The following is a 57,053-nucleotide window of genomic DNA, read 5'->3' on the forward strand; positions in this document are numbered from 1 at the left end:
TTGGGAAGTGGCCTCAGCGCCGTTCCCGTGTGCTGCGAAGTTTCCTTCGTAGCGAGCCGCCCATTATGCCAGACTTTTTCAGTCCGTCAACACCTTCGTTCGATCATCTCGTTCGGCGGTGGTGGTGGGCGCCCTGGTGTCGCTGAAGCCCCTTGGTGGCGCCCCCTGCGACGGGGGAGGAGAAGTATGTCCCCATTTCCATCGTTTGTGAAGGGGGTGTGGCGATTTTTTTCAACGGATGTTGCATCCGTTCATCCGTCGCGCTGCGGGAGGATCCCGCGAAGAGCAGCCAAGCGTGGGCTTGGCTCTACAAGAGCATAAGGAAGGGCCGGCTGCGCCGGCCCTTCCCTGGTGTCAGGCAGCGACCAGGCGCACGCGGGCGAAGGTGCGCTTGCCGACCTGCAGCAGGCCTTCGAAGCCCGGCTGCAGCACCTGCTGGCCGTCTTCCACTACTTCGCCGTCGACCTTGACCGCGCGCTCCTTGAGCTTGCGGTTGGCTTCGGAATTGCTCGGGGTCAGGCCGGCGGCGGTCAGCAGTGCGGCGATACGCAGGCCTTCGGCCGGGATCGCCACGTCCTGCAGCGGCAGCTGGGTGATGTCGCCCTGCCCGGTCACCGCCGCTTCCCAGCCGGCAATGGCCTGCTCGGCCGCCGCAGCGTCGTGGAAGCGGGTCGCCAGTTCACGCGCCAGGCGCAGCTTGACCACACGCGGGTTCAGGCCGCTATCGGCCACCTGTTCGCGCAGCTGCACGGCTTCGGCCTGGCTGATGTCGAAGGACAGCAGCTCGATCCAGCGCCACATCAGGGTGTCGTCCACCTTCATGGTCTTGGTGACGATGTCGATGGCCGGTTCGCTGATACCAATGTAGTTGCCCAGCGACTTGGACATCTTGTTGACGCCGTCCAGGCCTTCCAGCAGCGGCATGGTCAGCACCACCTGCGGCTTCTGGCCGTGGTGTTCCTGCAGGCCACGGCCCATCAGCAGGTTGAATTTCTGGTCGGTACCGCCGAGCTCGACGTCCGCCTCCAGGGCCACCGAGTCGTAACCCTGCACCAGCGGGTACAGGAACTCGTGGATGGCGATGGACTGCTGGGCGGCATAGCGCTTGGCGAAGTCGTCGCGCTCGAGCATGCGCGCCACGGTGTGCTGGCCGGCCAGGCGGATCATGTCGGCCGCGCCCATCTTGCCGAACCACTCCGAGTTGAAGCGCACTTCGGTCTTCTCCCGGTCCAGCACCTTGAAGACCTGCTCTTCATAGGTACGGGCGTTGGCCAGCACGTCCTCGCGGCTCAGGGGCTTGCGGGTCAGGCTCTTGCCGGACGGGTCGCCGATCATGCCGGTGAAGTCGCCGATCAGGAAAATGACCTGGTGGCCGAGGTCCTGGAACTGGCGCAGCTTGTTCAGCAGCACGGTGTGGCCCAGATGCAGGTCGGGCGCGGTGGGGTCGAAGCCGGCCTTGATCCGCAGCGGGCGGCCTTCCTGCAGGCGCGCACGCAGATCCTCAAGCTTGAGGATCTCGTCGGCACCACGGCCGATCAGGGCAAGGGCTTCTTCAATCGAGGACACGTGACTACTCCCGGCTACGCCGATTCTTGTGTGGGGTGTTAAAGCAAAGTTAACCCGATTGGCTTCACAAAAGCCAATGGGCACAAGGGTTTGACGCGGTTTTCTCAGGTGTCTATGGTAACCGGCGATCAGGCCCGCGCTCCCGGGCTGCCAGGAAAGAACCGCCGATGCACAATTCCGAACAAGGGCGCGCACGCAAGCAGCGCTTCCAGGAACGCCTCCACGTCCTGCACGACAACGCCCTGCATCGGAAGCTCAGGCAACACCTTCCCGCCGCCTTCAGTGAGCGCTGGACCCGTCGCCACTGGGTGCACGCCAGCCTGTTCGCGACCATTGGCGCGCTGGTGGCAACGATCGTCCCCGGCTTCTCGCACACCATCGACGCGCCCTTCGCCGACAGCCATACCAGCCTGGCGCTGCCGTTGCCGCCGCTGACCATGGCCCGCCAGCAGCAGGTGCCCGGTGACAGCTGGCAGGTGCTGCGGGTGCAGCGCGGCCAGACCCTGAGCGACCTGTTCGACAAGGCCGGCATTCCGGCCACTACCCTGCACCGGGTGCTGGACCATCCCGGTGCACGCGAGGCGTTGACCAGGCTGCGTCCGGGCGCCGAGATCGCCTTCGACATGCCGCTGTCCGGCGACCTGCGCAGCATCCGCTTCGACCGCGATGCCGACAACCGGGTAGAGCTGAGCCTGGCCGGCGATGACATCAAGGAGAAGGTGACCCAGCGCGAGACCTCCACGCGCACCGTGGTCACCAGCGGCGAGATCACCAGCTCGCTGTATGCCGCGGCCCGACGGGCCGGGCTGTCGCCGTCGGCGATCGCGACGATGACCGACGACATATTCAAGTACGACATCGACTTCTCCAAGGACCTGCAGCCGGGCGACCGCTTCAGCGTGGTGATGGACGAGACCTGGCGCGAAGGCGAGAAGGTGGATACCAGCAAGATCCTGGCGGCGACCTTCACCACCGGCGGCAAGACCTATTCCGGCTTCCGCTTCGATCGCAACGGGAAGGCCGAGTACTACGACATCAACGGCCGTTCGCTGAAGAAGAGCTTCATCCGCATGCCGATCCCGTTCGCGCGGCTGAGCTCGACCTTCGGCGCGCGCAAGCACCCGGTGCTGGGCAAGATGCGCATGCACAAGGGCGTGGACTACGCCGCGCGCACGGGTACCCCGATCATGGCCGCCGGCGACGCCCGCGTGCAGTTTGCCGGCGTGCAGCGCGGTTACGGCAACGTCGTGATCCTCGACCACGGCCGCGGCCACACCACCCTGTACGGGCACATGTCGCGCTTTGCGAGCATCAAGACCGGCCAGCGCGTGGCCCAGGGCACGGTGATCGGCTATGTCGGCTCGACCGGCCTGGCGACCGGCCCGCACCTGCACTACGAATTCCGCGTCAACGGCGAGCATCGCAATCCGCTGACCGTGACCATGCCGCCGCCGGAGCCGCTGAAGGGCGCCGAGCTGGTCGCCTTCCGCTCGCAGACTGCACCGGCAATGGCGCGCATCCAGGGCATGGAGAAGCTGATCTACGCCGATGCCAGCCCGGCACCGACCAGTCGCGACGAAGCCGCCCCCGAAGTCGCCAGTGCCAAGGACAAGCAGGCCACCGGCCGCAAGCGCGGTTGAGCCCCTGCGTTGACGAAGAAGGACGCGGCAGCCCAAGCTTGCCGCGTCCTTTTTTTATGCCTGCCATGAACACGACTGCCGACAGCGACGCCCCCCTGTACCTTGGCCTGATGTCGGGCACCAGCGCCGACGGCATCGACGCCGCGCTGGTGCAGTTCCCCGCCGGCGGTGGCTGCCGCTTCGTGCATGGGCTGACCGCCCGCTGGGAGCCGGTGCTGCGCACGCGGCTGGTGGCACTGGGCGAAGGCGGCCCACTGGATTCACTGGAAGAACTGGGCGAGTTGGATGCGCGGATCGCCATCAGCTTCGCCGCGGCCGCCAATCAGCTGCTGGCCGAGGCCGGGGTGGACCGCAGCCAGATCCGCGCGATCGGCTCGCACGGCCAGACCGTGCGCCATCGCCCGCTGGCCGACCCCGCCTTCACCGTGCAGCTGGGCGACGGCAACCGCATCGCCGAGCTGACCGGGATCACTACGGTCTGCGACTTCCGCCGCCGCGACGTAGCAGCCGGTGGCCATGGCGCGCCGCTGATGCCGGCCTTCCATGTAGGCATGCTGGGCACAGCCGACGAAGACCGCGCGGTGCTCAACCTGGGCGGCATCGCCAACGTGACCCTGATCCCGCGCGAGGGCGCGGTGCGTGGCTTCGATACCGGCCCGGCCAATGCGCTGATGGATGCGTGGTGCCAGCGCCACACCGGCCGCACCTTCGATGCCGACGGCGCCTACGCCGCCAGCGGCGCGGTGGACGAGGGCCTGCTGGCCGGCTGGCGTTCGGACCCGTGGTTCGCGCTGCCGCCGCCAAAGAGCACGGGCCGCGAACAGTTCCACCTGGCCTGGGCCGAGGCGCACATGGGCGAAGGCGAGTACGCCGCCGCCGATGTGCAGGCGACGCTGCTGGAGCTGACGGTGGCCACGGTGGCCGACGCGCTGCTGACGCAGCAGCCACAGACCCGGCGCCTGCTGGTCTGTGGTGGTGGCGTGCGCAACCGGCAGCTGATGAAACGGCTGGCGGCGCGGCTGCCGGGAGTGCAGGTGGAGTCCAGCGCGGTGCATGGGCTGGACCCGGAGTACGTTGAGGCGATGGGCTTTGCCTGGCTGGCGCAGCGGACGATGGACGGGCTGGCCGGCAACCTGCCGAGCGTGACCGGGGCGAACGGCCCGCGGATCCTGGGCGCGATCCACCTGGCGTGAGGTGGCGCGATCCACGCATGGCGTGGATCTACCGGGAACGGCAGTCGAGCATGGCTCGACTCCACAAAGGTGCTAATCGAAGCCCTGCCCTGCGGGCAGCGCCTGCAGGGCCGCGATTGCATCGGACAGGGCGTCCACTTCGGGATCACCGAAGCCGGAGCGGACTTCCAGTTCACTGCTGAACAAGCCCTGCTCCAGCAAGGCCTCGCAGGTCTGTTCATGGGTCCATCCGCGGGCAACCGCGACCCGTCGGATGCGTTCCAGCAGCAGCGGGTCCAGGTCCCGCAGCACAACGTCGGCCATGCTCACTTCCCCGTTCGCAAGGCACCGCCCCCTCGGCGCGTCGGGGGCGATGATCCCGCAGACGGGGCGGTCAGGCAATCAGGTCGAGCTGGCGGCCTGGCGACGACGCTGCTGCAGGATCAGCAGAGCGCAGAGGATCACCACCGGGATCGCCACCAGCGCGGTACCGACGAAGAACAGCGCGTAGCCTTCCAGCAGCGTCCGGCCCTGTGCGAGCGTCTGTACCGACCACCCCGAGAGCCCCTTGAGCGCCTTGCCGGGCATCGCGTAGAACGAACTCAGCAGCGCGTACTGGGTTGCGGTGTATCCGATGCTGGTCAGGCTCGACATATAGGCGATCAGCGCCGTACCGGCGAAACCGCTGGCGAAGTTGTCGATTGCCATGGCCACGGCGAAATGGGTCGTGTCCGGGCCCGAATAGGCCAGCCAGGCAAACGCCAGGTTGGAGGCCGGACCCAGCACGGCACCCACCATCAGCGCCGCCAGCACGCCCCAGCGCACCGAGACCAGGCCCGCCGCAGCAATACCGACGAAGGTCGCGACCAGGCCCACCGAGCCACGTACTGCGCCAACGGTGTCCTCGTCCAGACCGAGATCGACGTAGAACGGGTTGGCCATCGGTCCCATGACGAAGTCGGCCATGCGATAGACGCTGATGGCCACAAGGATCAGGATCGCGCCGCTGCGATGCTCGCGGACAAAGGCGATGAACGGCCCCGCCACGGCGTCGAACAGTCCGCGCGGCGTCCACAAGGAAGTCGCCTGTGCCTGCACTGCAGCCACTTCCCGCGCGGGTTCACGGGCCATGACCACAGCCACCACTCCAAGCGCCATCAGCACGGCCATGATCTCGTACGAGACCTGCCAGCCAACACGCGCCGCGATGATCAGGATCAGCGCGTCGGTGACCAGCAGTGCGGTGCGGTAGCCCAGCGCCGAGGATGAGGTCAGCAGTCCAAGCTGCTCGCTGTTGTCGGCACTTTCAATCCGCCAGGCATCGATGACGATGTCCTGGGTGGCCGAAGCAAACGCCACGATCACGGCCATCACGCCGAACACGACGATGTGCTGCCATGCGATACCCAGGAACTGGATCTGACCGCCCTTGGGCTGGACAAGCGCCATGCCGATCAGGCCCACCACCACAACCAGCTGCGACAACAGCATCCAGCCCCGTCGGCGGCCAAAGCGGCCGAACAGAGGCACGTCGGTCTTGTCGACGATCGGTGCCCACAGGAACTTCATGGTGTAGGCGAGGCCGACCCATGACAGAAAACCGATCGTGCTCAACTCGATGCCTTCCTTGCGCATCCAGAAGCCGAGCGTGTTACCCACCAGGTAAATCGGCAGGCCCGAGCTGAAACCGAGCAGCAGCATTGCCAGCACTTTGCGCTGGCTCAGGTTGGACAATACCCGCTGCCACGGCCGGCGCGGCTTGGCCGCCTCAGTCACAGGTCGTAGTCCACGATGAACGGCGCGTGGTCGGAGAAGCGCTCGTCGCGGTAGATCGAGCAGCTGCGCAGGCGGTCACGCAGACCCGGGGTGATGAACTGGTAGTCGATGCGCCAACCGACGTTGTTGGCACGGGCCGCGCCGCGGTTGCTCCACCAGGTGTAATCCTCGCCGGTGGGATTGAGCAGGCGATAGGCATCGGCCCAGCCGCGGCCGGTGGCGACGTCGGTGGCCTGGCCATGGTCGGCGCACAGGGCGTTGAGCCAGTCGCGCTCTTCGGGCAGGCAGCCGGAGTTCTTCTGGTTGGATTTCCAGTTCTTGATGTCCAGCGCGGAACGGACGATGTTCCAGTCGCCGCACAGCACGTAGTCGCGGCCGCTGCGTGCCCATTCCTCGAGGATTGGCCGCAGCCATTCCATCACTTCGAACTTGAAGCCCTGGCGCAGGTCGCCCGAGCTGCCGGACGGGATATAGAAGGAGACCACGCTGAGGTTGCCGTAGCGTGCCTCGATGTAGCGGCCTTCGTCGTCGAATGGGGCCCAGCCCAGCGAGGTGATGACCTGGTCCGGCTCGCGCTTGCTGTAGATCGCCACCCCGCTGTAGCCCTTCTTGGTGATGGCATCGCGGTAGAAGCAGTGGTGGCCGTCCGGGCGGAACATCGGGTCGGACAGCTGGTCTTCCTGGGCCTTGGTTTCCTGGATGCACAGGACGTCGGCGTCCTGGGCACGGAACCAGTCGAGGAAGCCCTTGGTCGCGGCGGAACGGATGCCATTGGCGTTGAAACTGATGATGCGCATGCGGGGGACCTACGGCGGGAAACCGGGCAAGCATACCGGTTGCCTGCCGGGCTGCGCAGTCCGCCGGGCACCGCCCGGGCGCCCCTCAGGAGGGGCTGGACGAGCGCGAAACGCCCAGCTGGATTAGGATTTGTGCTCCAAATGAAGATGAATCGAGTTTTGATGAGCGACCACCGTCACCGTTTCCTGCAGCTGGCCCTGACCGCCGACGCCCTGCGCTTCGGCCAGTTCACCCTCAAGTCCGGCCGGCTGAGCCCCTATTTCTTCAATGCCGGTCGTTTCGACTCCGGTTCGCTGCTGTCGCAGCTCGGCGCGTGCTACGCCGATGCCATCGACACCACCGGCATCAAGTACGACGTGGTGTTCGGCCCGGCCTACAAGGGTATTCCGCTGGCCACCGCGATGGCCTGCGAGCTGGCCCAGCGTGGCCGTGACCTGCCGCTGTCGTTCAACCGCAAGGAAGCCAAGGCCCACGGCGAAGGCGGCCAGCTGATCGGCGCCGACATGAACGGCAAGCGCGTGTTGATCGTCGATGACGTGATCACCGCTGGCACTGCGATCCGCGAAGCGCTGGGCATCATCCGCGACGCCGGTGGCACCCCGGCCGGCATCGTGGTGGCGCTGGACCGCCAGGAGATCGCCTCGGAAGCCGATCGCCGTTCGGCGGCGCAGTCGGTGGCCGAAGAGGCCGGCATTCCGGTCATCGCCGTGGCATCGCTGGCCGACCTGCTTGATTTCGCCTCCGGCAACCCGGAACTTGTGGGGTACCGGCAGCCGCTGGAAGCCTACCGGGCCCAGTACGGCGTCCGTTCGATCCGCTGACCGACCCAGGGGAAAGGTCATGTCCCGAGTTCCTGCTGTTCTCTTTGCCGGCCTGCTGCTGGCCGTGCCGTTCACCGTGCCGGCGCAGTCGCGCGACAGCGGCAAGGCGGAAAAGAAGCTGTACTGCTGGAACGAGGGCAAGGAGCGGATCTGCAGTGATTCGCTGCCGGCCGATGCGGTCAACCACGCCCGCGAGGAGTTCAACGCGAACAGCGGCCTGCGCAATGCGCAGGTCCAGCGCGCGTTGACCGACGAGGAACGCGCCGCTGCCAGCACGGTGGCGCAGCAGCAGCAACTGGACCTGATGGCCACGCAGACACGCCAGCGTACCGAGCAGGCGATGCTGGCCACCTATGGCAGCGAGGACGACCTGCGCCGGGTCTTCGCCGAGCGCCAGGAAGTACTCGACAACAACCTCAAGACCGCCGAATACAACGTCACCAGCCTGCGTGAGTCGCTGGTGGCGCTGCTGTCGGCTGCGGGAGACCGCGAGCTGGCCGGCGGCAAGGTGGCTGACAAGCAGGCCGAGGCCATCCGCAAGCGGCATGTGCAGCTGCAGGCGCAGCAACGCCTGCAGGCCGGGTTCCTGCAGCAGCAGCAGGCGTTGAAGGCGGAGATCGACAGCAGCCTGCAGCGTTATCGCGAGTTGAAGGGTGTGGCGCCGGCTGTCCCGGCGGGCTGACGACGCCCCTGCCGCCGGGCATGGCCCGGCGCTACCCGGGGCCTGGTTACGGGTTTGCACACGGAATTTATGCACTCTTTACGCGTCGGCCCGGTCCGGCGCGTAGTGCGTTTATGGGGGGCAGGACGACGATGACGGCCTGAGGTGGAGGGGTTCCACCAGGACGCTATTGCAATGTCCCCCTGGCTGTCGTTGTTGTGTGGCGTCGTGGTGCTGGTCGCCGCCGCCTATCTTCTTTATGTCGTGCTGCGGCCCGAGTCGTTCTGAGCGGAGACTGCCATGACTGAGATTCTTGCCATTCTTGCCGCCAGCGTACTGCTGGCCTGGCCGTTGGGCCTGTACCTGGCGCGCGTGATGCGCGGCACGCCGATGAAGGTCGACGTGCTCTTCCACTGGATCGAGAAACCGCTGTACAGGGTGTTCGGCGTTGACCCATCGCGCTCGATGTCCTGGCGTGGCTACGTGCTGGCCTTCGTGCTCAGCAACGTGGTGGTGGCGGTGCTGACCCAGGCGGTATTCATGACCCAGGCCTGGTTGCCACTGAATCCGGACCAGATCCCGAACATGCGCTGGGACACCGCGCTGCACACGATGATCTCGTTCCTGACCAACACCAACCAGCAGCATTACTCCGGCCAGGCGCAGCTGTCCTACTTCTCGCAGATGACCGGTATCACCGGCCTGCAGGTGGTGACGCCGATGATGGGCCTGGCGCTGGCGGTGGCCACGCTGCGGGCACTGTTCGCGCGTGCGCCGCAGGCTGCGGCGGCCACCGGCAGCGGCGATGACCGCCAGGTGGCGGTGGGCAACTACTACGTGGACGTGGTGCGCCTGTGCGTGCGCTTCCTGTTGCCGCTGTGCCTGGTCTGGACGCTGCTGCTGACCAGTCAAGGCGTGCCGTCGACGATGGCCGGCGGGCCGCAGGCTACGCCGATCGATGCCAGTGCCGGCATGGCCGAGCAGAAACTGCCGCTGGGCCCGGTGGCGGCGATGGTCGCGGCCAAGCAGCTGGGCGCCAATGGTGGCGGCTGGTACGGCCCGAACAGCAGCTTCCCGCTGGAGAACCCGACGCCGGTTTCGAACGCGCTGGAAATCGTCGGCATTCTGCTGGTGCCGATGGCGGTGATCTTCATGATCGGCGCGTTCACCGGCCGGCGCCGTTTCGGCGTCCTGGTGTTCAGTTGCATGCTGGGCATGTCGCTGCTGTCCACCGGCGCGATGGTGTGGAGCGAAGGGCATAGTGCCAGCGCCACCACACCGCTGCTGATGGAAGGCAAGGAGGTACGCTTTGGTGCCGATGGCACCGCGCTTTGGGCGGCGGTAACCACCCAGGTGTCCAATGGCTCGGTCAACGGCATGCACGATTCGCTGAGCCCGTTGAGTGGCGGCCTGGCGATGGTCAACATGCTGGTCAGCGCGATCTGGGGCGGCATCGGCTGTGGCCTGCAGCAGTTCATCGTGTACCTGCTGCTGGGCGTGTTCCTGGCCGGGTTGATGACCGGGCGTACGCCGGAACTGTTCGGCCGCAAGCTGGAGACACCCCAGGTGCGCCTGCTGGCCCTGCTGGTGCTGCTGCAGCCGATCACCCTGCTGGTGTTCACCGCGATCACCCTGGCGGTGCCCGGCCTGGCCGGTACCTCCAACCCGGGCTTCCATGGCATCAGCCAGGTGTTCTACGAGTACGTCTCGGCCTACGCCAACAACGGCTCGGGCTTCGAAGGGCTGGGTGACGCCACGCTGTGGTGGAACCTGAGCTGCTCGCTGGTGCTGCTGCTGGGCCGCTTCCCGCTGCTGATCATCCCGCTGGTGGTGGCCGCACAGCTGGCCGCCAAGCGCCAGGCACCGGAGTCTGCCGGCAGCCTGCAGATCGAAACCCCGACCTTCGCCCTGACCCTGGTCTCGGTGATCGTCATCCTGACCGTGCTGCAGTTCATGCCGGCGCTGGTGCTCGGCCCGATCGCCGACCACCTGAGCCTGGGACTGCACTAAGGACACCCTGATGAGTACCCAAGCAAGTTCCACCCGTAGTTCCCTTGCTCCGCGCCCTGCCCTTCTGGATGGCGCCGGCCTGCGCCGTGCGCTGATCGAAGCCGTGCGCAAGCTGTCACCGATGCATCTGGTGCGCAGCCCGGTGATGGCCGTGGTGATGGCCGGTACGATCGTCGCCGCGATCGTCACCCTGACCGGCAATGCGCCGCTGGGCTTCGGCCTGGCGGTGACCGTGATCCTGCTGGTGACCGTGTTGTTCGGCAACTTCGCCGAAGCGGTGGCCGAGGCACGCGGCCGTGGCCAGGCCGCCTCGCTGCGGCGTGCCCGCCAGGATCTGGTGGCGCGCCGCCTGTCGGCGCCGCAGCCGGGGGCGGCCGAAGCCCAGGTGCCGGCCGCCGAGCTGCGCCCGGGTGACCATGTAATCGTCAGTGCCGGTGAACTGGTGCCGGCCGATGGCGAGATCGTGCAGGGCCTGGCCACCATCAACGAAGCGGCGGTGACCGGTGAATCGGCGCCGGTGCTGCGTGAGGCCGGCACCGACCGTTCCGGCGTGATCGGCGGCACCAAGGTGCTGTCCGACCAGATCATCGTGCGGGTGACCGCCGAACCGGGCCACAGCTTCCTGGACCGCATGATCGCGCTGGTGGAAGGCGCCAACCGCCAGAAGACCCCGAACGAGATCGCGCTGACCCTGCTGCTGGCGGCGATGACGCTGACCTTCCTGGTGGTGGTGGCAACGTTGCCGGCGATCGGCGCTTCGGTGGGCGTCAAGGTCGATCCGCTGCTGCTGATCGCGCTGCTGGTGTGCCTGATCCCGACCACCATCGGCGGGCTGCTGCCGGCCATCGGCATCGCCGGCATGAACCGTGCGCTGGCTGCCAACGTGCTGGCCAAGTCGGGCAAGGCGGTGGAAGTGGCCGGCGACGTCGATGTGCTGCTGCTGGACAAGACCGGCACCATCACCTACGGCGACCGCCAGGCCAGCCATTTCCACCCGCTGGCCGGGATCGATGCCAGCCAGCTGCGCGAAGCAGCACTGCTCTCTTCGCTGGCCGACCCGACCCCGGAAGGCAAGTCGATCGTGCGCCTGGCGCGTGAGCAGGGGTGCGCCACAGCCGAACCGGACCATGCCGAGTACCTGGCCTTCAGTGCGCAGACCCGCATGTCCGGCGTGGATCTGGCCCAGCCTGGTCAGGAGCCCGGCCGGCAGATCCGCAAGGGCGCGGCCGATGCGATCCGTGCCCACGTGCAGGCGCTGGGTGGCAGTGTGCCGGCTGAACTGGCCGGGCGTGTCGAGCAGGTCGCACGCAATGGTGCCACCCCGCTGGTGGTGGCCGAGGGTCGCCACGTGCTGGGCGTGATCGAGCTGTCGGACGTGGTCAAGCACGGCATGCGCGAGAAGTTCGCGCAGTTGCGGGCGATGGGCATCCGCACGGTGATGATCACCGGTGACAACCCGCTGACCGCCGCCGCCATCGCTGCCGAGGCCGGCGTCGACGATTACATCGCCGAGGCCCGCCCGGAAGACAAGCTGGCACGCATCCGTGCTGAACAGGCTGGCGGTCGCCTGGTGGCGATGGTGGGCGACGGCACCAACGATGCACCGGCGCTGGCCCAGGCCGACATTGGCCTGGCGATGAATTCCGGTACCCAGGCGGCGAAGGAGGCCGGCAACATGGTCGACCTCGATTCGGACCCGGCCAAGCTGCTGGCGGTGGTGGAAGTGGGCAAGCAGCAGCTGATCACCCGCGGCGCGCTGACCACCTTCTCGCTGGCCAACGACGTGTCCAAGTACTTCGCGATCCTGCCGGCGCTGTTCGCCGCTGCCGTGCCGACCATGGCCGCATTGAACGTGATGCAGCTGTCGAGCCCGCGCAACGCGGTGCTGGCGGCGCTGATCTTCAACGCCCTGGTGATTCCCGCCCTGATCCCGCTCGCCCTGCGTGGCGTGCGCTTCCGCCCGGCCACCGCAACGGCGCTGCTGCGCCGGAACATGCTGGTGTACGGCCTCGGCGGCGTGCTGCTGCCGTTCGCGGCGATCAAGCTGATCGACCTCCTTCTTGTCCTGGTATTCGGCGCATGAACCGTTCTGCTTCCACTACGTCATCCCTTTCGCGCGAACCGAAGGTCGAGGCCCACGTGGCCAGCCTGCAGGACGGCGCCAGCTGGCGACCGGCGATCGGCCTGGGGCTTGCCACCCTGCTGCTGGCCGGCGCGGTCTACGCCGGCATCGCTACCGGCTTTGCCGGTCTGGCCTACCCGACCCAGGCCGAAGGCAGCCTGCTGCGCGATGGCAACGGCCAGGTGCGTGGCTCGGCATGGCTGTCGCAGCCGTTCACCGGCGATGGCTATTTCCAGGCACGGCCGTCGGCGGCCAACTACGACCCGATGGCCGCGGCCGGTTCCAACATGGCGCGCAGCAACCCGGCCCTGGCCGAACGGGTTGCCGCCAGTACTGCCACGGTGGCCGCACGCGAAGGCGTTGCGCCTGCACAGGTACCGGCGGACCTGGTCACCCAGTCCGCCGGTGGTCTGGACCCGCAGCTTTCCCCGGCTGCAGCGCAGTTGCAGGTAGCTCGTGTCGCGCGTGCCCGTGGCCTGCCGGTGGAACAGGTGCGGGCACTGGTGCAGGCGCATACCGAAGGGCGCCAGTGGGGCCTGTTCGGCCAGCCGCGGGTGAACGTTGTGACGCTCAACTTCGCGTTGGACCATGCGCCCAAGGCACCGTGATGCCGGCCTGCACCGGCTGCGCGCACAATGGCAGCCATGACAGCGGCACCCATGACTGATGCGCGTACCCGCCAGGCCGATGCCCTGGTTGAAGGCCTGCAACGCGAAGCCGGCGGCAAACTGACGGTCTTCCTCGGTGCAGCGCCGGGCGTGGGCAAGACCTACACCATGCTGACCCGCGCGCAGGAACAGCTGCGCCGCGGTGTCGATCTGGTGGTGGGGCTGGTGGAAACCCATGGCCGCGCCGATACCCAGGCACTGCTGGAAGGCTTGCCGCAGCTGTCACTGAAGGACGTGGCCTATCACGGCCACGCCCTGCAGGAGATGGACCTGGATGCCGTACTGGCGCGGCATCCAGCGCTGGTGCTGGTGGATGAACTGGCCCATCGCAATGCACCGGGCAGCCGCCACGAGCGGCGCTGGCAGGATGTGATGGAGCTGCTGGATGCCGGCATCGACGTCTGGACCACGGTCAACATCCAGCATCTGGAAAGCCTCAACGATGTGGTGATGCGGATCACCGGCGTGCGTGTGAGCGAGACCGTGCCGGACGGCGTGCTCGACCGCCTGCATGACATCGTGCTGGTCGATCTGCCGCCGCGCGAACTGATCGCACGCCTGCAACAGGGCAAGGTCTATGTGCCGGAGCAGGCCGCGCAGGCACTTCAGGCGTTCTTCTCGCCGGCCAACCTGACCGCGCTGCGCGAACTGGCCATGCAGGAGGCGGCCGACCGCGTCGACAACAGCCTGCGTGAAGCACGTGCCGCACGCGGCGAGAGCAACCTGCCCCTGCGTCGCGGCGTGCTGGTGGCCATCGACGGCGGTGGCCAGAGCGAATACCTGGTGCGCGTGGCGCGGCGCATCGCCGAACGTCGCGACGCGCCGTGGACGGTGGTGACCGTGCAGGGCCGTCGCCAGGACGAGGCGACCCGGCGCGAGATCGATGCCGCCTTCGCGCTGGCACGGCGCCTGGGTGGCGAGGCCGAACTGCTGCATGGTTCGAGCATTGCCGATGCCCTGCTCGACCACGCCGCACACAATGGTGTCTCGACCTTGGTGCTGGGCCGCACCCGCGAACGGCCGCTGGCGCGGATGTTCAACCGCACCCTGACCCAGCAGCTGATCCAGCGCGGCGCACACTACGAGATCACCATCATCAGCACCCCGCAGGCGCGAGCGCGCTCGCGCCGCGAGGGCCTGCTGCCACCGATGCGCGGCATCAGCTACGAGCCGGCACAGGCACTGATCGCCACTGCACTGGCCTGTGCGGTGGCATGGCTGGCCGAACGCTGGGTGGGCATGGCCGACCTGTCGATGGTGTTCATCGTGGCGGTGGTGCTGGTAGCCGCACGCACCCGCGCCAGTGTGGCGGTGATGGCGGCGATCCTGTGCTTCCTCGCCTACAACTTCCTGTTCATCGCGCCACGCTTCACCTTCGCCATCGGTGCACGCCAGGGCGTGATCACCGTGTTTCTGTTCCTGGCCGCCGCATTGGTGGCTGGACGCCTGGCCTCGCGACTGCGCATGCAGGTGATCGCGCTGCGTGCAGCCAACCGCCATGCGCGTGCGCGCCAACAGCTGGGGCGTCAGTTGGCCAGTGCGGCCGGCAATGGCGAAGTCGCGCAAGCGGGCAGACTGGCGCTGGAACAGGCGATGGATGTTCCCGCGTGGCTGCGGATCGGCACCGACACCGCGGCCGGCGGCCGCAGCCAGCCCGGCGATACCGACCTGGCCGCCGCCGACTGGGCGCTGCGCCACGGCCAGCCCAGTGGGCGCTTCACCGATACGCTGGCCGGCGCGCAGTGGTGGTTCCTGCCATTGCTGGATGGCGAGGATCGTGCGATTGGCGTGGCCGGCCTGTACCTGCCCGGCACGCAGGCGCGTCTGTTACCCGAGCAGCGCCAGCTGGCCGAGGCGATGGTGGACGATATCGCCCAGGCCGCGCTGCGCACCCGGCTGGTGGCCGAGCTGGAACAGGCGCACGTGAGCAACGAGACCGAGCGCCTGCGCTCTGCCCTGCTCTCTTCGGTATCGCACGATCTTCGTTCGCCACTGGCAGCGATGATCGGCTCTGCCGACAGCCTGGCCAGCTACGGCGCGGCCATGGATCTGGCTGATCGCCGCGCATTGCTGGACACCATCCTGGTCGAAGGCGAGCGCCTGGACCGCTATATCCAGAACCTGCTGGACATGACCCGGCTGGGCCATGAAGGCCTGAAGATCAACCGCGACTGGATCGGTGTGGATGAGTTGATTGGTTCGGCCGCGCGGCGCCTGCAGCGCTACCAGCAGAACGTGCGACTGGAGCTGGACATTCCAGCAACGCTGGCGCCGATCTGGGTACATCCGGCACTGGTCGAACAGGCGGTATTCAACGTGATGGAGAACGCGGCCAAGTTCTCGCCGCCCGATGCCGCCGTGCAGGTACAGGCGCGCGAACTGGACGGCCAGCTGCGTATCGATGTGATCGACGCCGGCCCCGGCATCCCCGATGACGAGCGTGCGCGCATCTTCGACATGTTCTACAGCGTGGAACGCGGCGATCGCGGCCGCCACGGCACCGGCCTGGGCCTGACCATCTGCCAGGGCATGATCGGCGCGCATGGCGGCAGCGTGCAGGCGCTGCCCGGACGCGACGGTCGCGGTACCCTGATCCGCATCACCCTGCCCCTGCTCAAGCCAGCCTCCCACGATGAGTCCGACCCCGATTGATGCCAGCGTCCCGGCCGCGCGCGTGCTGGTGATCGACGATGAAACCCAGATCCGCCGGTTCCTGGATATCAGCCTGCGCGCACAGGGTTACCAGGTGCGGCAGGCGGCCACAGGCCAGGAAGGCCTGCAGATGGCGGCCAGCGAAGACATGGACCTGGTGATCCTGGATATCGGCCTGCCCGACATGGAGGGCCACGAAGTGCTGCAGCAGCTGCGCGAGTGGAGCCAGGTGCCGGTGATCATGCTGACCGTGCGTGCCGGCGAGACCGAGAAGGTGCGCGCACTGGACAATGGCGCCAACGACTACGTCACCAAACCGTTCGGTACGCAGGAGCTGATGGCGCGGGTACGAGCGCTGCTGCGTACGCGCAGTGTGCCCAGTGACGGCACGCCGCCGGTATTCGACGACGGCCACCTGCATGTGGACCTGGTGCGCCGCGAGGTTACGCTGGATGGTGAGCCGGTGGCACTGACCCGCAAGGAGTACGCGCTGCTGTCGCTGCTGCTGCGCAACGCGGGGCGCGTGGTGACCCAGCCGCAGATCCTGCAGGAAATCTGGGGGCCGACCCACCAGCACGACACCCACTACCTGCGCATCCTGGTCGGCAAGCTGCGGCACAAGCTGGGCGATTCGGCGCTGGATTCGCGCTACCTGTTCACCGAACCGGGCGTGGGACTGCGGTTCAAGGGGTGAGGCGTGCCGACCAACGGTCGGCACCCACCAGAGCGGTGATATGGCGGCGCCTACCCGACAAGTAGATCCACGCCATGCGTGGATGCCGTCGATCCGGAACCTGGGGTCAGAGCCCGTTGCGAAGCAACGGGATCCGACCCCGTGCCGACCAACGGTCGGCACCCACCAACGTGGATTGCGGTGCCGGGCGCAGCCCGGCCCCACCACGACCGATCAGAACCCCAGCGGTGTGTCGCCCAGCACCGGTTGCAGCTGGCTGCGGAACAGCGCCTGGATGCGTTCCAGCGCCGCTTCGTCGTTACCTTCGAAACGCAGCACCAGCACCGGCGTGGTGTTGGAGGCACGCACCAGGCCCCAGCCATCGGCGAAGTCCACGCGCAGGCCGTCGATGGTCGACAGCCGCCCACCCACGTACGGGTTGTCCGGCGACTGCGCCGCCGCCACCAGCATCGCCACCAGCGCGTGCGGCGTACCTTCGGCCACCGGCACTTTCAGCTCCGGCGTGGCCACCATGTCCGGCAGCTCGGCCAGCACCTCATCCGGTGTTTCCTCGCGCTGGGCCAGGATCTCCAGCAGGCGCGCGGCTGCGTACAGGCCATCATCGAAACCGAACCAGCGCTCCTTGAAGAAGAAGTGGCCGCTCATCTCGCCGGCCAGTTCCGCGTCGGTCTCGCGCATCTTCGCCTTCATCAGCGAATGCCCGGTCTTCCACATCAACGGGCTGCCACCATTGCGCAGCACGTGATCGGACAGCTTGCCGGTGCACTTCACGTCGTAGATCACCATCGCGCCCGGATTGCGCATCAGCACATCGGCGGCGAACAGCATCAGCAGGCGGTCGGCGTAGATGATCCTGCCTTCGCCGGTGACCACGCCCAGCCGGTCACCGTCGCCATCAAAGGCCACGCCCAGGTCGGCGCCGAAGCGCTTGACCGTCGCTACCAGGTCTTCCAGGTTGGCCGGCTCGCTGGGGTCCGGATGATGGTTGGGGAAGGTGCCGTCGACATCACAGTACAAGGGGATGACTTCGGCGCCGATCGCTTCCAGCAGCTGCGGTGCGAGCGCACCGGCGACACCATTGCCCGCATCGGCCACCACCTTCAACGGGCGGTCCAGCTGCACATCGTCGGCGATACGCTGGATGTAGTCGGCAGCAACGTCGCGCTGCTGGTAGTCGCCCGGTTCGGCGGCCTGCACCAGCCTGCCTTCGACGATGCGATGGTAGAGATCGGTGATCGCATCGCCGGACAGCGTTTCGCCGCCGATGACCACCTTGAAGCCGTTGTACTCGGGCGGATTGTGGCTGCCGGTAACCGCCACGCAGGTGCCGGTACGCAGATGGAAGGCGGCGTAGTACACGACCGGGGTCGGCGCCAGGCCGATGTCGATCACCGCGCAACCGGCGCGCCTCAGGCCCTCGGCCAATCCTGCGGCCAGTTCCGGGCCGGACAAGCGGCCGTCGCGGCCGATCACCACCTCGCGCAGGCCCTGTTCCAGCGCCACGGTGCCGATGGCCTGGCCAATCAGCGCGGCGGTCTTCGGTGTCAGTTCGCTGCCAACCACGCCGCGGATGTCGTAGGCGCGGAAGATACCGGCGGCCAGCTCCTCGGCCGGCACCGGCGGTGGCGGCGGTGGCGTGGCATCGCCACTGCCGGCCACGGTAGCCACCGGTGGTGGTGCCTGCTGCAGGCTCTCGCTCAGGGTCGGGCCATGGTCAGCATTCACCGCAGCGGCGCGACGCGGCAGCGGCAGGGTCTTCGGCAGGCGGCCACGGCCGACCACCAGCAGCACAGCGATGAACGCCAGCAACAGCGCGACGATGGCGCTGGCCAGCGCGCCCAGGCCCAGCGGACCGGCTTCAACATTGGGTACCGCAGCCACCAGGCGCAGCGTCGTGCCCGGAATCGGTCGCGCCAGTGCCTCGGCGCTCTCGGCCAGGCTGGCATCGCCCTGGGTGACCAGATCATGCATCCCTTGGCGCAAACCGAGGAACCCCGTGGTCGGCGCACTGACCTGGTCCAGCGGCGCGGTCAGCCGCAGCAATGGCTGGCGCACATAGAGCACCGCCGGCCCAAGGCTGCCCAGCTGCACCGGTGCAGCCAGACCCAGACGGTTGCCACCGCCATCGCGTACCACGCGCAGGCTGGGCTTGCCTTCGGCCAACGCTGCTTCCAGCAATGCCAGGCGGGCATAGCCGAAGGTGGCCGGGTCCGCATAGGCGCTGGCCAGATCGGCAACCAGCACTTCAACCTGTTCCACGCCGGTCCAGCTCTCGCGCACGGTCAGCGCCGCTGCAGCCGCATCGCCGGCCTGCAGCGCCTGCTGCACGCGATCGTTCTTCAACTGCTGCTGCAGCTGCTGCAACTGTCCCGCAGCGGCCTGCTGCAGGCCCTGCACGGCCTGGTCACGCGCTTCTTCCAGCGCCTGCCCGTTGGCTTCCTGCCGCCACTGCTGCACCGCGCTCCATCCGAACCAGCCGGCCAGCAGGATCAGCAGCACCCCCAGTAGTGGTGCACTGCGACCCAACGACCGTCCCCGCTGTCCTTCCCCGATGCCGCTCATCGATGTCCCCTGTCAACGCACCCCGGTATGGCCGAATCCACCCGTTCCCCGCACGCTGTCGGTGAAAGTATCCACCACCTGCAGGCTGACGCGGGCAATCGGCACGACCACCAGCTGCGCGATGCGATCGCCCGGCTCGATGGTGAAGGCCTCGCGGCCACGGTTCCAGACGCTGATCAGCAGCGGGCCCTGGTAATCGGCATCGATCAGGCCGGTGCCGTTGCCGAGCACGATGCCGTGGCGATGGCCCAGCCCCGAACGCGGCAGGATCACCGCGCACAGGTGCGGGTCAGCGATGTGGATCGCCAGCCCGCTGGGCACCAATGCGGTATCGCCGGGCTGCAGGGTCAGCGCGGTTTCCAGTGCCGCGCGCAGATCCATGCCGGCGCTGGCTTCGGTGGCGTAGGCCGGCAGCGGCCAACTGTCGCCGAAGCGCGGATCGAGCAGCTTGACCTGCAGCGGTTGGGAAGTGGATGCCTGGGTCATGCCTGGAGTCTCCGCGCGATCAGCGCCAGCAGTTGTTCGGCCAGCTCGCGCTTGGAGGTGGCCGGGAATACCTGTTCACCGTCCTGCCAGAAGGCAGTGGCGGCATTGTTGTCGCTCTCGAAACCGCCGCCGCTGATGCCAACCTGGTTGGCGATCACCAGATCCAAGCGCTTGTCGACCAGCTTGCCACGCGCATATTTCTCCACGTCGTGGGTCTCGGCGGCGAAGCCGACCACCAGCTTCAGCGACTGCGTCTGCGCAGCCACCTCGGCAAGGATGTCCGGCGTGCGTACCAGCTCGATCACCAGCGACTGGCTCTCGGCGGTCTTCTTCAGCTTCTGCGCGGCGACCTGGCGCGGCGTGTAGTCGGAAACGGCCGCCGCACCGATGTAGATGTCGGCCGGCAGCGATTTCAGTACGGCATCGCGCATCTGCGCGGCCGAGCGCACATCGATGCGCTGCACGCCCGGCGGCGTCGGCAGCTGTACCGGGCCGCTGACCAGCACCACCTGGGCGCCGAGTGCGGCGGCCGCAGCGGCCAGGGCGAAGCCCATCTTGCCGCTGCTGCGGTTGCCGACGTAGCGCACCGGATCGATGTCTTCGTAGGTCGGACCGGCACTGATCAGCAGGCGCAACCCCTGCAGGGCACGGGTTTCCGGCGCAGCAACCGTCGCAGCGGCGCCGCCATTGGCCGCCAGCGCGGCCACGATGTCGCCGGGTTCGGCCAGACGGCCAGGACCGGATTCGCCTTCGGCCAGCGGACCATCCACCGGGCCGATCACCTGCGCGCCGCGCTGGCGCAGCAGGGCGATGTTGGCCTGAGTGGCCGGATGCAGCCACATGCGATGGTTCATCGCCGGGCAGATCGTCAGCGGTGCGGTGCTGGCCAGGCACAGGGTGCTGACCAGGTCATCGGCATGGCCCTGGGCCAGTCGTGCGAGCAGATCGGCGGTACCCGGGGCGACCACGATGCGGTCGGCCCAGCGGGCCAGCTCGATGTGGCCCATGGCCTGTTCGGCGGCGCTGTCCCACAGCGTGGTGCGGGTCGGCTGCCCGGACAGGGCCTGGAAGCTGAGCGGAGTGACGAACTGCTGGGCACCGGCGGTCATTGCCACCTGCACCTGGGCACCGGCGTCGCGCAGGCGTCGCACCAGTTCCAGGCTCTTGTAGGCCGCGATCCCACCTCCGACGCACAACAGCAGTTTCTGACCTTCCAGCGCGCGGACCGGCGCGGGAGAAGCGTTGGGGGAGTCAGCCACCTGGAATTCCTGTGCAAACGAGGGCGTTAGCTTACCCGATGGTCGGTAATGTCCCGGTGCAGGGCGCACATAGCGGGCGGCTATCAGCAGATGGAGTCCGCCTACGTTGACCTGGGACTCATCCGGTAGCGGTTTCGGACCTTTCCTATACCTCTGCGGCCCCGGCATTTTGCAGAATCAGGCGTTGGCCGCTGCATGCAGCGGTCCGTTCGATCTGCAAGGAGCCGCGTGCACCCACGCATCATCATCGCCGACGACCATCCCGTGGTCCTGCACGGCATCCGCATCGTGCTGCAGACGCACCTGATGGAGATCGTCGGCAGCGCCAGTGACGGCGCCGGGCTGCTGCAGCTGGTGGACCACCACGACTGCGATGCGGTGCTGACCGATCTGTCGATGCCGGGTTCCGGCCCCGACGGCCCGGAACTGATCGACGCATTGCGGCAGCGCCACCCCGGCCTGCCGGTGGTGGTGCTGACCGGCGCGCGCCATCCGGGCCTGCTTGATGGCCTGCTGCGCGAGGGCATCAGCGGCCTGGTCGACAAATGCGCCGATTTCACCGAACTGCCGCAGGCACTGAAGTCCGCGCTGGCCGGCCAGGTGTTCGTCTCCCAGCAGCTACGCCACCACCTGCAGGCCCGCGACCTGCTGTTCCCACGCGAACCGGCGCCGCTGTCGGCGCGCGAGCAGGAAGTGCTGGAGCTGCTGGCGGCCGGCCTCAACGTGAACGAAGTCGCCGAGCGCTGTGGGCGCAGCCCGAAGACCATCAGCCGGCAGAAGGCCGAGGCCAAGCGCAAGCTGGGCCTGCAGAACAACCAGGAGCTGTTCGACTACCTGCAGACCCGGCGCGACTGAGGCATCAACCGACCCGCACCCGCGGCAAGCCCCGATGGGAGAGGCCGCCGGGGCTGGCGATGATGCAGGCATGCCCATCCATGACTGGCCCGAACAGGAACGCCCCCGCGAGAAGCTGATCGCCCGCGGGCCCACCGCACTTTCCGACGCCGAACTGCTGGCCCTGTTCCTCGGCTCCGGCTTCGGTGGCCGCGATGCCGTGCAGACCGCGCGCGACCTGCTGCAGGCACATGGCCCCTTGCGGGTGCTGCTCGACCGTCCCGCAGGCGAACTGGCCCGCTTGCCCGGGCTCGGCCCGGCCCGCAGCTGCACGCTGGCCGCCGGGCTGGAACTGGCGCACCGTTACCTCACCGCCGAGCTGGAGCACGGCGAGGCGGTCGGCAACAACCCGGCCGCGGTCGGCCGCTACCTGCAGCACCGCCTGCGCGGGCAGGCCCGCGAGATCTTCATGGCCCTGTTCCTGGACAACCGCCACCGCCTGATCGCCTGCGAGGAGCTGTTCCACGGCACCATCAACGCCGCCCCGGTCTACCCCCGCGAAGTGGTGCGGCGCGCCCTGCTGCACAACGCGGCGGCAGTGATCCTCAGCCACAATCACCCTTCCGGCGACCCTGAACCCTCTGGCGCCGATACCCGCATCACCGACGAACTGCAGCAGGCGCTGGCGCTGGTGGACGTGCGCCTGCTGGACCACTTCGTGGTGGGCGAGGGGCGCCCCGTTTCGTTTGCTGAACGAGGCCTGCTGTCAGCGCCGCAGCCTCGTTTGTTCGGCTGACTACCGCCCGGCCGCAGTTGGCGGGGTGCCCCACAGGCAGGTTCCGGTCAGCGTGGCTGCTGGCATCTGCGCTAAAATGGGCGATTCCGCCGCTCATTCTCACAGCAGGCCTCGTGAAAAATCTCCTCCGCGCCCTGATCAGCCAAGGCATCGAAGCCTTGCGCGCCAATGGCACCCTGCCCGCCGACTCCCTGCCGCCGGACTTCGTGGTCGAGCGCCCGAAGACCCGCGACCACGGCGACTTCGCCACCAACGCCGCGATGCTGCTGGCCAAGGCTGCGCGCAGCAATCCGCGCGCACTGGCACAGGCGCTGGTCGAGGCGCTGCCACGCAGCGAGGACGTCAGCAAGGTCGAGATCGCCGGTCCCGGCTTCATCAACTTCTACCTGGCCCCGGCCGCGTACCAGCGCGAAGCCGCGTCGGTCATCAAGGAAGCCCACGACTACGGCCGCAACCTGTCCGGCAATGGCCGCACGGTGGGCGTGGAGTACGTGTCGGCCAACCCGACCGGCCCGCTGCATGTCGGCCATGGCCGCGCGGCGGCGATCGGTGACTGCGTGGCCCGTGTGCTCGACGCCAATGGCTGGAACGCCAAGCGCGAGTTCTACTACAACGACGCCGGCGTGCAGATCGAGAACCTGGCGCTGTCGACCCAGGCACGCGTGAAGGGCATTGCCCCGGACCAGGAAGGCTGGCCGGAAGGCGGCTACCGTGGTGAGTACATCGCCGACGTCGCACGCGCCTACATGACCGGTGCCAGCGTCGACCTGGAAGGTACCCTCGTGGTGGGTGCCAAGGACCCGGAGGACATGCAGGCGATCCGTCGCTTTGCCGTGGCCTACCTGCGCAACGAGCAGAACCTGGACCTGGCTGCGTTCGGCGTCGACTTCGACATCTACTTCCTGGAAAGCTCGCTGTACGCCGACGGCAAGGTGGCCGAAGCGGTGGCCAAGCTGCAGGCGTCGGGCCATACCTATGAAGAAGGTGGCGCGCTGTGGCTGCGCAGCACCGACTTCGGTGACGACAAGGACCGCGTGATGCGCAAGTCCGACGGCACCTTCACCTACTTCGTGCCGGACGTGGCCTACCACCTGTCCAAGTGGCAGCGCGGCTACGAGCGCGCGATCACCGAACTGGGCGCCGACCACCACGGCTCGCTGGCGCGCGTGCGCGCCGGCCTGCAGGCGATGGAAGTGGGCATCCCGCAGGGCTGGCCGGAGTACGTGCTGCACCAGATGGTCACCGTCATGCGCGGCGGTGAGGAAGTGAAGCTGTCCAAGCGTGCCGGCAGTTATTTCACCCTGCGCGACCTGATCGAGGAAGCCGGCCGCGATGCCACCCGCTGGTTCCTGATCGCGCGCAAGCCCGATTCGCAGCTGACCTTCGACATCGACCTGGCCCGCCAGCAGAGCAACGACAACCCGGTGTTCTACGTGCAGTACGCGCATGCCCGCGTCTGCAGTCTGCTGCGCCAGGCGCAGGAAAAAGGCCTGGTGTACGAACAGGGCAGTGGCCTGGCCAACTTCAGCCGCTTGTCCGACGACGCCTCGCTGCTGCTGATGAACGAAATCTCGCGGTATCCGGAAGTGGTGGAAGCGGCCGGCGTGGCGCTGGAACCGCATCTGGTGGCGCAGTACCTGCGTGAATTGGCGCACGCGTTCCACACGTGGTATCACGGGACGCCGGTGCTGGTGGAAGACGCTGCGGACCGCAACGCCAAGCTGACCCTGGCCTGCGCCGCGCGCCAGGTGCTGGCCAACGGCCTCGAACTCCTGGGCGTCAGCGCCCCGGAAAAAATGTAAGCATCAGGAGACGCAGTACACATGGCAGCACGACGCGGCAAAAACCAGGCACGACGCAACAGCAGCAGCCAGGGCACACCCGGATGGGTGTGGCTGGTAGCTGGCGTGGCGATTGCTGCCGTGGTGTTCCTGGCGGCGCCGAACCTGTTCAAGGGCGAGGGCGATGGCTTCCTTCGCGCCGGTCCGCAGCCGAACCCGAACGCGCAACCGGCCCCGGTCGCTGATGCCGACAGCGATGTCGGCACCCAGCCGGCCGCGCAGCCAGCCACGCCGAAGCCGGCCGAACCGGAAAAGCCGGCCGCCACCCAGTACGACTTCTACACCCTGCTGCCGGGCAAGGAAGTCGAGATGTCCGACGCCGAGCTGGCTGCCAGCGCGCGTGCTGAAGACCAGCGCCGGGCCAAGGCAGAAGCGCAGCGCGCGCAGGCCGCTTTGGAAGGCAAGCCGGTTCCGGCCGCAGCCGCTGCGCCGGCACCAACGGCAACCGCCAGCGTGGCCAGCACCGCACCGGTAACCGCCACCAGCCGTCCGCTGCCGGCGCCGCTGAGCGAGCGTCCGGCTGCGGCAACGCCGCCGGCCAGCGCTTCGACGGCGTCGACCAATACGGCTGCCGCTACCGCAGCATCGCGCGCGGAAACCGCGCCGGCCGCTGCCAGCACTCCGGCTGCTGCTGCACCGGCTGCCGCCGACAATGCCCGCTACATCCTGCAGGCCGGCGCGTTCGGTGCCTCCGGCGATGCCGAGGCGACCAAGGCCAAGCTGGCGATGATGGGCCTGGCGGCACGCGTGGAGTCGGCGCAGATCAACGGCAAGACCGTGTACCGCGTTCGCATGGGACCGTATGGCAGTGCCGGCGAGCTGTCCGAAGCCAAGCAGAAGCTGGACGGTACCGGCCTGCAGGCGATGGCGATCAAGGCGCAGTAAATCTGCCGTTGTGAATGAAAAAGCCGGGCATTGCCCGGCTTTTTTTGTTTCCGTAGAGTCGAGCTTGGCTCGACTGGTTTTTTGTAGAGTCGAGCCATGCTCGACTGGGGGTAGAACAACAGTCGAGCAAGCTCGACTCTACAAACGACCGTCAGCCTTCGCGTGCCACCTGGAAACCAGCAAAGGACTGGCTGACCGGCATCAGCTCCAAGCGATTGATGTTCAGGTGCGGCGGCAGGCTGGCCACCCAGAAGATCTGTTCGGCGATGTCTTCAGCGGTCATCGGGTTGGCACCGGTATAGAGCTTGTCCGACGCAGCCTGGTCGCCGTGGGTACGCACCACGGTGAACTCGGTCTCGGCCATGCCCGGCTCGATCGTGGTCACGCGCACGCCGGTGCCGTGCAGGTCCGAACGCAGGCCCAGCGAGAACTGGCTGACGAAGGCCTTGGTGCCTCCGTAGGCATTGCCACCCGGGTACGGGTAGACACCGGCCACCGAGGAAATGTTGATGATCGCGCCCTTGCGCTCGACCAGCTGCGGCAGCAGGCGATGGGTCAGGGTCACCAGCGCGGTGATGTTGGTGTCGATCATCGTGGTCCAGTCGGAGAGCTTTGCGCTCTGTGCCGGCGCGGTGCCCTGCGCCAGGCCAGCGTTGTTGACCAGCAGATCGATCTCACCAAAGGCCGGTGGCAGCGCCAGCAACGCCGCTTCCATCGCCACAGGATCGCGGATGTCGAAGACAGCGGCATGCACCACGTCCTTGCCGTAGCGGTCGACCAGCGGCTGCAGGCGTTCGCCGCGTCGGCCGGTGGCGATCACCTTCCAACCCGCCTGGGCGAAGCGGTGGACGGCAGCGGCGCCGAAGCCGGAGGTGGCGCCGGTAATCAGGACAGTGCGGGTCATCAGGCAACTCCAGGGGGAAAACCAGACCCCCATTCTGGCACCGTCGGCCGGGGGTTGCCTTGCCTGATCGGCCAGATCCGGCCCCACCTGCCGGGCGACCGGTACAATTGGGCCATGATCAACAACGATGTCCTGCGCAGCATGCGCTACTCCCTGGACCTGGGCGACCACCACGTGGTGACCCTGTGCCAGATGGCCGATCCGGCCTTCGCGGTGGATACCGAACAGGTGAAGGCCTGGCTGCGGCGCGATGACGAAGCCGGCTTCGAGGCGATGAACGACAGCGCGCTGGCGCACTTTCTCGATGGCCTGATCGTGCACCTTCGCGGTCGCGACGAGAGCCAGCCGCAGCGTGCAGTGGAAACCCGCATCGACAACAACCTGGTGCTGAAGAAGCTGCGCGTGGCCTTCCAGCTACGTGACGTGGACCTGATGCAGATCTTCGCCAATGCGGGTTTCAACGTCTCCAAGTCGGAAATCGGTGCGTTGTTCCGCCAGCCCGGCCACACCAACTACCGCCGCTGCCTGGACCAGATGCTGCGCAACTTCCTCAAAGGGCTGAGCCTGCGCCTGCGCGGCTGAGTACGGCCTCGACAAAGGCACGCGCTGCCGGCGTCGGCAGCCGCTGCCAGACCAGGTGCACGCGGCGGGTCGGGGTCGGCTGCAGCGGTATCTGTACCACGCCCTCGAAACCTTCGGCGATCAATGCCGGCACGATCCCGACCGCCAGCCCATGGCGGACGAAACGCTCGACGAGCTCCATCAGGTTGACCTCGAAGCGCACCGTGTGCGGCAGGCCTGCGGCAGCGAACGCATCATCGGTCTGGCGGCGCGCGCCGGTGCCACGTGGGAAGTCGACCAGCGCTTCATCCTGCAACGCGGTCAATGGCAGCTGCGTATGCCTGGCCAACCGGTGCGATGGTGCCAGCACCGCCACCAGGTCTTCCTCCTGCAGCATCTGGTGGCAGACGCCATCCAGGCCCGCCGAGGGCGCCAAGCCGACCAGTGCGGCATCCAGTTCACGCGACTGCACCTGCGCGATCAGGTCCTCACTCTTGTCCACCCGCAGCTGGAATTCCACCTCTGGGTGTGCCTGCTGGAAGGCCGCCAGTATCGCCACCACGTCGATGTCGGTGAGCGAGGAAATCTGTCCGATCGCCAACAGGCCGCGCACGTCGCCACTGACTGCAGCGACGTCGGCACGCAGGTGGCGCAGGCTGGCCAGCACCTGCCGCGCGTGCACCAGCAGCGCCTCGCCTGCGGCGGTGGCGCGTACCTGGCGTGGCAGACGCTCGAACAACGGCGTGCCCAGCTCCTGTTCCAGATTGGCAATCTGATGGCTGAGCGCCGACTGCACCACATGGCAGCGCTCGGCGGCACGGGTGAAGTTGCCCTCCTCGGCCAGCGCCACGGCGAATTCAAGCTGCTTGAGATTCACGCATCCATCTCATTTTCAGATGACAGGAATGATGATGATTCATTTCCATCATGACTGCAGCGGGCGGACACTGTGCACCCCGCATCCTGGTACATCGCGTGAGCCCGTCCCTCCCCCCTCTGCACCGCTGGCAGGTGCTGCTGATGTCGGTCGCCACCGGCGTGGCCGTGGCCAGCAACTACTATGCGCAGCCGCTGCTGCACACCATTGCCGATGCCTTCGGTGTGCCGTTCGGCCAGGTCGGCATGGTGGTCACCGTGGCACAGCTGAGCTATGCCGCCGGGCTGATCCTGCTGGTGCCGTTGGGTGACCTGTTCGAGCGCCGCCGGCTGATCGTGGTAATGAGCCTGCTGTCGGCCAGCGGCCTGGTGATCAGTGCCTGTGCACCGTCGCTGGCCTGGCTGCTGGTGGGCACCGCGATCACCGGCCTGTTCTCGGTGGTGGCGCAGGTGCTGGTGCCGTTCGCGGCAACGTTGGCCGCTCCAGAGCATCGTGGCCGCGTGGTTGGCACGCTGATGAGCGGGCTGCTGCTGGGCATCCTGCTGGCACGCACCGTGGCCGGACTGCTGTCGAGCCTCGGCGACTGGCGTCTGGTCTACGCCATCGCCGCCGGTACTCTGGTACTGACGGCGCTGGCGCTGCAACGTGGCCTGCCGCGCTTCCACCACAGCGCCGGCCTCGGCTATTTCGCCCTGCTGCGCTCGATCGGTTCCCTGTTCGTGCAGGAGCCGGTGTTGCGCCTCCGCACGCTGCTGGGTGCGTGCAGCTTCGCCATGTTCGCGATCTTCTGGACGCCGTTGGCGTTCCTGCTGGCACAGCCGCCCTACGCCTACAGCGACGCCACCATCGGCCTGTTCGGACTGGTCGGTGCCGCCGGCACGCTGGCTGCAGGCCTTGCCGGCCGCATGTCCGACCGTGGCCAGACGGGCCGCGCCACTGCCATCGCGCTGGCGCTGTTGCTGCTGTCGTGGTTGCCGCTGGGGCTGTCGGCGCACTCGCTGCTGGCGCTGCTGGTCGGCGTGGTGGTGCTGGATCTGGCCGCGCAGCTGCTGCACGTGAGCAACCAGAACCTGATCTATGCGCTGCAGCCGGCGGCACGCAACCGCCTCAATGCCGGCTACATGACTGGTTACTTCATCGGCGGTTCGCTGGGTTCGCTGCTGTCGGCCCAGGTCTACCAGCGCTTCGGCTGGACCGGCGTCTGCGTGGCCGGTGCTGCGGTGGCCGTGTTGGCCCTGCTGCTGTGGTTGCTCGGCGCGCTGCGTGCGCGCCAGGCCTCGGCGGCCAACTAGAAGCTGCCCTGCAGTGCCAGCTCCCAACGCCCCCCGGCGTTGCCCGGGAACAAGCGCTTGGCCGCGTTGTCGGTGTCATGCACGGTGGCCCGCAGCTCCCACGCCGGGGTCAGCGTGGCAATGGCACTGATCTGGCCGTGCAGGTAGTCCGGGCCCTGTGCGGTGGCCAGCCAGTATTGGCCCACCGCCGCTTCCAGGCGGAACCGCTCGTGCAGCGGCACACGCACGCCCAACTGGGCATAGGTGCCGCGATGGCCGCCCGCCAGCGCGTCGTTGGAATGTGCGACCTGCAGCCAGGCGCGCTGCTTCCACGTCAACGTGGTGTTGAGCTCGGTCCAGTCCAGCGCGCGGCCGGTGCCCGGGTACATGTAGCGGGTCAGGTTGGCATCCAGCGTCCAGTCCGGTGCAAGTGCGCCGGACCAACCGGCGACCAGGTCGAACTCGCTGCGCGCACCGTTGTCCGGCTTGAACGCTACGTTGGAGCCCCACACGCTGGCGTACCAACCGGATGCGACTGCCACTTTCGCGCCCGCCTGCACCGCCGGATCGCCATCGCTCTGCGAGCTGCCGCGCCACACGTAATCGCTGGTCAATGCCGCACTGCCACTCACCTGCGTCTGCGCCTGCGCGCTGCCGATGCCCAGTACCGCTGCCAGCGCGGCCACCATCGCCGCCATCATCCCCTTGCTGTTCACTGCACTGTTTTCCTCGTCGAAGGCGGTCGCGCCGCCGGGACGGCAGTGTCGAGGGCGTGGCCGTAACGGATCGAGGGCGATGCCGGGTCCGCAGCGCAAATTCGGCGTAAACACCGCGGATCAGGGTCCACGGGTGCCGGCGCGGTATCATGCCCACCTGTTTCCAGGAACCAATCGCGTGGACGCCATCCTGACCCCGGTATCGATCGGCGAGCTGATCGACAAGATCACCATTCTCGAGATCAAGGCCGAGCGCATCGACGATGCCGCCAAGCTGGCCAACGTGCGCACCGAGCTGGACGGACTGCTGCCGCTGTTGCAGCAGCAGTTGCAGGCACAACCGGTGCTGGCCGTGCTGAAGCAGCAGCTGAAGGCGATCAACGAACGCATGTGGGACATCCAGGACCAGCTGCGCGACAAGGAAGCGGCGCAGGTGTTCGACGATGCGTTCATCCAGCTCGCGCGTGGCGTGTACGGCACCAATGGCGAGCGCGTGCAGGTGAAGAACGAGATCAACCGCGTGGCCGGTTCAGCGCTGGTGGAAGAGAAGCAGTACCAGGGCGAATAAGCCCGTTTATCCGCATTCGAGCAGATGCCGGATGCGGAACAGTTCGCCGTCGCTTTGGATCCCGAGCTTCTGGTAGGCGGTACGCTTCTGCGTGCTGACGGTGCTGGCCGTGCGCCCGGAACGCCGCGCGACCTCGCCGGTAGTGCAGCCTTGCAGGACCAGCCGGAGCACCTCGCGCTCGCGCCGGCTCAAGGGGGCGAGCATCGGCGCCGGCGTACGCCGCATCCGAGACCGGTTCAACTGCGTGCGCAGCTCCGGGGGAACAAAGCGCCCACCACGGGCCAGCACGTCGATCGCCCGCATCAGCATCGCTGGCGAAGTGCCCTTGGGCAGGAATCCCCGCGCGCCGGCCTGCATCGCTGCAGTTACCGTGCTGGCATTGCAGTGGGCGGACAGCACCAGCACCGGCAGGCGTGGCCAGCGATGCGACAGCAGACGCAGCAGCGACAATCCTCCCTCGGGTCCGCACGGCGCCAGCACGTCAATCAGCAACAGATCGATGCTGCCGGGTTGGAGGTGCAGCAGATCCAGCAGATCACCTTCGTTGGCGAAGCTGCCGCAGACCTGCACGGCCCCATGCTGGGCCAGCACCACCTCCACCCCCAGTCGCAGTACGGGATGCGGGGCCAGCATTGCCAGGCGGCGGGGCCGATCGAGAGGCAGCGCGAGAACGGCAGGCGACATCAGGGCGGATCCAGCAGTACGAAGCGTCCACCGTAGGCCGGCGCCACAGGCAGCGGAATCCAATTTATTGCAACGCAGCAAAACCCCACATTCGCGCTCAGCCGCGGTTCCGGATGCCCACAACGCAACAGGCCCGGCATGAGCCGGGCCTGTCGAGGCATCTTCAAGCGCGCATGCGCGCCGAGGAAGCAATTACCAGCTGAAGCGCGGGCCGACGGTGTATTCCTTGTCGCCGTCGCGGTTCATCTTCAGCTCGCCGTTCAGGCCCCAGTTCTGGTTCAGCTTGACCTGACCACCCAGGCGGCCGTACCACTGGCCTTCCGGATTGATGCCGTGCTTCTTGGAGAAGTCTTCGTAGCCGACCATGCCGTAGACCTCGGCGTGGGCACCGAAGGCGGTGCGGATGCCGGCTTCAGCGCTGTAACCGTTGAAGTCCAGGCCGTGCTTCTGGTCGCGCTTCTGGTAAGCAACGCGGGCAACGAAGTCGGTGGTCGGCGCGATTTCAACGTTGTAGCCGGCACCGATCTTCCACTGGTCCAGCTTGATGTTGGTGTTGTCGATTTCCTGGCGGCTGTAGTCACCGAAGGCGTGGAAGTTCGGCAGGAAGCCGTACGAACCCTTCACGCCCCAGCCGTCGGCCTTGAACGCATCGATGTCGGTCTTGGCGTAGTCCGCTTCGGCGTAGTTGTAGGACAGGTTCTCAGCAGCCGAGGCGGTGAACGGCAGGGCAGCGGCCAGGGCCAGAGCAATCAGCGAATTCTTCATGGGGGTACACCTTTACTTTCTTATGGTGTGCAGCAGCGCCAGGGCGCCATCGCATCGGGAATGTAAATTCTCCGTTATTCGCCACAACGCTCCCTGAAAACAGCGGTCTTCGCATTGCTGAATTTTTTGGCTTGATTCAGGCTGCGTCTGGCATACGCGCGCCGCGCGCGTGCATTTGTCATCCATCGACGATTGCAACAGGAGGTTGCCTTGCACCTGCCCGAACCGCTGCGGCGCGCTGTCTGCGCTGCAGCCATGATCTGCACTGCCCTGTTTTCATCCTCGCCTGCCCACGCGCTGCAGGCCGCCGACTACCAGCGCGCCGAACGCGTGCACGACAGTCATCTACGTGGCGCGCTGCGCAATGCCTCGGTGCTGCCGAACTGGCTGGCCGATGGCCGCTTCTGGTACGAACGCGAAGACGCGCAGGGCCGACGCCAGGCAGTACTGGTGGATCCAGCCCACGCTACGCGCCAGATCCTGTTCGAATCCACTGCGCTGGACGCGGCGGTTGCATCTCTCGGTACCAGCGGGCCGCGCCTGCGGCTGGCCAGCGTACAGGTGCTGGACGAAGGCCTGCGCCTGCGGTTCAGTGGTGAGGCAGCCATCGACTGCCAATGGCCACGCTGGCATTGCGCACGATCGCAGCATGCAACTCCTCCAGCTGATGCACTGCCCTCACCCGATGGCGAGGCCTGGCTGCAGGTGCGCGACCACAACCTGTGGCTGCAACGCGCTGGAACGGCGCCGCAGGCACTGACCACCGGCGGTGAAGCCGGGCATGGCTATGGTGTGTTGCCCGACTTCAGCCTGCGCGGTATCCCACGCCGCCAGGGCAGGATGCCGACGCGGCCGTTCGCGGTCAGCTGGTCGCCGGAGGGCCACTTTGTCGCCGGCATCCGCTACGACGAACGTGCGCTGCAGGACTATCCCTATCTGGAAAGCAGCCCGACCGACAGCGCGCGGCCGCGCGTGCATGCGGTGAAGCTGGGGTTGCTGGGTGACACCCGGCAGGTGCGCGACAGCCTGTACGTGATCGACAGCCGCAACGGCCAGCAGCGTGACATCGCCCTGCCGGAAGGCTGGAACACCCTCAGCGAAGGCGGCGTACTCGGCTGGGACGGCGGCCGGTTGTATGCCGCGATTGCGCACTTCGGCACACCGCGCAGGCTGCGCCTGGTGGAGATCGATGCAAGCAGCGGTGCATTGCGCACTGTGCTGGAAGAAGCCAGCGACACCCGCCTGCAGCTCAACGTGTATTCGTACAGCCGGCCAGCGGTGGCCATCCTGCCCGGCCAGGACACGGCCGTATGGTTCTCGCAGCGCGATGGCTGGGGCCATCTGTACCGGGTGCGTCTGTCCGATGGCAAGGTGCTGCGCCAGCTCACCCGCGGCCAATGGGCGGTGCGCGACCTGCTGGGTGTGGACGCTGCGGGTGGCTGGGCGTACTTCAGCGCCGGAGGCGTCGACGGTGGCGACCCCTACGTGCGCGGCCTGTACCGGGTATCGCTGCGGGGCGGTCCGATCCAGCGCCTGGCCGCCGATGACAACGACCATCTGGCCGATGCCGGCAGCGGCGCGCTGTTCGGAGGGCGCTCGCCACAGGCCGTGTCACCACGGGGCGACTATCTGGTCGATACCGTCTCCAGCCTAGCGCAGCCCCCGCGCACGGTACTGCGTGCCAGCGATGACGGCCGCGAAGTGATGGTGCTGGAAACAGCGGATGACAGTGCGATCGTTGCTGCAGGCTGGCGGCCACCACGGCGCGAGCGGCTGCTGGCCGCCGATGGGCATACGCCGATCTTCGCCACGGTCTACCTGCCACGCGACTATCGCGATGACGGGCGCTTCCCGGTGATCGATGCGATGTACGGCGGCTCCTTCATCAGCAATGCACCGGTCACCTATGCCGAGGCCGTGTCGGCCTTGAATCCGGTGTCACGCGCCAGCCTGGCCGAACTCGGCTTCGTGGTGGTCAGCATCGACGCGCGTGGCACCGGTGGCCGTGACAAGGCGTTCCATGACAGCAGCTTCCTGCACGGCGCCGATGTACAGCTGGATGACCACGTGGCGGCACTGCGCCAGCTGGGCGAGCGCTACCGCGGCATCGATCTGCAACGGGTCGGCATCTACGGGCACTCGTTCGGTGGCTACAGCGCCGCGCGCGCCCTGCTGCGCTACCCGGCGTTCTACAAGGTGGGCGTGGCCTCGGCCGGCAGCCACAACTTCCAGGGCATGTATGGCGGTGCCATCCATGGCATGGACCGGCTGTTCGGCGGCGTGCTGCCAGCCCCGGCCATCGCCGATGGTGTGCCCCCACCCTTTGCCGGACTCGACAATGCGGCGCTGGCCGGCAACCTGCGCGGACACCTGATGCTGGTCTATGGCGAACTGGACGAGAACGCGCCGCCGGCATTGACCCTGCAGCTGGCCGCCGCCTTGAACAAGGCCCAGCGTGAGTACGACCTGCTGTACCTGGCCCGGCAGGACCATGAGCTGTTCCGCAATGACGCCACCTACACGCACCGCATGTGGGACTACTTCGTGCGCCACCTGGCCGGCCAGCAGCCGCCGGACGTGGTGCTCGCGCCGCTGCCCGGTGGCCCGGGCTGAACAGGCGCACACAGGATGTCGATCCACGACGCCCTGGTTCGTCGGGTACTTGAAGGCCGTGCATGCAGCACGGTCCATCCGGAGGCAGGCAATGAGCTACATCGATGGTTTCGTCCTGGCGGTGCCGACCGCCAACAAAGAGAAGTTCCTCGCCCATGCACGCACAGGGGATCCCGTTTTCATCGAGTACGGCGCGCTGCGCGTGGTCGAGTGCTGGGGTGACGACGTACCGCACGGCAAGACCACCGACTTCTTCGGCGCGGTGAAAGCCACGCCGGACGAAACGGTGGTGTTTTCCTGGATCGAGTGGCCGGACAAAGCGACCCGCGACGCCGGCATGAAGAAGATGATGGAAGACCCAAGGTTTGATCCGGCGACGAATCCGATGCCGTTCGACGGCGCGCGGATGATTTACGGCGGCTTCGTACCGATCTACGAACTCACGCGCTGAGCGCGGCGCGCGCGCTCAGCGCGCGTCCGTTTCATCGCTGGCAGAGGCGTGGCCGGCGCCCAGTGCGGCGCCGGCGCCGAGACCCAGGCCCCCCATTCCGCCACCGCCGCCTCCACCACCGCCGCCTCCCGTGCGGCCGCCCTTCGCATCACCGTCGGCGCGGCCCTTGCCACCGCCACTGGCACCGCCCGGCCGGGTCGGGCCTTGCGGTGGAATCTGCAGGTCGGCGGGGATCGGCGCCAGGTCCAGTGCTTCACGCACGAAGTCGCGCAGCGAAACCACCAGTTCGTGGGTGTGTACCGGCCGCCCCTGCGCCAGTTCGTTCGCAGCGCGCGCGGCCAGCCGCACCTGTTCGTCGGTGCCCAGCAGCAGGATGTCCGACAATGCCGCCTCGACGGCATCGCGGATGCGGCGCGCACGGTCCGAGCGCGGTTCGGCGATACCTTCGGCATCTTCGCGCTGGCGCAGGTCACGGCGGTGGCTGGGATCCACGCCCAACTCGCCGGTAAACGAACCGCCCAGCGTCTTGTAGGCCGCCATCAACGTGCGCAGGCGCTCGTTGATCTGCCGGTTCTCGCGCTCGCGGCGCTGCTGCAGGGTCTGCATCACCAGCAGGCGGATGCCCACGCCCAGCAGGGTGATCAGGACCAGGCCGGCCAGGGTGGACAGCACGCCCTGCCAGGAACTGAAGTCGATACCGCGCATCGTCGGAGCTCCGGCAGGAAGAACCTGCATCTTGCCCCAGACCGTGCCCCAGATACGCGAAAGGCCCCACCACCCGGTGGGTGGCAGGGCCTTCGGTCACGGCGCGATTACTTGCGCTTGGCGACCTTGCGCACGGCCTTGGCCGGTGCCTTCTTGGCAACAACCTTCTTGGCCGGAGCCTTCTTGGCGGCGACCTTCTTCAGCGGCGCAGCCTTCTTGGCGACCGTCTTGCGGGTGGCGGCAACCTTCTTGCCAACTGCCTTCTTGGCAACGGCGGTCTTCTTGCCGACAACCTTCTTGGCAGCGGCGGTCTTCTTGCCGACGGCCTTCTTGGCGACGGCAGCCTTCTTGCCGACAACCTTCTTGGCGGCCGCGGTCTTCTTGGTGGCGACCTTCTTGGTGGCGGCAACCTTCTTGCCGACAACCTTCTTCGCAGCCACGGCCTTCTTGCCAGCGACCTTCTTGGCGGCGACGGTCTTCTTGGCCACAGCCTTCTTGGCGGTGGCGACCTTCTTGCCGACAACCTTCTTGGCGGCCGCGGCCTTCTTGGCAACGGTCTTCTTCGCGACGGCAGCCTTCTTGGTGGCAGCCTTCTTCACGGTGGCAACCTTCTTGCCGGCAGCCTTGGTGGCGGCCTTGGTGGTCTTCTTGGCAGCAGCGGCCTTCTTGGTCACAGCCTTGCCTGCAGCCGCCTTCTTCTTGGCCACTTCCTTCTTCAGGGCAGCGGCTTCAGCCTTGGCGTTCTTCTTGGCGGCTTCCAGCTTCTTCTTGGCGTTGGCAACAGTCTTGCCGACCGACTTGGCAGCCTTCTCGGCCTTCTTGGCAACGGTCTTCTCGACCTTGGCCACAGCCTTCTTGGCCTTGGCAACGCGGGTACCGGCAGCCTTGGTGGCGCGCTTGACGGTCTTCTTGACCGACTTCACGGCGTCTTCGGCGGCGTGGGCGATGGTCTCGCCGACATTGGTGGCGGCTTCTTTCACGTTCTCGACGGCGTCGGTCACGACCGACACACCATTACCGTTGCTCATGTTGCCCTCCTGGGGGCCTTAAGTATCAAAACGGGGCGATGCTATACCGACATTGACGATCGTGGAACGGGGCATGCGCCAACTATCGCATCTGTTGCGACGCCAATGGTGTAGCACGCCACCCTTGCAGGCGATGCATGTGTGCAGGAAACCCCTTCTTTTCAGTACTGCGCCGCCCTGACCCAGCTGCCGCAGGCGATCACTGCACGCGCCTGCTCGAATGCAGGCGAAGGTGTGCGCAATGGCGCATCGCGGCACCAGGTTGCGCGGAACTGCGCAAGTCCCGGCCTGTATCCGCAGCGCATCCGATGGAGGAAGAACGCGTACGCAGTCCCTCTGCTGATGCCATGCCCGACCCGAAGATGACGCCGGCCAACCCGCTTCCCGGCATTCGGTTTTCATGGCGCATTTATCCAGATCGCGACACACTCATTCAGCTTGTTTTACCGTAGAGCCGAACGGCCCCCACCCACGCCAGCGAACCGACTCCCATGCGACCGCTTCCCACCCTGCTTACGCTCGCAATCGCCGCCGCCTTCGGTGGCTTCGTTGCCACCGGCCTCAATGCGCACCTGGACAACCGTGCCGACGCTGCGCCGCTGCCGGCAGTACTGCCCACCGCCGCCGCATTGCCAGCCTCGGTCGCCGGGCAGGCGGTGCCGTCGCTGGCGCCGATGCTGGAGAAGGCGATGCCGGCGGTGGTCAGCGTCAACACCAAGCAGGTGGTGCGCGTGCGCAACCCCTTCTTCAACGATCCGTTCTTCCGCCGCCTGTTCCCGGACATTCCGCAGGAACGCATCAACGAATCGCTGGGCTCGGGCGTGATCATCGACGCCAAGGAGGGCCTGGTGCTGACCAACCACCATGTCATCGACAACGCCGATGACGTGCAGGTGACGCTGGCCGATGGCCGCACGGTCAAGGCCGAGTTCCTCGGTTCGGATCGCGATACCGACATCGCGCTGATCCGCATTCCGGCGCAGAACCTGACCGACATCAAGCTCGGCAACAGCGACCAGCTGCGCGTGGGCGACTTCGTGGTGGCCATCGGCAACCCGTTCGGCTTCAGCCAGACGGTCACCTCGGGCATCGTTTCGGCGGTGGGCCGCAGCGGCATCCGCGGCCTGGGCTACCAGAACTTCATCCAGACCGATGCGTCGATCAACCCCGGCAACTCGGGTGGCGCACTGGTCGATCTGCAGGGCCAGCTGGTCGGCATCAACACCGCCAGTTTCAACCCGCAGGGCAGCATGGCCGGCAACATCGGCCTGGGCCTGGCGATTCCCTCCAATCTGGCGCGCAGCGTGGTCGACCAGCTGGTCAAGCATGGCGTGGTGGTGCGCGGCACGCTGGGCGTGGAGAGCCAGAACCTGACCGCACAGATCGCGCAGGGCCTGGGCCTGGGCGAAACCCGCGGCGCGCTGGTCACCCGCGTGCTGGCCGGTTCGGCCGCGGCCGCTGCAGGCCTGAAGCCGGGCGACGTGGTGGTGTCGGCCAACGGCCAGCGCGTGGACAGCGCCGAGGCGCTGCACAACGTGGAAGGCCTGGCCGCAGTGGGCAGCCCACTGGCCCTGGACGTGCGCCGCGAGGGCAAGTCGCTGCAGATCAAAGCGATATTGAAGGAACAGGCACGCGCGGTCACCGGTGAGAGCCTTGACCCCCGCCTGGGCGGTGCCACCTTCGTCGATCTGCCCGAGTCGCTGCGCCAGTCCGGCGTTGGCGGTGTGCTGGTCAGCGAGGTCAAGCGCGGCAGCCGCGCGGCCACCAACGGGCTGCAGCAGGGCGACATCATCACCGATGCAACGGTAGGTGAATTCGCCGACCTGGCCAGCTGGCGCGCCAATTTCCAGCAGCGCCCACCGACGCTGGTGCTGCGCGTGCTGCGCAACAATGGCCAGCAGCAGGGCCAGCTCGTGATGCGCTGATCGCCCAGCCGTAACACCCCCTATACCCCGGCAATGCTATTGCTGTCAGTCCAGGTCGGCACCGCCGCCCCCCGTTCCCCCATCGCAACAGGAGTGATTCGATGAGCCCCACCAATACCGAGAACCTGAAGGACCACCTGGGTGAAGCCGGTTCCCACCTGAAGCAGGCCGCCAGCGCTGCCGGCGGTGCGATCAAGGGCGCAACCGGTGCAGCAACCGACGAACTTCGCATCGGCAAGGCCAACGTCAAGGCTGAGCTGTCCGACAGCGCGCTGTCCGGCCTGGCCGCCGCCGAATTCGGCGGAGCCGCCGCCAAGGAACAGGTCGATGCACTGATGGACAAGGGCAAGGACCTCATCGACAGCGCCGCTGAACTGATCCGCGAACGTCCGCTGGCCTCGTTCGGCGTCGCCTTCGCTGCCGGCTGGATCATCGCCAAGCTGGCCCGCGGCAGCAGCGACAAGTAAGCCGCAGCGTGAGCGAAGACAACGCGCAAGCGCCTGATCCAGCGGCCACACCGCCGCTGGATGAGAGCATCCGCCAGGTCGGCGCGGCCGGTCGTGCCGCCGCCGATTCTGCCAAGCACACGGTACGTTCCCTGCGCCGGTTGGCCTCGGCCGACTTCGCGCTGGCGCGCAGCGCATTCGGTCGCGCGCTGGCCTGGGCCGGCGTGGCGATCGTGTTCGGCGCCTCGGCCTGGCTGCTGATGGCCGCCACCCTCATCGCCCTGCTGCAGAGCTGGGGCCTGAGCTGGCTGCAGGCCCTGCTGATCACCTCGCTGCTGAGCCTGGCCGTGACCGGCTACGCGATCTGGCGGGTGTCCTACTTCTTCCACCACACCGGCATGCACGCCACCCGGCGCCAGCTGTCGCGCCTGGGCCTGTTCGACGAGCCCAGCGAGGACGACCCTGATGCCGGGGTACAGCTGCCGGAGGGCAAGCCATGAAGTTCGGCGCGCTGCAGCGGCGGGTAAAGCGCTGCGAACAGGTGGTGACCGTCCGCCTGGGCGAAACCCAGGACCACTGGGGCACGCTCAGCCAGGTCTGGCGCCAGGGGTGGTCGCCGATGCGCATCATCGTGGTCGGCCTGGCCGGTGGCTTCATCGCCGGCAAGTTGGAAGTGCCGGGCCGGGTGAACGGTGCGCGCTGGCTGCAGATGGTGGGTTCGGTCTCGAACCTGTTCGCCAGTGCACAGGCAGCGTTCGCCACGGCGATGGCAGCACAGGCCGCGGCCACCGCCGACGATGCAGCCGAAGAAGCCGACGATGCCAGCGAACAGGCACAGGCGGCAGCATCAGCGGCTGGCGCTCGACCGGCCCCAGCACCACAACCGCAGGCAGCACCGGAACCGGAAGTGCGCGAACCGCGACCGGCCGAAGCAGCCACTGAGCTGTCCGAACGTTGATTCACGGGATCCGCCGCGCCGATCGCGGCCGGCGGATAATGCGTATCCCTTCCCGGTTGGTGCGTCGATGAGCGAGTTCCCTCTGTCCCCGTCACCAGCCGGCCCGGAACTGCCCGAGGCGCCACTGCCGCCCACCTCGCGCCCGCGTGGGCCGATGTCGCTGGTGGTGCTGGCCGCGCTGGCGGTGGGCTACACCTTGTGGGCGGCCCAGGACATCATCCTGCCGGTGCTGCTGGCGATGTTCTTCGCGCTGGTCGGCAACCCGATCCTGCGCCTGCTGCAGAAGCTGTGGATCCCCCGTGCGCTGGGCGCGCTGCTGATTCTCGGTGCCGGCCTCGGCGTGACCGGGTCGCTGGCGGTGCAGCTGATCGGACCCGCAATGGAATGGGCGCAGGAAGCCCCGCAACAGCTGCGCAAAGTGGCCCGCCAGGTGCAGGACCTGACCAAGCCGGTGCAGCAGGCCAACCAGGCCGCGGAAAACTTCGCCCGCGTTGCCGGCGGCGACAGCAACCGCAAGGTGCAGGTGATCCGCACCCAGCTGGACGACCCGTACCGCATGCTGACCCGCGCGCCGCGGCTGGCCGCCTCGGTGCTGGCCGTGGTGCTGCTGACCCTGTTCTTCATGATCTACGGGCAGAGCCTGCAGCGCGCGGCCATCGCCCTGTTTCCGAACCGACAGCAGCAACGCTTCACCAGTGACATCCTGCGCTCGATCGAACGCGAGGTCTCGCGCTACGTGCTGACCATCAGCGTGATCAATACGCTGGTCGGCCTCGTGTTCGCCGGCGTGCTGATGCTGCTGGGCATCAGCCTGCAGGAAGCGCTGTTGTGGGGCACGGTGGCCGCACTGCTGAATTTCGCACCCTATGTGGGCCCGCTGATCGGCGTGGCGCTGATGCTGCTGATGGGCTTTGTCGAGTTCCGCGACCCACTGCAGGCGCTGTTGCCGGCCGCCGCCTACCTGGGCCTGCATACCCTGGAAGGGCAGATGGTGACCCCGGTCGTGCTGGGCCGGCGCATGAAGCTGTCACCGCTGGTGCTGATCCTGGCACTGATGGTATTCGGCTGGGCCTGGGGCATGATCGGGCTGCTGCTGGCGGTGCCGTTGCTGGTGTGCATCAAGCTGGTGCTGGCACGGCTGGACGGCATGCAGGGCTGGGCGCGCCTGCTGGAATGAAAGCCCGCGCGGGCGGGGTAGAATGGCGGGGTGAAATTCCCTGTCCTTGCCATCACCCTCGACCTCGACGACACGCTCTGGCCGTTCGCTCCGATCGGCGCCCGCATCGACCTGGTCCTGCACGAGTGGATGCGTGAACACAGCCCTGCCACCGCTGCGATGTATCCGCTGGCGGCGATGCGCGAACTGCGCGAGCGCTCGTTCCGAGACAATCCACACCTTCACCATGACCTCAGCGCGCTGCGTCGGTTGACGCTGCAGGAGGCGCTGCAGAACAGTGGTGCCAGCCTGGCGTTGCTGGAGCCGGCCTACGAAGCGTTCTACGCCGCACGCAACCAGGTCGAGTGCTATCCCGATGCGATCGATGCACTGGCGCGGATTGCCGCGCGGGTACCGGTCGCAGCGCTGAGCAACGGCAATGCCGATCTGGAGCGGATCGGCCTGGCCCATCATTTCGCCTTCCAGCTGGGCGCGCGCGAACACGGCGCGGCCAAGCCGGACGCGAGCATCTTCCACGCCGCCTGCACCCGACTGGGTGTGGCGCCGGCACAGGTACTGCACGTGGGCGACCACGCCGAGATGGACGTGGCCGGGGCGATCGCCGCTGGCCTGCGCGGCTGTTGGATCAACCGCGAAGCCGCCACCTGGACCCATCCGAACCTGCAGCCGGACCTGCAGTTCGACACCCTCACCGGCCTGGCCGACTGGTTGGACGACAACCTCGATGCCGCCGCACCCCGGAGTATCTGACGCATGAGCGAGATCACTGGTTTCACCGCCGAAACCGCCGCAGCCCTGCCGCTGCATGTGCTGGGCCGCGAGCAGTTCGCAGCCTGGAAGGATGGCCAGCCGGCCGCTACCCAGGCCTGGCTGGCATCGCAGGGCTTCACCGCCGGCGCGCACAGCGTGGCTCTGCTGCCGGGCACCGATGGCCTGGCCGGTGCGGTGATCGGTGTCGGTGACCGCGCTGATGCCTACAGCTATGCGCATGCGCCGCATGCCCTGCCGGAAGGCAGCGTGTGGCAGCTGGCCAGCGAACTTCCGGCCGACGAACAGGCACTGCTGCAGCTGGGCTGGGGCCTGGGCAGCTACCGCTTCGACCGTTACCGCAAGCGCAATCGCGCCCCGGCACAGCTGGTGGCGGCGCCGTCCGGCGAAGTGGCCGATCTGATCGCCGCCAGCCTGCGCGTGCGCGACTGGGTCAACACGCCGACCGAAGACATGGGTCCGCAGCAGCTGGAAGACGCCGCGCGTGCCCTGGCCGAGGCGCATGGCGCGCAGGTCGAGGCGATCACCGGCGATGAACTGCTGAAGCAGAACTTCCCGGCCATCCACGCCGTGGGCCGCGCCTCGCACCGTGCGCCGCGCCTGGTGGTACTGCGCTGGGGCAAGGAAACCGACCCTGCACTGGTGCTGGTCGGCAAGGGCGTGTGCTTCGATACCGGCGGCCTGGACATCAAGCCGGCCGACGGCATGCGCAACATGAAGAAGGATATGGGCGGTGCTGCCCACGCGCTGGCCCTGGCCGGCCTGGTGATGGCACGTGGTCTGCCGGTGCGCCTGACCCTGCTGGTGCCAGCAGTGGAAAACGCGATCGGTCCGGATGCCTTCCGCCCGGGCGAAGTGATCGCCACCCGCAAGGGCCTGAGCGTGGAGATCGACAACACCGACGCCGAAGGCCGCGTGATCCTGTGCGACGCGTTGACCTTCGCCAGCGAACAGAAACCGGACCTGGTGCTGGACTTCGCCACCCTCACCGGCGCTGCGCGCATCGCGCTGGGCCCGGATCTGCCGGCGCTCTTCAGCAATGACGACAGCGTGGCCCAGCAGTGGCTGCAGGCCGGCGACGCAACCCGCGACCCGGTCTGGCGCATGCCGCTGTGGCGCCCGTACCTGCGTTACCTGAGCAGCGGCATCGCCGACCTGGCCAACGCCGGTTCGCGCATGGCCGGCTCGGTCACCGCCGCGCTGTACCTGGAACGTTTCCTGGAAGATGGCCAGCGCTGGGCCCATCTGGACGTCTACGCCTGGAACGACGGCGAACGCCCGGGCCGTCCGGCCGGCGGCGAAGCGCTGGCGCTGCGTTCGGCGTGGGCAATGCTGAAGGCGCGTTACGCCTGAGGGAGGCGCCGGGCATCGCCCGGCGCTACCGATGCCGGTGCGGGTACCGATCCGCACTCCCGATGGGTGCCGGCCTTGGTCGGCGCTGCATCGCCGGCAAATCTGACGAAAAATTGAATTTCGGCCCCGGCCGGGTTCTGCGAGGATGTGTGGGTCGACCACCCACACGCTCCGTGAAGGCAGGACTCCGACCATGTCGCTCTTCCGCTACACCCGCGCCGGCCAGACACCGGGCGCACCGCGCAAGCATTCACCGCTGCTCTGGATCGCATTGATCGCTCTCATTCTGGGTGCGGTCGCGCTGGCCTTCGCCTGGTTGGCCGGCTGGATCGGCAACCGCCTGACCGCGCAGCGCTTCACCGACACCATCGAGGCCACCGGCCCGGCCCATCCCGGCTTCCGCCGCGCGCACAGCAAGGGCATCTGCGTGAGCGGCTGGTTCGAACCCAGCGCACAGGCCCCGACGCTATCCAGTGCGCGCGTGTTTTCGCAGCAGAAAGTACCCGTGATGGGCCGCCTGTCGATCGGTGGCGGCGACCCTTACGGTGCCGACAACACCGCACGCGTACGCAGCCTCGCTGTGCAGATGGTCAGCGATGACGGCCAGGAATGGCGGATGGCGATGAACAGCTTCCCGTTCTTCGCCGTGCCCGATGCCGAGGCCTTCTACGAGCAGACGCGCGCCTCCATTCAGGACCCGGCCACCGGCAAGCCCGACCCGCAGAAAATGGCTGCAGTGCTGGCGAAATACCCCAGTGCACAAGCGTTCCAGCAGTGGGCCAAGACGGCACCGTGGACCAGCAGTTGGGCCGACACCACCTTCAACAGCGTCAACAGTTTCTGGTTCACCAATGCGCAGGGCCAGAAGCGCGCGGTGCGCTGGCATTGGCAGCCGCAGGCGCCGGTGGTGGAAATGGATGCGGAAACGCGCAAGCAGGCCAGCGTCGACTTCCTCAGCCAGGAACTGCAGCAGCGCCTGGCCAGCGGCCCGGTGCGCTGGAACCTGGTGGTTACCACCGCCGAGCCCGGCGATGCCATCGATGATCCGTCGGTACCGTGGCCCGAGTCGCGTGATCAGGTAGTGGCCGGCGTGCTCAGCCTGGACCGCATGCAGTCGCAGGAACAAGGCGCGTGCGGCCAGATCAACTTCGATCCGCTGATCCTGCCCAGCGGCGTGCGCGGCAGTGACGATCCGATCCTGGCCGCCCGCTCGGCGGTGTATTCGCAGTCCTTCAACCGCCGCGAACGCGAGCGCGCCACCGGCAACGTCGAGCAACCGAAGGAGGCCGCACGATGAGCAACGGCAACGGCCACTTCAACCTGCTGGCGCGGGTACTGCACTGGTCCATGGCACTGATGATCATCGCCATGCTGTTCGTCGGCGTGACCATGGTCGCCTCGCTGCACCTGCGGCCGATGCTGATCGATCTGCACCGCCCCTTGGGCATCGCCATCGGCGTACTGGTGCTGCTGCGTCTGTACAACCGGCTGCGCCATCGCCCGCCGCCGCTGCCTTCCGACCTGCCCGCCTGGCAGGTGCTGGCTGCGAAGGCCTCGCACTGGATGTTGTACGCGCTGATGCTGGCGATGCCGCTGATCGGCTGGGCGATGCTGTCGGCCGGTGGTTACCCGATCGTGCTGTGGGGCGGCCTGCACCTGCCACCGATCGTGCCACATACACCGGCGTTGTATGCCGCGCTGCGTAATGCGCACAGCCTGCTGGCGTATGTGTTGTTCGCCACGGTGCTGATGCATGTGGGCGCGGCGCTGTTCCACCTGTGGGTGCGGCGCGATGGGGTGTTCCAGGCGATGGCGCGCGGGAAGGATTGATCGGATTCGCCGGGCGTTCCCGGCGGATCGTTTCCGCGACCGCGGAAATGACATCACCGGGAAAAGCAGGACGCCTCTACAACCATCCCTTCTGCCGCGCCAGCCGGTACGCCTCGATGCGGTTGGCCACGCCCAGCTTGCCGATGCACTCGGACAGATAGTTGCGCACCGTGCCGTGCGACAACCCCAGCTGTTCGGCGATCTCGCTGGCGGTGCGGCCCTCGCCCGCCAGCCGCAGCACGCGGCGTTCGCGGTCGGTCAGGGGGTCGGCCTGCGACCACGCATCCAGCGCCAGCTGCGGGTCGATCGCGCGGATGCCCTGCTTCACCTTGCGCAGGGCGTCGGCCAGGTTCTCGGCCGGTGCGTCCTTCAACAGATAACCCAGCACGCCGGCTTCCAGCGCGCGGCGCAGGAAACCCGCACGGGCGAAGGTGGTCACGATCACTACCTTGATCGGCAGTTCGTGGCGGGCGATGCGCTGTGCCAGCTCCAACCCGCTAAGGCCAGGCATCTCGATGTCGGTGACCAGGATATCCGGCTGCAGCTGCTGCAGCATGCGCCACGCCGCCTCGCCATCGGCAGCGCTGCCCAGCACCTCGATGTCCGGCTCCAGACCCAGCAGTGCCGACAACGCGCCGCGCACCATCGCCTGGTCTTCGGCCAGCAGGATGCGGATCATGCGGCACCATCCTGCGCCAGTGACGCTGGCGACAGCGGCGTGGTCGCGGCCACCAGAGGCACGCGCACGGTCAACACCGTGCCTTCCCCGCGCGGCGACTGCAGCGTCAACTGACCACCCAGCGCCGCCGCCCGCTCACGCATGCCACACAATCCATTGCCCTCGGCCTGTACCCCACCGCGGCCGTCATCTCGTATCTGCATCGCCAACTGTCGCTCCTCAAGCTTGAAATCCACCTGCACGCGGGTCGCCTGTGCATGGCGCACGATGTTGGTTGCTGCCTCACGCAGCACCAGCGCCAGTCCACGTTCCACGTCGACCGGCATCGGTGGCGGCGGTGTGTACTGCAGGTGTACCTGCTGGCATTCCAGCAGCAGGCGTGCCGACGCCAGCTCGCCGGCCAGGTCGCTGGCGCGGATGCCGGTCACCGCACTGCGGACCTGTGCCAGCGCCTCGCGGGCGATGGCCTCGGCTTCACCGATCTCCTGCCGCGCACGCGCGTCGTCACGGTCGTACAGCTTGCGCGCCAGCTCCAGCTTCAACGTGATCAGCGACAGCGTGTGGCCCAGCAGATCGTGCAGGTCGCGGCCGATACGCTCGCGCTCGGCGGTGGTGGCGAGCCGCCGCACTTCGTCCTGTGACAGCTGCAGGGCAACGTCGCGCTGCTGGCTCAAGGCCTCCACATTCACCACCAGCCCGACGATGAACGACACCGCCGGCATCCACACCATCGCCTGCCATGGGTAGCCGAAATACAGCGCGGCACTGCAGAACAGGAGATTCAGCCCGGTGAGCTGCAGCAGGTACACCCACCAGCCACCACGGCTGCTCATGCGGATCATCACGCTGCCGAACACGAAGTAGCTCAGTCCCGACGGATACCACGGCAGCAGTACCAGGGCCATGAGGATCATGCCCAGCGCGTAGCGCCAGGCGTGGTGCCGTGGCGCCAGCATCACCTTCGCATAGAGCAGCAGGAACAACGGATAGCTGACCAGGGTCAGCAGCAGCCAGCGCAGCGTGAAGCCATTGCCGAGTACTGGGGTGAGGAAGATCCAGACCGACCACAGCAGGTGGATCGCACCGCTCCAGGGCGACTTGCCACGTCGCAGCAGTTCGGCCACGGCCGAATCCGGCGCGGGGCGCAGCAGGGACGCAAGCCAACTCGACGGCACGGGAGAATCCAGGCGGGGACGATCGCTGCCGATCATGCCAGTTCAGCCGATCCGGCGCAGGCGGCGGCTCGCCAGCAGCAGCGCGACCACGGTCACCGCCAGCAGCACCAGCAGATGGCCGGCGAGGCTGCCCACCGACGGCAGCCCGACCACCGGCAGCGCCAGCTGTGCCAGATGCCAGGTCGGCCACAGCGGTGCCATCGTCGAGAACAGCTTCGGCAGCGCCGAAAGTGGCAGCCACAGGCCCGACAGCAGGGCCAGCGGCAGGTAGACCAGGTTGACCATCGCCGGTGCCGCACTGGCACTGACATGGCTGCCGATCAGCAGGCCGATCGCCCCCAGCGGCAACGCCGCCAGTCCGGCCACCGCCATCAACTGCACCACCTGCAGCACGTGCAGCTGCACGCCACCAAGCACGCGCGCCACACCGATCAGCAGCGCTGCTACCAGCAGCGCGAACATCACCGCCATGGCCAGCCGTGCCAGCAACGGTGCCGCCGCCGGCATCGGCAGCGCGCGCTTGAGCGTCAGCAGGCCGCCTTCGCGATCCAGCGCCAGCTGCACGCCGAAGCCGAACAGCGCCGGGGCCATCGCACCAAACACGCAATAGGTGGCCAGCAGGTACAGCGGCGCATGCCCGCGCCCGAGCAGCACGCCGAACAACAGGTAGAACAGCACCGGGAACAGCAGCGAAGGCACGGCGAACGCTGGCGTGCGCCAGGCGCGGCGCAGTTCGGCCACCAGTTCAGCGCGGTACGGGCGCAGGGCCTGGCGCCAGACAGGCAGCGGCAACCTGGTGGTGCGGGCAAGGGTGTTCATGCGGCCTCCCGGGTCATGTCGAGGAAAGCGTCGGCCAGCGCCGCTCCCTGTACTTCCAGCTCACGCAGCTGCGCATCGGCCGCCAGCAGGCGCGCCACCACCGGCTCGGCCGGGCTGGCCAGCAGTTGCAGATGATCGCCTTCCCGCTGCGCCTGCTGCACACCCGGCCACTGCTGCACCTCATCGACCGCCAGCCTGCTGCGGCAGCGGATACGCCGTGGGCGGTCGGCCAACCGCAGTTCGGACAACGGGGCGTCGGCCAGCACCCGCCCCTGCTCCAGGACCACCACCCGCTGCGCCAGCGCCTCGGCCTCTTCCAGGTAGTGGGTGGTCAACAGCACGCCGCAGCCTTCGGCCACCCGCTGCCGAATGGCCTGCCACAGCGTCTGCCGTGCCTGGATGTCCAGGCCGGTGGTCGGCTCATCCAGAAACAGTACGCGCGGCCGTCCACAGATCGCGATGGCGAACTGCACGCAGCGCTGCTGGCCGCCGGACAGCTGGCCATAGCGGCGCGTGGCCAGGTCCTGCAGGCCGGCGCGCTGCAGCACTTCAGGCAGCGGCAGGGGATCGGCATAGCAGGCACTGGCCTGTGCCACCAGCTCGTCCACCTGCAACATCGGCGGCAGGCTGGTGCTCTGCAACATCACCCCCAGGCCGAGGCGGCAGGCACGCTGCTGCGGATCGCCGCCAAGCAGTTCCACCTGGCCGGCATCGGCGCGGCGCAGGCCCAACAGCACGCTGATCGCGGTACTCTTGCCGGCACCGTTGCGGCCCAGCAGCGCCAGCACCTGGCCAGCGCGTACCTGCAGGTCGATGCCGTGCAGGGCGGTATGGTCGCGGTAACGCACCTGCACCTGCCGCAGGTGGGCCAACGACGGGGCGATCGGATCCATGGGCAGTACCGGTAGCGGGGACGTTGCCATCCTGTGCCGCCGTGGTCACATTTCGCAGTTGCCACCGTCAATGTCTTCGGATGACAGCTGTCACTGCCGTCGTCGTTGTCCCTGCCGTCATGCTGTGCCGCACGCTCCACCGCCGGAACCGCCGCAGTCCGCCCTTCCGGTCACACCCGCCCGAATGCCTGTGATGGAACGAATGAACGCTTCTGCCGAGCTGTTGAAGGAACTCCGCATCGACCGCAAGTCGCCACCGCCGGCTTCCCCGGGTGGCAGCGGTGGTCGCCGTTGGTTGTGGATTGTCGTGGCCGTGATCGTCCTGCTGCTGGCCGGCGGTGCATACGCCCTGTTCGGCCGCGCCCCTGCCGTGGAAGTGGAAACCGCACCCGCGGTGGCCATCCAGCAGGGCAGTGCCAGCAGTTCGGTACTCGATGCCAGCGGCTATGTGGTGGCCCGGCGCATGGCCACCGTCTCGGCGAAGATCACCGGCAAGGTCCGCGAGGTGATGATCGAAGAAGGCATGCGCGTGGAGCAGGGCCAGATCATGGCCACGCTGGACCCGATCGATGCGGACGCGCAGCGCAGCCTGTATGCATCGCAACTGCAGGCCGCGCGCAGCCAGGTGGCCGGGCTGGAGGCACAGCAGAAGCAGGCCGCCGCCGAAGCAGGCCGCCTGCAGGCACTGGTCGGCCAGCAGCTGGTCTCGCGTTCCCAGTACGATCAGGCCGTGGCCCAGCGCGACAGCCTGCGTGCACAGTTGGAAACCGCGCAGCGCAATGTCAGGGTCGCCAACGATCAGCTCGCCATCGCCGACCTCGGCGTGGACAACAACATCGTGCGTGCGCCGTTCTCCGGTGTGGTCACCGCCAAGGCAGCCCAGCCCGGCGAAATCGTCTCGCCGCTGTCAGCCGGTGGTGGCTTCACCCGTACCGGCATCGGCACCATCGTGGACATGGAATCGCTGGAGATCGAAGTGGAAGTGGGCGAGGCCTTCATCGGCCGCGTGCAGCCGAAGATGCCGGTGGAAGCCACCCTCAATGCCTACCCGGAATGGAAGATCCCGGCCGAGGTGATCGCCATCATTCCCACCGCCGACCGCGGCAAGGCGACGGTGAAAGTGCGTGTGGCGCTGAAGGTGAAAGACCCCCGCATCGTGCCGGAAATGGGTGTGCGGGTGAGCTTCCTGGAACAGGCGCAGCCACAGGCAGCGGCCAAGCCGCAGGGCGTGCGGGTGCCGGCCGCCGCAGTGGTCCAGCGCGATGCTGCCTCGGTGGCCTTCGTGCTGGGTGACGAGAACCGCGTACAGCAGCGCACGGTCGAGGCTGGCCAGGCAATGGGCAAGGACCGCCAGATCCTCAAGGGCGTGAGCGCAGGTGAATCGGTGGTGGTGAACCCGCCGGACACCCTGCGCGATGGCGCCAAGGTGCAACAGAAACAAGCGCAGTAACGGCCTGGCGCCCATGGGCGCCGCCGGCAACACCGCTCGACGCACGCCCGCGGCCACCGCAGGTGCGCTTCCCCGTTTCCCGCCTTCCGTGGAGAACCACCCATGTCGACCCTGGTTTCACTGCGCAACATCACCAAGACCTACCAGCGTGGCCCCGAGAAAGTGCAGGTGCTGCACGGCATCGACCTGGACATCGCCAGCGGCGACTTTGTTGCGCTGATGGGCCCGTCCGGCTCGGGCAAGACCACCCTGCTCAACCTGATCGGTGGGCTGGACAACCCCAGCGGCGGCGAGATCAGCATCGAGGGCGAGCGCATCGACCAGATGAGCGGCGGCCAGCTGTCCACCTGGCGCAGCCACCACGTCGGCTTCGTGTTCCAGTTCTACAACCTGATGCCGATGCTGACCGCGCAGAAGAACGTGGAACTGCCGCTGCTGCTGACCCACCTCAATGCCGCCCAGCGCCGCCGCAATGCGGAGATCGCACTGACCCTGGTGGGCCTGGCCGACCGCCGCAGTCACCGCCCGAATGAACTGTCCGGCGGCCAGCAGCAGCGCGTGGCCATCGCGCGCGCGATCGTGTCCGACCCGACCTTCCTGATCTGCGACGAACCCACCGGCGATCTCGACCGCCAGTCTGCCGAGGAGATTCTGGGCCTGCTGCAGCAGCTCAACCGCGAACACGGCAAGACCATCATCATGGTGACCCATGACCCGAAGGCCGCCGAGTACGCCACCCATACGGTGCACCTGGACAAGGGTGAGCTGGCCGACGCGCCGCTGGCCCACTGACGGAGGCCGCAACGATGAAATACTTTTCGCTGGTCTGGGCGCAGCTGTTCCGCAGCCGCACCCGCACCCTGCTCACGTTGTTGTCGGTGGTGGCCGCGTTCCTGCTGTTCGGCATGCTCGATTCGGTGCGCGTGGCGTTCTCTTCCGGTGGCAGCGTGGAAGGCGCCAACCGCCTGGTGGTGGCCTCGCGGCTGTCGATCACCCAATCCCTGCCGATCCGCCTGGAAACGCAGATACGCCAGGTCGCCGGTGTGCGCGACGTGGCCTACGGCATGTGGTTCGGTGGCATCTACCAGGACCCGAAGAATTTCTTCCCGAACTTCTCGGTATCGCCCAACTACTTCGATGTCTACCGCGAACTGCAGATCGACCCGGCGCAGCTGGAGGACTGGAAGCAGACCCGCACCGGCGCGATCGTCGGCGAAACCCTGGCCAAGCAGTTCGGCTGGAAGATCGGCGACACCATCCCGCTGCAGGCGACGATCTTCCCGCGGGGTGGCAGCAACGACTGGCCGTTGGAACTGAAGGGCATCTACCGTTCCAAGGACCGTGCGCTGGCCGCCAACGAAGAACGCCAGCTGATGATGAACTGGAAGTACTTCGATGAGTCCAACGACTACATCAAGAACCAGGTGAGCTGGTACACGGTCACGCTGGATAACCCGGACCAGTCCTCGCGGGTGGCGCAGGCCATCGATGCGATCTCGGCCAACTCCGACCACGAAACCAAGACCCAGACCGAGTCGGCGTTCCAGCAGGCCTTCGTCAAGCAGTTCGCCGACATCGGCATGATCGTCACCTCGATCATGGGCGCGGTGTTCTTCACCCTGCTGCTGTTGACCGGCAACACCATGGCGCAGGCGGTGCGCGAGCGCGTGCCGGAGCTGGCCACGCTGAAGACGCTGGGCTTCAAGGACAGCACCGTGCTGACCCTGGTGATGGTGGAGTCGGTGCTGCTGATTGGCCTGGGTGGCCTGATCGGCATGGGCCTGGCCGCGCTGATCCTTCCGGCGATCGGGCCGAAAAGCATGGGCATGCTGCCACCGCACGTGCCGACACCCACCTGGCTGATGGGGCTGGGCCTGATCGTGGTGATCGGCATCATCGTCGGCCTGCTGCCGGCGCTGCGTGCCAAGCGCCTGAAGATCGTCGACGCACTGGCCGGCCGCTGAGGAGGACACCCACATGTTCAAGAGCAAACTCAAGAAGTGGCTGGGCAACGGCATGACGATGCTGCTGCTGGTGATCGGCCTGGTGCTGTGGATCAACCTGCCATGGTTTGGCGTACTGGCCGTAGCCGTGCTGGTGGCGCTGTGGCTGCTGCTGACCCGCGGCGGCCGGCTGGCACTGGCCGCCACCCGCATCGGCGTGGCCAGCCTGCCGCAGCGCTGGGGCGCGTCCTCGGTGATCGTGGTCGGCATCGCCGGCGTGGTCGGCGTGCTGGTGGCCATGCTGGCGATGGGCGAAGGCTTCCAGGCCACGCTCAACAACACCGGCGATGACACCACCGCCATCGTGCTGCGCGGCGGCTCGCAGGCCGAGACCAATTCGGTCATCACCCGCGCGCAGGTACCCACGCTGTCCACCCTGCCCGGCATCACCCGCGATGCCGAAGGTCGACCGCTGCTGTCGCCGGAGCTGTCGCAGGTGGTCAACCTGGTGTCCAAGTCCGATGGCACCGACGTCAATGCGCAGTTCCGCGGCGTCGGCCCGCAGGCGTGGGCGGTGCATGACAAGGTCAAGATCGTCGAAGGCCGCAAGTTCGCCACCGGCCTGCGCGAGATCGTGGTCGGCCAGGGCGCCAGGGGCCAGTTCCGCGATCTGGATGTCGGCAAGACGCTGACGCTCGGCAACCAGACCTGGACCGTGGTGGGTGTGTTCGCCACCGGCGATGCACATGATTCGGAACTGTGGACCGACGCCGATACGCTGGCCACCACCTACCAGCGCAGTGCGTGGCAGTCGATCAGCGTGCGCACCGATGGCAAGGCGGGCTTCGAGCAGTTCAAGGCCGCCGTCGCCGCCGACCCGCGCCTGAAGCTGGATGTGGAAACCACGCGTACCTACTACAGCAAGCAGGGCGGCGGCCTGACCAAGCTGATCGACATCCTCGGCAAGGTGATCGGCACGATCATGGCGGTGGGTGCGGTGTTCGGCGCGCTCAATACCATGTATGCCGCGGTGGCGACGCGCGCGCGAGAGATTGCGACCATGCGCGCGATCGGCTTCCGTGGCCTGCCGGTGGTGACGGCCGTGATGCTGGAAACGATGCTGCTGGCGCTGCTGGGTGGCCTGCTGGGATGCGCAGTGGCATGGCTGCTGTTCAATGGCTACAGCGTGTCCACCATCGGCAGCAACTTCAGCGCGGTGGTGTTCAAGTTCCATGTGTCGCCGGAACTGCTGTGGACGGGATTGAAATGGGCACTGGGTATTGGGCTGGTGGGTGGCCTGTTCCCGGCGCTGCGTGCGGCACGATTGCCGATCACCACGGCGTTGCGCGAAACCTGAGCATCACGCAGTTATACAACGCGCATCGCGCAGGGGACGGAGCGGAGGCTCCGTCCTTTTTTGTTTGAGCGTCATCCACGCGTGGCGTGGATCTACTGATGCGACGCATCCACGCATGGCGTGGATCTACTGGTGCGACGCATCCACGCATGGCGTGGATCTACTGATGCGACGCATCCACGCATGGCGTGGATCTACTGATGCGACGCATCCACGCGTGGCGTGGATCTACTGGCGTGATGCATCCACGCATGGCATTGACCGATGCATTACGCGCGGATCCAGTAGATCCACGCCATGCGTGGATGGATGCCTGTGCACACGCGCCGCTACAGATTGCGGGAAATCCGCCGCTATCGATGCCTCTGCTCATCGCATACGCAACGCGCGTGACGTTGCGCACACCATATCTGTGGATTGTTGGTTGCGATTCATTTTCGCGCACCTCCACAGCGCAGAGACAAACAGTTACGAATGGAAACACTCTAGAATCCCGGCCCCCACGTTGGTTTGCAGCACCCCACGCGCCCACAGAACGGGCGCATGTTTTTTCTGAAACACGAGATTTCACGGATGTCCCTGAAAACCAATCCGCTGCGCAACGCGATCGTCATCGCGCTGGCCACCAGCTGCACCACCCCCGCCTTCGCACAGAGCGCCGGCGATACCCCGACCAACCTCGACCGCATCGAAATCACCGGCTCGCGCATCCGCCAGGCCAGTGTCGAAACCGCCCAGCCGGTGGTTGCGCTCAACCGCGCCGAGATCGAGAAGAAGGGCTACGTCAACGTCGCCGACATCCTGCAGGACGTCACCGCCGCCGGTGCACCGAGCCTGAGCCGCGCGTCGTCGCTGAGTTCTTCGCGCGACTTCGGCGGCATGTACGTCAGCCTGCGCAACCTCGGCCCGGAACGCAGCTTGGTGCTGATCGATGGCCGCCGCATGGGCGTCAGTGCCGGCGGCTACTCCGACCTGGCTTCGATTCCCTCGGCCATCGTCGAACGCGTGGAAGTGCTGACCGATGGTGCGTCCGCACTGTATGGCTCGGACGCTATCGCCGGCGTGGTCAACATCATCACCCGCAAGAACTTCGACGGTGGCGAAGCCAGCGTCTACGTCGGCCAGTACGGTGAAGGCGACGGCCAGAAGCGCTCCTACAGCGCCACCTTCGGCAAGACCTTCGACCGCGGCTGGTTCAGCGTCGGCGCCGAGCGCACCAAGGAAGACGAGATCCTCGGCAGCGAGCGCGAGTTCAGCCGTTACCCGGGTGGCCCGCGCCATTCCGACGACGTCAAGGCACTGAACCAGACCACGCAGTGGGGCAGCGTCACCGTCGGTGGCAAGTCGCTGACCGTCGGCCCGGGCGGCGACCCGGGCAACAAGGATAATTTCCACGCGCCGAATCCGGCCGATGGCTCCAATACCAAGACCAACATGAGCCTGCTGAGCGGCCTGGAGCGCACCTCGGTGTTCGCCAACGGCGGCTTCTCGATCAACGATGACCTGCGCATCGTGGCCGACGCGATGTACAGCAAGCGCGAGTCGACCAAGCACCTGGCCGGTTACCCCTACTCGGTGTCCACCGCGCAGGCACGCAACGGTTCCCGTGCGGCCCTGTCCAAGGACAGCGCGTTCAACCACTGGGGCCAGGACGTGCTGTTCTCGCACCGCACCGAAGAAATGCCGCGTGCGACCGAGAACAACCTGGAAACCAAACGTGCCAGCCTCGGCCTGGAAGGCAGTTTCGAAACCGGTTCGCGCTACTGGGACTGGAACGTCAGCTACATGTACAACCGCAATGAAGGCGAGCGCATCGGTAGCGGCAGCCTGTACCAGCCGCACGTCAACCAGGCCGTCGGCCCGTCCTTCATGGACGGCAACGTGGCCCGTTGCGGTGCGCCGGGCGCGGTGATCGCCGGCTGCGTGCCATGGAACCCGGCCGCTCCGATGGGCTATACGGGCCCGGGCTCGCTGAGCAACCAGGACGTGCAGGACTACCTGTTCACCCGCTTCGTCGACAAGATGAAGAGCACCACCAAGGTCGCCAGCGCCAACATCTCCGGCTCGGTGTTCACCCTGCCGGCCGGTGATGTCATGGCCGCGATGGGCTTCGAGCACCGCAACGAAGAAGCCAGCTATACCCCGGACATGATGGTGCAGAAGGGCGAGATCACCGGCACCACCGGCCAGCCGACCCGTGGCGACTACTCGCTCAACGAGGTCTACCTGGAACTGCAGGTGCCGCTGCTGGCCGACATGCCGTTCGCGCGCGAGCTGTCGCTGGACCTGGCCGGTCGCTACACCGACTACAACACCTTCGGTTCGACCACCAACAGCAAGTTCGGCGTGAAGTGGAAGCCGATCGACAGCCTGCTGGTGCGAGCCACCTACGGCACCGGCTTCCGTGCGCCGACCGTGGACGACCTGTACAGCGGTGGCACGAAGAGCCGTGATTCGTTCACCGATCCGTGCGATACCTCGTTCGGCATCGCCGCCAGCAGCGCGACCGTGGCCGCACGCTGCCAGGCCCTGAAGGTGCCGGCGGACTTCCGCCAGCAGACCGCTTCGGAAGGCAACGTTGCCAACCGTCCGGGCCAGCAGGGCATCGCCGATTTCGACTCCGGTTCCAACGTGAACCTGAAGCCGGAAACCGCCAAGACCTGGACCGTGGGCCTGGTGTACAGCCCCGAGTTCGTGCCGGGCCTGGATGTCAGCCTGGACTGGTGGAAGATCCGCATCGACAACGCGATCGTGGGTGAATCGGCTACCGACATCCTCAACCAGTGCTACGTGCAGGGTGTGGATTCGGCCTGTGGCCGCTTCACCCGTTCGACCAGCGCCAAGACGCTGGGCCAGGTGACCGCGCTGGACCGCTCGCTGGTCAATGCCGGCTACCGCGAAACCGCTGGCTACGATTTCAGCCTGCGCTACCGCCTGCCGGAAACCTCGTTCGGCCGCTTTGCCGCCATCTGGAACACCACCTACACCGAGTACCTGGAGCAGCGCAACGACAGCGCCGCCACCACGCCGGTGGAACAGCGGACCGGCTGGGAGGGCAACTTCCGCGTGCGTTCGACCTTCAACCTGGATTGGCAGTACGGCGATCTGGGTATCGGTTGGACCGCCCGCTACTACTCGGGCATGAAGGAAGCCTGCTCGTACGACCTGAGCGGTGGCCCGGACTGCAACATGGCCGGCTTCGTCTCGCCGTATACCGATGCGCAGCCGAGCCGCAAGGTGGGCTCCAACACCTTCCACGATCTGCAGGTGCGTTACAGCCTGCCGTGGGACGGCACCGTGTCGCTGGGCGTGAACAACGTCTTCGACCACCAGGGCCCGATCATGTACAGCCAGCCGAACAGCAGCTTCACCTACTTCGGTGGCTTCGACATCGGCCGCTTCATGTACATGAAGTACCAGCAGCGCTTCTAAGCCTGCAACCGCGTTCCCGCCACAGCCATCTCTCTCCTGGCTGTGGATGGAAGCAGAACGGCGCCCCTCGGGGCGCCGTTCTTTTTTACGGGGAAGCGGGGTCGGATCCCTCCGCGTTGCGGAGGGATCCGACCCCCTTGGCCCGGCGCTACCGCTTCGCGCGCATCGTGCGGATGTTGTCGCCGACGAACAGGATCAGGCCCGCCCAGATCGCAGCGAAACCGATCGCCTTGCCGGTGTCGAACGCTTCGTGGAAGAAGAACACGCCCAGCAGCAGCTGCAGGCTTGGCGCGATGTACTGCAGGATGCCGACCAGCGACAGCGGAATGCGCTTCACGCCGTAGGCGAAACCGATCAGCGGCACCGCGGTGATCGCGCCACCGAAGATCAACAGCAGATCGTTGCGCCAGCCCCAGCCGTGGAAGAATGCGCCGCCATGGCCGTTCTCGGCCCAGATCGCGA

The 57,053-nt window shown here is 67.2% G+C and carries 52 protein-coding genes (1 of these 52 running past the window's edge); 33 read left to right on the top strand and 19 right to left on the bottom strand.

Annotated features, from left to right (window positions below):
* Positions 1-354 precede the first annotated feature (354 nt).
* A complete protein-coding gene (tyrS, locus tag ABR323_RS08115) occupies positions 355-1,566 on the bottom strand; it encodes a tyrosine--tRNA ligase (protein ID WP_439448920.1) in 1,212 nt (403 codons plus the stop codon).
* Between the two features lie 167 nt (positions 1,567-1,733).
* Between tyrS and ABR323_RS08120 the strand changes: the two genes are divergently transcribed.
* Positions 1,734-3,206: a M23 family metallopeptidase gene (locus ABR323_RS08120; protein WP_135272048.1), complete on the top strand. Its 1,473-nt coding sequence runs from the start codon at positions 1,734-1,736 to the stop codon at positions 3,204-3,206.
* Between the two features lie 65 nt (positions 3,207-3,271).
* Positions 3,272-4,399 carry an anhydro-N-acetylmuramic acid kinase gene (locus tag ABR323_RS08125; protein ID WP_439448921.1) on the top strand — a complete coding sequence of 376 codons (1,128 nt, stop codon included), beginning with the start codon at positions 3,272-3,274 and terminating at the stop codon, positions 4,397-4,399.
* 72 nt (positions 4,400-4,471) lie between these two features.
* Here ABR323_RS08125 and ABR323_RS08130 read toward each other — a convergent pair whose 3' ends face one another.
* The 3 genes from ABR323_RS08130 to ABR323_RS08140 all read right to left on the bottom strand — a co-directional run bounded on the left by ABR323_RS08130 (position 4,472) and on the right by ABR323_RS08140 (position 6,951).
* Positions 4,472-4,702: a hypothetical protein gene (locus tag ABR323_RS08130; RefSeq protein WP_032972567.1), complete on the bottom strand. Its 231-nt coding sequence runs from the start codon at positions 4,700-4,702 to the stop codon at positions 4,472-4,474.
* 78 nt (positions 4,703-4,780) lie between these two features.
* Positions 4,781-6,154 (bottom strand): AmpG family muropeptide MFS transporter, encoded by a 1,374-nt coding sequence (locus tag ABR323_RS08135; RefSeq protein WP_135272046.1) that lies wholly within the window; start codon positions 6,152-6,154, stop codon positions 4,781-4,783.
* Positions 6,151-6,951, bottom strand: a complete 801-nt coding sequence (locus ABR323_RS08140) for an exodeoxyribonuclease III (protein WP_439448922.1) — start codon at positions 6,949-6,951, stop codon at positions 6,151-6,153. The genes ABR323_RS08135 and ABR323_RS08140 overlap by 4 nt, the downstream gene beginning before the upstream one ends.
* Before the next feature lie 162 nt (positions 6,952-7,113).
* On the opposite strand from ABR323_RS08140, the gene pyrE reads away from it, so the two are divergent.
* The 8 genes from pyrE (at position 7,114) to ABR323_RS08180 (ending at position 16,580) form a co-directional block, all read left to right on the top strand.
* Positions 7,114-7,773, top strand: a complete 660-nt coding sequence (gene pyrE / locus ABR323_RS08145; protein ID WP_439448923.1) for an orotate phosphoribosyltransferase — start codon at positions 7,114-7,116, stop codon at positions 7,771-7,773.
* 19 nt (positions 7,774-7,792) lie between these two features.
* Positions 7,793-8,455: a hypothetical protein gene (locus ABR323_RS08150; RefSeq protein WP_439448924.1), complete on the top strand. Its 663-nt coding sequence runs from the start codon at positions 7,793-7,795 to the stop codon at positions 8,453-8,455.
* 174 nt (positions 8,456-8,629) lie between these two features.
* A complete protein-coding gene (locus ABR323_RS08155; protein ID WP_012509821.1) occupies positions 8,630-8,722 on the top strand; it encodes a potassium-transporting ATPase subunit F in 93 nt (30 codons plus the stop codon).
* A 12-nt stretch (positions 8,723-8,734) separates the two neighbouring features.
* Positions 8,735-10,444, top strand: coding sequence for a potassium-transporting ATPase subunit KdpA (gene kdpA / locus ABR323_RS08160; protein ID WP_439448925.1), 1,710 nt, complete (start codon positions 8,735-8,737; stop codon positions 10,442-10,444).
* Between the two features lie 10 nt (positions 10,445-10,454).
* The gene (gene kdpB / locus ABR323_RS08165) at positions 10,455-12,527 is read left to right on the top strand and encodes a potassium-transporting ATPase subunit KdpB (protein ID WP_439448926.1); all 2,073 of its coding nucleotides are present in this window, start codon (positions 10,455-10,457) and stop codon (positions 12,525-12,527) included.
* Positions 12,524-13,174, top strand: a complete 651-nt coding sequence (gene kdpC / locus ABR323_RS08170) for a potassium-transporting ATPase subunit KdpC (RefSeq protein WP_439448927.1) — start codon at positions 12,524-12,526, stop codon at positions 13,172-13,174. The genes kdpB and kdpC overlap by 4 nt, the downstream gene beginning before the upstream one ends.
* Before the next feature lie 51 nt (positions 13,175-13,225).
* On the top strand, positions 13,226-15,886 hold the full coding sequence (locus ABR323_RS08175; RefSeq protein WP_439448928.1) for an ATP-binding protein: 2,661 nt from the start codon (positions 13,226-13,228) through the stop codon (positions 15,884-15,886).
* Positions 15,867-16,580, top strand: a complete 714-nt coding sequence (locus ABR323_RS08180; protein WP_439448929.1) for a response regulator transcription factor — start codon at positions 15,867-15,869, stop codon at positions 16,578-16,580. Before ABR323_RS08175 ends, ABR323_RS08180 begins: the two co-directional genes overlap by 20 nt.
* A gap of 213 nt (positions 16,581-16,793) precedes the next feature.
* On the opposite strand, the gene ABR323_RS08185 is transcribed toward ABR323_RS08180, so the two are convergent.
* The 3 genes from ABR323_RS08185 to coaBC are packed head-to-tail and all read right to left on the bottom strand — an operon-like array spanning position 16,794 to position 20,887.
* Entirely contained in the window at positions 16,794-19,142 is a 2,349-nt protein-coding gene (locus tag ABR323_RS08185) for a phosphomannomutase/phosphoglucomutase (protein ID WP_439448930.1), read from the bottom strand.
* Positions 19,143-19,154: 12 nt separating this feature from the next.
* Entirely contained in the window at positions 19,155-19,628 is a 474-nt protein-coding gene (gene dut / locus ABR323_RS08190) for a dUTP diphosphatase (RefSeq protein ID WP_439448931.1), read from the bottom strand.
* On the bottom strand, positions 19,625-20,887 hold the full coding sequence (gene coaBC, locus ABR323_RS08195; RefSeq protein ID WP_439448932.1) for a bifunctional phosphopantothenoylcysteine decarboxylase/phosphopantothenate--cysteine ligase CoaBC: 1,263 nt from the start codon (positions 20,885-20,887) through the stop codon (positions 19,625-19,627). The genes dut and coaBC overlap by 4 nt, the downstream gene beginning before the upstream one ends.
* 228 nt (positions 20,888-21,115) lie before the next feature.
* On the opposite strand from coaBC, the gene ABR323_RS08200 reads away from it, so the two are divergent.
* From ABR323_RS08200 to ABR323_RS08215, 4 genes are all read left to right on the top strand, one after another.
* Positions 21,116-21,742, top strand: coding sequence for a response regulator transcription factor (locus ABR323_RS08200; RefSeq protein ID WP_135272034.1), 627 nt, complete (start codon positions 21,116-21,118; stop codon positions 21,740-21,742).
* A gap of 70 nt (positions 21,743-21,812) precedes the next feature.
* The gene (gene radC / locus ABR323_RS08205) at positions 21,813-22,517 is read left to right on the top strand and encodes a RadC family protein (protein WP_135272033.1); all 705 of its coding nucleotides are present in this window, start codon (positions 21,813-21,815) and stop codon (positions 22,515-22,517) included.
* Positions 22,518-22,630: 113 nt separating this feature from the next.
* Positions 22,631-24,319: an arginine--tRNA ligase gene (argS, locus tag ABR323_RS08210; protein ID WP_135272032.1), complete on the top strand. Its 1,689-nt coding sequence runs from the start codon at positions 22,631-22,633 to the stop codon at positions 24,317-24,319.
* A gap of 21 nt (positions 24,320-24,340) precedes the next feature.
* Positions 24,341-25,243 (top strand): SPOR domain-containing protein, encoded by a 903-nt coding sequence (locus ABR323_RS08215; protein ID WP_439448933.1) that lies wholly within the window; start codon positions 24,341-24,343, stop codon positions 25,241-25,243.
* Between the two features lie 151 nt (positions 25,244-25,394).
* Here the strand turns inward: ABR323_RS08215 and ABR323_RS08220 are convergent, their stop codons facing one another.
* Positions 25,395-26,147 (bottom strand): SDR family NAD(P)-dependent oxidoreductase, encoded by a 753-nt coding sequence (locus ABR323_RS08220; RefSeq protein WP_135272030.1) that lies wholly within the window; start codon positions 26,145-26,147, stop codon positions 25,395-25,397.
* Between the two features lie 114 nt (positions 26,148-26,261).
* Here ABR323_RS08220 and ABR323_RS08225 point away from each other — a divergent pair, with 114 nt between their 5' ends.
* Positions 26,262-26,729: a DUF1456 family protein gene (locus ABR323_RS08225; protein ID WP_439448934.1), complete on the top strand. Its 468-nt coding sequence runs from the start codon at positions 26,262-26,264 to the stop codon at positions 26,727-26,729.
* Here the strand turns inward: ABR323_RS08225 and ABR323_RS08230 are convergent.
* The gene (locus ABR323_RS08230) at positions 26,698-27,585 is read right to left on the bottom strand and encodes a LysR family transcriptional regulator (RefSeq protein WP_439448935.1); all 888 of its coding nucleotides are present in this window, start codon (positions 27,583-27,585) and stop codon (positions 26,698-26,700) included. The two genes, ABR323_RS08225 and ABR323_RS08230, sit on opposite strands and share 32 nt — an antisense overlap.
* Positions 27,586-27,728: 143 nt before the next feature.
* Here ABR323_RS08230 and ABR323_RS08235 point away from each other — a divergent pair, with 143 nt between their 5' ends.
* Complete coding sequence (locus ABR323_RS08235; RefSeq protein WP_439449169.1) at positions 27,729-28,877, top strand: MFS transporter; 1,149 nt, start codon at positions 27,729-27,731, stop codon at positions 28,875-28,877.
* Here the strand turns inward: ABR323_RS08235 and ABR323_RS08240 are convergent.
* On the bottom strand, positions 28,874-29,572 hold the full coding sequence (locus ABR323_RS08240; RefSeq protein WP_439448936.1) for a TorF family putative porin: 699 nt from the start codon (positions 29,570-29,572) through the stop codon (positions 28,874-28,876). The genes ABR323_RS08235 and ABR323_RS08240 overlap by 4 nt on opposite strands.
* Before the next feature lie 178 nt (positions 29,573-29,750).
* Between ABR323_RS08240 and ABR323_RS08245 the strand changes: the two genes are divergently transcribed.
* The gene (locus tag ABR323_RS08245; protein WP_439448937.1) at positions 29,751-30,140 is read left to right on the top strand and encodes a DUF6165 family protein; all 390 of its coding nucleotides are present in this window, start codon (positions 29,751-29,753) and stop codon (positions 30,138-30,140) included.
* 6 nt (positions 30,141-30,146) lie between these two features.
* Here the strand turns inward: ABR323_RS08245 and ABR323_RS08250 are convergent, their stop codons facing one another.
* Entirely contained in the window at positions 30,147-30,824 is a 678-nt protein-coding gene (locus ABR323_RS08250; RefSeq protein ID WP_135272024.1) for a response regulator transcription factor, read from the bottom strand.
* Between the two features lie 192 nt (positions 30,825-31,016).
* Positions 31,017-31,589, bottom strand: a complete 573-nt coding sequence (locus ABR323_RS08255) for an OmpO family porin (protein ID WP_012509803.1) — start codon at positions 31,587-31,589, stop codon at positions 31,017-31,019.
* Positions 31,590-31,844: 255 nt separating this feature from the next.
* On the opposite strand from ABR323_RS08255, the gene ABR323_RS08260 reads away from it, so the two are divergent.
* A complete protein-coding gene (locus ABR323_RS08260; RefSeq protein ID WP_439449170.1) occupies positions 31,845-34,202 on the top strand; it encodes a prolyl oligopeptidase family serine peptidase in 2,358 nt (785 codons plus the stop codon).
* A gap of 91 nt (positions 34,203-34,293) precedes the next feature.
* Positions 34,294-34,653, top strand: coding sequence for a DUF1428 domain-containing protein (locus tag ABR323_RS08265; protein ID WP_135272022.1), 360 nt, complete (start codon positions 34,294-34,296; stop codon positions 34,651-34,653).
* A gap of 15 nt (positions 34,654-34,668) precedes the next feature.
* Here the strand turns inward: ABR323_RS08265 and ABR323_RS08270 are convergent, their stop codons facing one another.
* The gene (locus ABR323_RS08270) at positions 34,669-35,358 is read right to left on the bottom strand and encodes a hypothetical protein (RefSeq protein WP_439448938.1); all 690 of its coding nucleotides are present in this window, start codon (positions 35,356-35,358) and stop codon (positions 34,669-34,671) included.
* 107 nt (positions 35,359-35,465) lie between these two features.
* Positions 35,466-36,386: a histone gene (locus tag ABR323_RS08275; RefSeq protein WP_439448939.1), complete on the bottom strand. Its 921-nt coding sequence runs from the start codon at positions 36,384-36,386 to the stop codon at positions 35,466-35,468.
* Between the two features lie 491 nt (positions 36,387-36,877).
* On the opposite strand from ABR323_RS08275, the gene ABR323_RS08280 reads away from it, so the two are divergent.
* The 9 genes from ABR323_RS08280 to ABR323_RS08320 all read left to right on the top strand — a co-directional run bounded on the left by ABR323_RS08280 (position 36,878) and on the right by ABR323_RS08320 (position 44,843).
* Complete coding sequence (locus ABR323_RS08280; RefSeq protein WP_439448940.1) at positions 36,878-38,311, top strand: Do family serine endopeptidase; 1,434 nt, start codon at positions 36,878-36,880, stop codon at positions 38,309-38,311.
* Between the two features lie 101 nt (positions 38,312-38,412).
* Positions 38,413-38,778 (top strand): hypothetical protein, encoded by a 366-nt coding sequence (locus tag ABR323_RS08285; RefSeq protein WP_004137828.1) that lies wholly within the window; start codon positions 38,413-38,415, stop codon positions 38,776-38,778.
* 8 nt (positions 38,779-38,786) lie between these two features.
* Entirely contained in the window at positions 38,787-39,257 is a 471-nt protein-coding gene (locus ABR323_RS08290; protein ID WP_014645651.1) for a phage holin family protein, read from the top strand.
* Complete coding sequence (locus ABR323_RS08295; RefSeq protein WP_439448941.1) at positions 39,254-39,715, top strand: protein sip-5; 462 nt, start codon at positions 39,254-39,256, stop codon at positions 39,713-39,715. The genes ABR323_RS08290 and ABR323_RS08295 overlap by 4 nt, the downstream gene beginning before the upstream one ends.
* 67 nt (positions 39,716-39,782) lie before the next feature.
* Positions 39,783-40,892 carry an AI-2E family transporter gene (locus tag ABR323_RS08300; RefSeq protein WP_135272017.1) on the top strand — a complete coding sequence of 370 codons (1,110 nt, stop codon included), beginning with the start codon at positions 39,783-39,785 and terminating at the stop codon, positions 40,890-40,892.
* 30 nt (positions 40,893-40,922) lie between these two features.
* Positions 40,923-41,642, top strand: coding sequence for an HAD family hydrolase (locus ABR323_RS08305; protein WP_439448942.1), 720 nt, complete (start codon positions 40,923-40,925; stop codon positions 41,640-41,642).
* Positions 41,643-41,645: 3 nt separating this feature from the next.
* Positions 41,646-43,013, top strand: a complete 1,368-nt coding sequence (locus ABR323_RS08310) for a leucyl aminopeptidase family protein (RefSeq protein ID WP_135272015.1) — start codon at positions 41,646-41,648, stop codon at positions 43,011-43,013.
* A 193-nt stretch (positions 43,014-43,206) separates the two neighbouring features.
* Positions 43,207-44,310 carry a catalase family peroxidase gene (locus ABR323_RS08315; protein ID WP_439448943.1) on the top strand — a complete coding sequence of 368 codons (1,104 nt, stop codon included), beginning with the start codon at positions 43,207-43,209 and terminating at the stop codon, positions 44,308-44,310.
* On the top strand, positions 44,307-44,843 hold the full coding sequence (locus tag ABR323_RS08320; RefSeq protein ID WP_439448944.1) for a cytochrome b: 537 nt from the start codon (positions 44,307-44,309) through the stop codon (positions 44,841-44,843). Before ABR323_RS08315 ends, ABR323_RS08320 begins: the two co-directional genes overlap by 4 nt.
* Before the next feature lie 76 nt (positions 44,844-44,919).
* Here ABR323_RS08320 and ABR323_RS08325 read toward each other — a convergent pair whose 3' ends face one another.
* Genes ABR323_RS08325 through ABR323_RS08340 form a run of 4 tightly spaced genes read right to left on the bottom strand, consistent with a single transcriptional unit; the run spans position 44,920 to position 48,409 of the window.
* Positions 44,920-45,522, bottom strand: coding sequence for a response regulator transcription factor (locus tag ABR323_RS08325; RefSeq protein ID WP_005407733.1), 603 nt, complete (start codon positions 45,520-45,522; stop codon positions 44,920-44,922).
* Positions 45,519-46,733: a sensor histidine kinase gene (locus ABR323_RS08330; protein ID WP_439448945.1), complete on the bottom strand. Its 1,215-nt coding sequence runs from the start codon at positions 46,731-46,733 to the stop codon at positions 45,519-45,521. Before ABR323_RS08330 ends, ABR323_RS08325 begins: the two co-directional genes overlap by 4 nt.
* Positions 46,734-46,739: 6 nt before the next feature.
* Positions 46,740-47,516, bottom strand: a complete 777-nt coding sequence (locus ABR323_RS08335; protein WP_439448946.1) for an ABC transporter permease — start codon at positions 47,514-47,516, stop codon at positions 46,740-46,742.
* Positions 47,513-48,409 carry an ABC transporter ATP-binding protein gene (locus ABR323_RS08340; RefSeq protein WP_439448947.1) on the bottom strand — a complete coding sequence of 299 codons (897 nt, stop codon included), beginning with the start codon at positions 48,407-48,409 and terminating at the stop codon, positions 47,513-47,515. The genes ABR323_RS08335 and ABR323_RS08340 overlap by 4 nt, the downstream gene beginning before the upstream one ends.
* A 202-nt stretch (positions 48,410-48,611) precedes the next feature.
* On the opposite strand from ABR323_RS08340, the gene ABR323_RS08345 reads away from it, so the two are divergent.
* The 5 genes from ABR323_RS08345 (at position 48,612) to ABR323_RS08365 (ending at position 56,591) form a co-directional block, all read left to right on the top strand.
* Complete coding sequence (locus ABR323_RS08345) at positions 48,612-49,859, top strand: efflux RND transporter periplasmic adaptor subunit (RefSeq protein WP_439448948.1); 1,248 nt, start codon at positions 48,612-48,614, stop codon at positions 49,857-49,859.
* A gap of 102 nt (positions 49,860-49,961) precedes the next feature.
* Positions 49,962-50,651 (top strand): ABC transporter ATP-binding protein, encoded by a 690-nt coding sequence (locus ABR323_RS08350; protein WP_004137569.1) that lies wholly within the window; start codon positions 49,962-49,964, stop codon positions 50,649-50,651.
* A 14-nt stretch (positions 50,652-50,665) separates the two neighbouring features.
* Positions 50,666-51,823 (top strand): FtsX-like permease family protein, encoded by a 1,158-nt coding sequence (locus ABR323_RS08355; protein ID WP_197616236.1) that lies wholly within the window; start codon positions 50,666-50,668, stop codon positions 51,821-51,823.
* 13 nt (positions 51,824-51,836) lie between these two features.
* Positions 51,837-53,159: an ABC transporter permease gene (locus ABR323_RS08360; RefSeq protein WP_439448949.1), complete on the top strand. Its 1,323-nt coding sequence runs from the start codon at positions 51,837-51,839 to the stop codon at positions 53,157-53,159.
* Positions 53,160-53,732: 573 nt separating this feature from the next.
* The gene (locus ABR323_RS08365) at positions 53,733-56,591 is read left to right on the top strand and encodes a TonB-dependent receptor plug domain-containing protein (RefSeq protein ID WP_439448950.1); all 2,859 of its coding nucleotides are present in this window, start codon (positions 53,733-53,735) and stop codon (positions 56,589-56,591) included.
* A gap of 148 nt (positions 56,592-56,739) precedes the next feature.
* Here ABR323_RS08365 and rarD read toward each other — a convergent pair whose 3' ends face one another.
* Positions 56,740-57,053, bottom strand: partial view of an EamA family transporter RarD gene (gene rarD, locus ABR323_RS08370; RefSeq protein ID WP_439448951.1) — the end only. The gene runs 583 nt beyond the window's last position; only the last 314 of its 897 coding nucleotides appear in the window; its start codon lies off the right edge, out of view; its stop codon occupies positions 56,740-56,742.

Origin of the sequence: Stenotrophomonas sp. ATs4 (genome assembly GCF_051861585.1) — a bacterium.
Lineage (GTDB): Bacteria > Pseudomonadota > Gammaproteobacteria > Xanthomonadales > Xanthomonadaceae > Stenotrophomonas > Stenotrophomonas maltophilia_AS.

Bases quoted from the DNA above. Each gene is read 5' to 3' on its own strand.
- ABR323_RS08120 (WP_135272048.1), top strand. From the start codon at position 1,734: ATGCACAATTCCGAACAAGGGCGCGCACGCAAGCAGCGCTTCCAGGAA.
- ABR323_RS08125 (WP_439448921.1), top strand. From the start codon at position 3,272: ATGAACACGACTGCCGACAGCGACGCCCCCCTGTACCTTGGCCTGATG.
- ABR323_RS08130 (WP_032972567.1), bottom strand. From the start codon at position 4,702: ATGGCCGACGTTGTGCTGCGGGACCTGGACCCGCTGCTGCTGGAACGC.
- ABR323_RS08140 (WP_439448922.1), bottom strand. From the start codon at position 6,951: ATGCGCATCATCAGTTTCAACGCCAATGGCATCCGTTCCGCCGCGACC.
- pyrE (WP_439448923.1), top strand. From the start codon at position 7,114: ATGAGCGACCACCGTCACCGTTTCCTGCAGCTGGCCCTGACCGCCGAC.
- ABR323_RS08150 (WP_439448924.1), top strand. From the start codon at position 7,793: ATGTCCCGAGTTCCTGCTGTTCTCTTTGCCGGCCTGCTGCTGGCCGTG.
- ABR323_RS08155 (WP_012509821.1), top strand. From the start codon at position 8,630: ATGTCCCCCTGGCTGTCGTTGTTGTGTGGCGTCGTGGTGCTGGTCGCC.
- kdpA (WP_439448925.1), top strand. From the start codon at position 8,735: ATGACTGAGATTCTTGCCATTCTTGCCGCCAGCGTACTGCTGGCCTGG.
- kdpB (WP_439448926.1), top strand. From the start codon at position 10,455: ATGAGTACCCAAGCAAGTTCCACCCGTAGTTCCCTTGCTCCGCGCCCT.
- kdpC (WP_439448927.1), top strand. From the start codon at position 12,524: ATGAACCGTTCTGCTTCCACTACGTCATCCCTTTCGCGCGAACCGAAG.
- ABR323_RS08175 (WP_439448928.1), top strand. From the start codon at position 13,226: ATGACTGATGCGCGTACCCGCCAGGCCGATGCCCTGGTTGAAGGCCTG.
- ABR323_RS08180 (WP_439448929.1), top strand. From the start codon at position 15,867: ATGAGTCCGACCCCGATTGATGCCAGCGTCCCGGCCGCGCGCGTGCTG.
- ABR323_RS08185 (WP_439448930.1), bottom strand. From the start codon at position 19,142: ATGAGCGGCATCGGGGAAGGACAGCGGGGACGGTCGTTGGGTCGCAGT.
- dut (WP_439448931.1), bottom strand. From the start codon at position 19,628: ATGACCCAGGCATCCACTTCCCAACCGCTGCAGGTCAAGCTGCTCGAT.
- radC (WP_135272033.1), top strand. From the start codon at position 21,813: ATGCCCATCCATGACTGGCCCGAACAGGAACGCCCCCGCGAGAAGCTG.
- ABR323_RS08215 (WP_439448933.1), top strand. From the start codon at position 24,341: ATGGCAGCACGACGCGGCAAAAACCAGGCACGACGCAACAGCAGCAGC.
- ABR323_RS08220 (WP_135272030.1), bottom strand. From the start codon at position 26,147: ATGACCCGCACTGTCCTGATTACCGGCGCCACCTCCGGCTTCGGCGCC.
- ABR323_RS08225 (WP_439448934.1), top strand. From the start codon at position 26,262: ATGATCAACAACGATGTCCTGCGCAGCATGCGCTACTCCCTGGACCTG.
- ABR323_RS08235 (WP_439449169.1), top strand. From the start codon at position 27,729: ATGTCGGTCGCCACCGGCGTGGCCGTGGCCAGCAACTACTATGCGCAG.
- ABR323_RS08250 (WP_135272024.1), bottom strand. From the start codon at position 30,824: ATGTCGCCTGCCGTTCTCGCGCTGCCTCTCGATCGGCCCCGCCGCCTG.
- ABR323_RS08255 (WP_012509803.1), bottom strand. From the start codon at position 31,589: ATGAAGAATTCGCTGATTGCTCTGGCCCTGGCCGCTGCCCTGCCGTTC.
- ABR323_RS08260 (WP_439449170.1), top strand. From the start codon at position 31,845: ATGATCTGCACTGCCCTGTTTTCATCCTCGCCTGCCCACGCGCTGCAG.
- ABR323_RS08265 (WP_135272022.1), top strand. From the start codon at position 34,294: ATGAGCTACATCGATGGTTTCGTCCTGGCGGTGCCGACCGCCAACAAA.
- ABR323_RS08270 (WP_439448938.1), bottom strand. From the start codon at position 35,358: ATGCGCGGTATCGACTTCAGTTCCTGGCAGGGCGTGCTGTCCACCCTG.
- ABR323_RS08275 (WP_439448939.1), bottom strand. From the start codon at position 36,386: ATGAGCAACGGTAATGGTGTGTCGGTCGTGACCGACGCCGTCGAGAAC.
- ABR323_RS08280 (WP_439448940.1), top strand. From the start codon at position 36,878: ATGCGACCGCTTCCCACCCTGCTTACGCTCGCAATCGCCGCCGCCTTC.
- ABR323_RS08285 (WP_004137828.1), top strand. From the start codon at position 38,413: ATGAGCCCCACCAATACCGAGAACCTGAAGGACCACCTGGGTGAAGCC.
- ABR323_RS08295 (WP_439448941.1), top strand. From the start codon at position 39,254: ATGAAGTTCGGCGCGCTGCAGCGGCGGGTAAAGCGCTGCGAACAGGTG.
- ABR323_RS08300 (WP_135272017.1), top strand. From the start codon at position 39,783: ATGAGCGAGTTCCCTCTGTCCCCGTCACCAGCCGGCCCGGAACTGCCC.
- ABR323_RS08310 (WP_135272015.1), top strand. From the start codon at position 41,646: ATGAGCGAGATCACTGGTTTCACCGCCGAAACCGCCGCAGCCCTGCCG.
- ABR323_RS08315 (WP_439448943.1), top strand. From the start codon at position 43,207: ATGTCGCTCTTCCGCTACACCCGCGCCGGCCAGACACCGGGCGCACCG.
- ABR323_RS08320 (WP_439448944.1), top strand. From the start codon at position 44,307: ATGAGCAACGGCAACGGCCACTTCAACCTGCTGGCGCGGGTACTGCAC.
- ABR323_RS08325 (WP_005407733.1), bottom strand. From the start codon at position 45,522: ATGATCCGCATCCTGCTGGCCGAAGACCAGGCGATGGTGCGCGGCGCG.
- ABR323_RS08330 (WP_439448945.1), bottom strand. From the start codon at position 46,733: ATGATCGGCAGCGATCGTCCCCGCCTGGATTCTCCCGTGCCGTCGAGT.
- ABR323_RS08335 (WP_439448946.1), bottom strand. From the start codon at position 47,516: ATGAACACCCTTGCCCGCACCACCAGGTTGCCGCTGCCTGTCTGGCGC.
- ABR323_RS08340 (WP_439448947.1), bottom strand. From the start codon at position 48,409: ATGGATCCGATCGCCCCGTCGTTGGCCCACCTGCGGCAGGTGCAGGTG.
- ABR323_RS08345 (WP_439448948.1), top strand. From the start codon at position 48,612: ATGAACGCTTCTGCCGAGCTGTTGAAGGAACTCCGCATCGACCGCAAG.
- ABR323_RS08350 (WP_004137569.1), top strand. From the start codon at position 49,962: ATGTCGACCCTGGTTTCACTGCGCAACATCACCAAGACCTACCAGCGT.
- ABR323_RS08355 (WP_197616236.1), top strand. From the start codon at position 50,666: ATGAAATACTTTTCGCTGGTCTGGGCGCAGCTGTTCCGCAGCCGCACC.
- ABR323_RS08360 (WP_439448949.1), top strand. From the start codon at position 51,837: ATGTTCAAGAGCAAACTCAAGAAGTGGCTGGGCAACGGCATGACGATG.
- ABR323_RS08365 (WP_439448950.1), top strand. From the start codon at position 53,733: ATGTCCCTGAAAACCAATCCGCTGCGCAACGCGATCGTCATCGCGCTG.